Annotated in this window: 41 protein-coding genes and 1 other annotated feature (1 of these 42 running past the window's edge); of the genes, 14 read left to right on the forward strand and 27 right to left on the reverse strand. The window is 64.6% G+C overall.

The window, feature by feature from the left end; all coding sequences use genetic code 11:
* Positions 1–230 precede the first annotated feature (230 nt).
* Genes AC3A84_RS09400 through AC3A84_RS09410 form a run of 3 tightly spaced genes read left to right on the forward strand, consistent with a single transcriptional unit; the run spans position 231 to position 3,626 of the window.
* Positions 231–1,607 carry a PDDEXK-like family protein gene (locus AC3A84_RS09400; RefSeq protein WP_487969693.1) on the forward strand — a complete coding sequence of 459 codons (1,377 nt, stop codon included), beginning with the start codon at positions 231–233 and terminating at the stop codon, positions 1,605–1,607.
* A 31-nt stretch (positions 1,608–1,638) separates the two neighbouring features.
* Positions 1,639–1,842, forward strand: a complete 204-nt coding sequence (locus tag AC3A84_RS09405; RefSeq protein ID WP_054258138.1) for a hypothetical protein — start codon at positions 1,639–1,641, stop codon at positions 1,840–1,842.
* A 41-nt stretch (positions 1,843–1,883) separates the two neighbouring features.
* Positions 1,884–3,626, forward strand: a complete 1,743-nt coding sequence (locus AC3A84_RS09410; protein WP_487969360.1) for a DUF2779 domain-containing protein — start codon at positions 1,884–1,886, stop codon at positions 3,624–3,626.
* A gap of 88 nt (positions 3,627–3,714) precedes the next feature.
* On the opposite strand, the gene AC3A84_RS09415 is transcribed toward AC3A84_RS09410, so the two are convergent.
* The 10 genes from AC3A84_RS09415 to AC3A84_RS09460 form a co-directional block, all read right to left on the reverse strand.
* The gene (locus AC3A84_RS09415) at positions 3,715–5,154 is read right to left on the reverse strand and encodes an aldehyde dehydrogenase family protein (protein ID WP_487969362.1); all 1,440 of its coding nucleotides are present in this window, start codon (positions 5,152–5,154) and stop codon (positions 3,715–3,717) included.
* Between the two features lie 11 nt (positions 5,155–5,165).
* Positions 5,166–6,065, reverse strand: a complete 900-nt coding sequence (locus tag AC3A84_RS09420) for an SDR family NAD(P)-dependent oxidoreductase (protein WP_487969364.1) — start codon at positions 6,063–6,065, stop codon at positions 5,166–5,168.
* Positions 6,058–7,482 (reverse strand): flavin-containing monooxygenase, encoded by a 1,425-nt coding sequence (locus AC3A84_RS09425; RefSeq protein WP_487969366.1) that lies wholly within the window; start codon positions 7,480–7,482, stop codon positions 6,058–6,060. The genes AC3A84_RS09420 and AC3A84_RS09425 overlap by 8 nt, the downstream gene beginning before the upstream one ends.
* Before the next feature lie 38 nt (positions 7,483–7,520).
* The gene (locus AC3A84_RS09430) at positions 7,521–8,729 is read right to left on the reverse strand and encodes an MFS transporter (RefSeq protein WP_487969368.1); all 1,209 of its coding nucleotides are present in this window, start codon (positions 8,727–8,729) and stop codon (positions 7,521–7,523) included.
* Between the two features lie 78 nt (positions 8,730–8,807).
* Complete coding sequence (locus tag AC3A84_RS09435) at positions 8,808–9,446, reverse strand: hypothetical protein (protein WP_487969369.1); 639 nt, start codon at positions 9,444–9,446, stop codon at positions 8,808–8,810.
* Positions 9,447–9,450: 4 nt separating this feature from the next.
* Positions 9,451–10,941, reverse strand: coding sequence for an aspartate aminotransferase family protein (locus tag AC3A84_RS09440; protein ID WP_487969371.1), 1,491 nt, complete (start codon positions 10,939–10,941; stop codon positions 9,451–9,453).
* Between the two features lie 64 nt (positions 10,942–11,005).
* Entirely contained in the window at positions 11,006–11,662 is a 657-nt protein-coding gene (locus tag AC3A84_RS09445) for a class II aldolase/adducin family protein (protein WP_487969373.1), read from the reverse strand.
* Positions 11,659–13,260, reverse strand: coding sequence for a xylulokinase (locus tag AC3A84_RS09450; RefSeq protein ID WP_487969375.1), 1,602 nt, complete (start codon positions 13,258–13,260; stop codon positions 11,659–11,661). Before AC3A84_RS09450 ends, AC3A84_RS09445 begins: the two co-directional genes overlap by 4 nt.
* A gap of 1 nt (position 13,261) precedes the next feature.
* Positions 13,262–14,143 (reverse strand): TorF family putative porin, encoded by an 882-nt coding sequence (locus AC3A84_RS09455; protein WP_487969377.1) that lies wholly within the window; start codon positions 14,141–14,143, stop codon positions 13,262–13,264.
* A 58-nt stretch (positions 14,144–14,201) separates the two neighbouring features.
* Positions 14,202–14,546 (reverse strand): DUF2147 domain-containing protein, encoded by a 345-nt coding sequence (locus tag AC3A84_RS09460; RefSeq protein ID WP_487969379.1) that lies wholly within the window; start codon positions 14,544–14,546, stop codon positions 14,202–14,204.
* A 238-nt stretch (positions 14,547–14,784) separates the two neighbouring features.
* Here AC3A84_RS09460 and AC3A84_RS09465 point away from each other — a divergent pair, with 238 nt between their 5' ends.
* The 4 genes from AC3A84_RS09465 to AC3A84_RS09480 all read left to right on the forward strand — a co-directional run bounded on the left by AC3A84_RS09465 (position 14,785) and on the right by AC3A84_RS09480 (position 20,277).
* Positions 14,785–15,441, forward strand: a complete 657-nt coding sequence (locus tag AC3A84_RS09465) for a TetR/AcrR family transcriptional regulator (protein WP_487969381.1) — start codon at positions 14,785–14,787, stop codon at positions 15,439–15,441.
* A gap of 702 nt (positions 15,442–16,143) precedes the next feature.
* Positions 16,144–18,570: a two-component system response regulator gene (locus AC3A84_RS09470; RefSeq protein WP_487969383.1), complete on the forward strand. Its 2,427-nt coding sequence runs from the start codon at positions 16,144–16,146 to the stop codon at positions 18,568–18,570.
* A gap of 150 nt (positions 18,571–18,720) precedes the next feature.
* On the forward strand, positions 18,721–18,882 hold the full coding sequence (locus tag AC3A84_RS09475; protein ID WP_487969385.1) for a hypothetical protein: 162 nt from the start codon (positions 18,721–18,723) through the stop codon (positions 18,880–18,882).
* Positions 18,857–18,972: a sequence feature (AL1L pseudoknot), on the forward strand. (Overlaps the previous gene by 26 nt.)
* Positions 18,973–19,287: 315 nt before the next feature.
* On the forward strand, positions 19,288–20,277 hold the full coding sequence (locus AC3A84_RS09480) for a GGDEF domain-containing protein (protein ID WP_487969387.1): 990 nt from the start codon (positions 19,288–19,290) through the stop codon (positions 20,275–20,277).
* A 220-nt stretch (positions 20,278–20,497) separates the two neighbouring features.
* Here the strand turns inward: AC3A84_RS09480 and AC3A84_RS09485 are convergent, their stop codons facing one another.
* Entirely contained in the window at positions 20,498–20,773 is a 276-nt protein-coding gene (locus AC3A84_RS09485; RefSeq protein ID WP_487969694.1) for a hypothetical protein, read from the reverse strand.
* A gap of 72 nt (positions 20,774–20,845) precedes the next feature.
* On the opposite strand from AC3A84_RS09485, the gene hemA reads away from it, so the two are divergent.
* From hemA to queF, 3 genes are all read left to right on the forward strand, one after another.
* Complete coding sequence (hemA, locus tag AC3A84_RS09490; RefSeq protein ID WP_487969389.1) at positions 20,846–22,162, forward strand: glutamyl-tRNA reductase; 1,317 nt, start codon at positions 20,846–20,848, stop codon at positions 22,160–22,162.
* Positions 22,163–22,308: 146 nt separating this feature from the next.
* Positions 22,309–23,412, forward strand: a complete 1,104-nt coding sequence (gene prfA / locus AC3A84_RS09495; protein WP_092939103.1) for a peptide chain release factor 1 — start codon at positions 22,309–22,311, stop codon at positions 23,410–23,412.
* Between the two features lie 13 nt (positions 23,413–23,425).
* Complete coding sequence (gene queF, locus AC3A84_RS09500) at positions 23,426–24,292, forward strand: NADPH-dependent 7-cyano-7-deazaguanine reductase QueF (protein WP_288510085.1); 867 nt, start codon at positions 23,426–23,428, stop codon at positions 24,290–24,292.
* Between the two features lie 25 nt (positions 24,293–24,317).
* Here the strand turns inward: queF and dinB are convergent, their stop codons facing one another.
* From dinB to AC3A84_RS09570, 14 genes are all read right to left on the reverse strand, one after another.
* The gene (dinB, locus tag AC3A84_RS09505; protein WP_487969392.1) at positions 24,318–25,535 is read right to left on the reverse strand and encodes a DNA polymerase IV; all 1,218 of its coding nucleotides are present in this window, start codon (positions 25,533–25,535) and stop codon (positions 24,318–24,320) included.
* Between the two features lie 202 nt (positions 25,536–25,737).
* Positions 25,738–26,295 (reverse strand): group I truncated hemoglobin, encoded by a 558-nt coding sequence (locus tag AC3A84_RS09510; protein ID WP_487969394.1) that lies wholly within the window; start codon positions 26,293–26,295, stop codon positions 25,738–25,740.
* Between the two features lie 65 nt (positions 26,296–26,360).
* The gene (locus tag AC3A84_RS09515) at positions 26,361–27,308 is read right to left on the reverse strand and encodes a DUF3034 family protein (RefSeq protein WP_487969396.1); all 948 of its coding nucleotides are present in this window, start codon (positions 27,306–27,308) and stop codon (positions 26,361–26,363) included.
* A 136-nt stretch (positions 27,309–27,444) separates the two neighbouring features.
* A complete protein-coding gene (locus AC3A84_RS09520; RefSeq protein ID WP_487969397.1) occupies positions 27,445–28,401 on the reverse strand; it encodes an EamA/RhaT family transporter in 957 nt (318 codons plus the stop codon).
* A gap of 94 nt (positions 28,402–28,495) precedes the next feature.
* Entirely contained in the window at positions 28,496–29,719 is a 1,224-nt protein-coding gene (locus tag AC3A84_RS09525) for an FAD-dependent monooxygenase (RefSeq protein ID WP_487969398.1), read from the reverse strand.
* Positions 29,720–29,831: 112 nt separating this feature from the next.
* The gene (locus AC3A84_RS09530) at positions 29,832–33,125 is read right to left on the reverse strand and encodes a sensor domain-containing protein (protein ID WP_487969400.1); all 3,294 of its coding nucleotides are present in this window, start codon (positions 33,123–33,125) and stop codon (positions 29,832–29,834) included.
* Positions 33,126–33,285: 160 nt separating this feature from the next.
* Complete coding sequence (locus tag AC3A84_RS09535; RefSeq protein ID WP_487969402.1) at positions 33,286–36,210, reverse strand: aconitate hydratase; 2,925 nt, start codon at positions 36,208–36,210, stop codon at positions 33,286–33,288.
* A 514-nt stretch (positions 36,211–36,724) separates the two neighbouring features.
* The gene (locus AC3A84_RS09540) at positions 36,725–37,024 is read right to left on the reverse strand and encodes an H-NS histone family protein (protein ID WP_487969404.1); all 300 of its coding nucleotides are present in this window, start codon (positions 37,022–37,024) and stop codon (positions 36,725–36,727) included.
* 659 nt (positions 37,025–37,683) lie between these two features.
* Positions 37,684–40,575 carry a PAS domain-containing protein gene (locus AC3A84_RS09545; protein ID WP_487969695.1) on the reverse strand — a complete coding sequence of 964 codons (2,892 nt, stop codon included), beginning with the start codon at positions 40,573–40,575 and terminating at the stop codon, positions 37,684–37,686.
* Positions 40,538–41,749: a HAMP domain-containing protein gene (locus tag AC3A84_RS09550; protein WP_487969406.1), complete on the reverse strand. Its 1,212-nt coding sequence runs from the start codon at positions 41,747–41,749 to the stop codon at positions 40,538–40,540. Before AC3A84_RS09550 ends, AC3A84_RS09545 begins: the two co-directional genes overlap by 38 nt.
* A gap of 7 nt (positions 41,750–41,756) precedes the next feature.
* Entirely contained in the window at positions 41,757–42,695 is a 939-nt protein-coding gene (locus tag AC3A84_RS09555; RefSeq protein ID WP_487969408.1) for an ABC transporter substrate-binding protein, read from the reverse strand.
* A gap of 585 nt (positions 42,696–43,280) precedes the next feature.
* A complete protein-coding gene (locus AC3A84_RS09560; RefSeq protein WP_487969410.1) occupies positions 43,281–44,276 on the reverse strand; it encodes a GGDEF domain-containing response regulator in 996 nt (331 codons plus the stop codon).
* Positions 44,277–44,738: 462 nt separating this feature from the next.
* Entirely contained in the window at positions 44,739–45,527 is a 789-nt protein-coding gene (locus tag AC3A84_RS09565) for an alpha/beta fold hydrolase (RefSeq protein ID WP_487969413.1), read from the reverse strand.
* Positions 45,528–45,549: 22 nt separating this feature from the next.
* Positions 45,550–46,563 carry a M14 family zinc carboxypeptidase gene (locus tag AC3A84_RS09570; protein ID WP_487969415.1) on the reverse strand — a complete coding sequence of 338 codons (1,014 nt, stop codon included), beginning with the start codon at positions 46,561–46,563 and terminating at the stop codon, positions 45,550–45,552.
* Between the two features lie 184 nt (positions 46,564–46,747).
* Here AC3A84_RS09570 and AC3A84_RS09575 point away from each other — a divergent pair, with 184 nt between their 5' ends.
* From AC3A84_RS09575 to AC3A84_RS09585, 3 genes are all read left to right on the forward strand, one after another.
* Entirely contained in the window at positions 46,748–46,918 is a 171-nt protein-coding gene (locus tag AC3A84_RS09575) for a hypothetical protein (protein ID WP_487969417.1), read from the forward strand.
* 126 nt (positions 46,919–47,044) lie between these two features.
* Entirely contained in the window at positions 47,045–48,451 is a 1,407-nt protein-coding gene (locus tag AC3A84_RS09580) for an SPOR domain-containing protein (RefSeq protein ID WP_487969418.1), read from the forward strand.
* Positions 48,452–48,569: 118 nt separating this feature from the next.
* Complete coding sequence (locus AC3A84_RS09585; RefSeq protein ID WP_487969420.1) at positions 48,570–48,896, forward strand: I78 family peptidase inhibitor; 327 nt, start codon at positions 48,570–48,572, stop codon at positions 48,894–48,896.
* Between the two features lie 773 nt (positions 48,897–49,669).
* Here the strand turns inward: AC3A84_RS09585 and AC3A84_RS09590 are convergent.
* Positions 49,670–54,667 (reverse strand): CHASE domain-containing hybrid sensor histidine kinase/response regulator, encoded by a 4,998-nt coding sequence (locus AC3A84_RS09590; protein WP_487969422.1) that lies wholly within the window; start codon positions 54,665–54,667, stop codon positions 49,670–49,672.
* Between the two features lie 678 nt (positions 54,668–55,345).
* On the opposite strand from AC3A84_RS09590, the gene AC3A84_RS09595 reads away from it, so the two are divergent.
* Entirely contained in the window at positions 55,346–56,188 is an 843-nt protein-coding gene (locus AC3A84_RS09595) for a symmetrical bis(5'-nucleosyl)-tetraphosphatase (protein WP_487969424.1), read from the forward strand.
* An 84-nt stretch (positions 56,189–56,272) separates the two neighbouring features.
* Here the strand turns inward: AC3A84_RS09595 and AC3A84_RS09600 are convergent, their stop codons facing one another.
* Positions 56,273–57,671: the 3' portion of a DEAD/DEAH box helicase gene (locus AC3A84_RS09600; protein WP_487969426.1), read on the reverse strand. It continues 53 nt past the right edge of the window; only the last 1,399 of its 1,452 coding nucleotides appear in the window; its start codon lies off the right edge, out of view — the gene reads right to left on this strand; it ends in the stop codon at positions 56,273–56,275.

Consider the following 57,671-nt stretch of genomic DNA (forward strand, 5'->3'; position numbering starts at 1 on the left):
TGATACTTCGCCGGCGGAGTTCGAGAGACGCCATTCCCAACGGCTCAAAAGTGTCTAGGGAATCCGGGGCGATTCAGGATTTTGTCGCAAGGCGCTGGCATTGAAGTTATGGAACCCATGGCTTTGCGTGAAGAGATCGCGCAATCGCTGCGAGACGCCTGCAAGCGGTATGACACCCCTGTAAAACCAGAAAGCCTGCAATGATGCCCCCCTTAAACCCTGACTTGCCGATGAGCAATAGTCCACAGCGCCACTCAGTGCAGGCGCTCCTGCACGAAGTCATAGCGCTGCATGGACGTCAGCAAGCACAAGAGACCCGCAGAGCGCGCGAACTGCTGCAGCACCCTCTTGTGCATGATTGGGTGCTGACCGAAAAGGTTCGGCGGCGGCTGACCAGTGAGCGCCACAACATCTTTGAGGCACTGGGCGTTGCCCACAAAGAAAACTACCACTCCCGCTTTATTGGCTATCTCTTCAACCCGATCGGTGAACATGACCAAGGCGATGTTTTTTTGCGCGCCCTGCTGCAATGGCTGGTGCCGCACCCAGCTCTGACGCCAAATAGTCGCAACTCGATCAACGCCTATCTAAGCCCCTTAGCTGTTCGCAGAACCCAGGCCCGCATCACCACAGAGCTGGATACCGGGAGAGACGGGCGCATCGACTTGGTGGTCGAACTGCCGAGCGGCACCACGATCGCCATAGAGAACAAGGTGTATGCGGGCGAACAAAAAGATCAATTGAGCAGGTACTGGCAGTGGCTGCGGTCCCCGCGCCCGTTGGGCACTGCAGAAAACTCTGCGCTTATTTTTCTGACCCCTGACGGTAGAGCGGGGACCACCTCGGCAGCGCAAGACGCGGTGGTGCGCATGTCCTATGCAGACCTAGCCCATGTGCTGGAGCAAGGAGCTGCAGCCTGTCCCGCTACTGCCAGCCCGCTCACCCAGTCGGTATCCCAATACACCCATCTGTGCCGCAACATCGCTATAGGAAGCTCGACCATGACCAAGCCCAATACCGATATCCAAAAATTGCTGGATGACCCCGTGCAGCTTGAAGCAGCACTGATGCTGGCACAGCAGGTGGAGGAGAAAAGGAAAGCCATTCAGAAAAATTTTGCTCAACATGTCGTCGATGGCCTGAATCAAAAGCTACGGGAAAACGGCCTTTATCAGAAGCCATGGGGTGCCAGCTTGGAAACTGACCAAGGTCTCATCGTTGGCATCGGTATAGATGGTGCCTTCGGCAACCACAGCAGATGTGTGGCGGAAGCGTGGGAAGGCACTCTGATTGTGGGGTGGCGCAAGGCGTATGCAAATCAAGACTTTGCCAACGACGCTTTGCGCATTGAAATGGCGCAGAAGCTGGCAGGCAAGTCGGACCGTTGGTGGCTATGCTGGACAACCTTTGGCGGGCCCGCCAGGGAAATAGGCTCCGCCGTAGCTGGATCGGCCGAGGGACTCCTTTTTCTCCACGAAGATAACCTTGACTCCACGCATCCGACTGCCCAGCACTTGGCGCAGGAGCTTTGGAACTTCTTCGAGCCCTTTCAAGAACGGATGAGCGAGTCGTACCGCAGTTCAGATGACGCGTCTTCTAACGGTTAAATCCGACTTGTGACGAAAGAACCGAAGCTCTATGACCTACGCAGCAAAGATCGAAGGCACCAACGTGAAGATCGTTGAAATCCGCACCAACAGTACCAAGCGCACGTTTGGCTGTGCAAGCTACAAGGGAGCCAAGTCGGTCAACATCACCGGCGATCTAGCGGCAGTGACCTGCGGCGATGGCAAGGTGCGTGTGTACGACATACGCACAGGCTCGCTCAAACGCACGCTGTAGTAGAGCAAACACGCAGATCAGCACCTACTTGCCGCACAACGATGAATATTCCCGGCCTGTCAAAGTCCCGTATCGCTGCCTGGCGACAGTGCCAGCGCAAGCTATGGCTGCAAGTGCATCGGCCTGATCTGCGGGATGTGTCCGAAGAAGCAGAACGCGGACACCAAATTGGTTATGAAGTCACAGAGGCGGCTCGTTCGCTGTTTCCGAACGGCGTTCTCATTGAGGGTAAAGCCGATTTGCAGTCGGCACTGGACGCAACGCGCCGCGCCATGCAGCAATTCCCCGGCCGCCCTCTGTACGAAGCGACTTTTCAGCACGACAACGTCCTGGTGCAGGCCGATCTCCTGCTGCCTTCGCCCGCAGGCTACCGAATGGTCGAGGTGAAGTCTTCTGCAAGCGTCAAGCCCTACCACCTGGACGACTGCGCCTTGCAAGCTTGGGTGATTCGACAAAACGGCGTTTCGCTCACTACCGTCGAACTCGCCCACATCAACACGGACTTTGTTTACCAAGGCAATGGCGACTACCAAGGGCTGTTGCAGCATGTGCCTTTGGATGCGGAGATTGAGCCCATGGTGGAATGCGTGGTCCAGTGGGTTGATCAAGCACACCTGATACTGCAAGGGGCTGAGCCCGCCACTGTTACTGGTGAGCAATGTGATGCCCCCGTGGAATGCCCCTTCAAATCGCACTGCAGCGTGGCGGCCACAGATGAAGCACCGGAGCCCAGCTACACACTGGACGTGTTTCCGCGCATGCGATCTGCACTCAAAGACGAGTTGCGGGCACAAGGGGTTTCCGACGCTTTGCTGGTGCCCGAGGAGCACCTGAACGACGTTCAGTTGCGCGTACAGGAGTGCAGCCGTACTGGCCAAATGTGGCTGTCCGACGCTGCAGCCAGTGTGTTGGAAGCACTACTCTATCCACGCTATTACCTGGATTTCGAGACTATCAAACTGGCTGTGCCACGCTGGGCGAACACGAGCCCCCACCGCACGCAAGTGCCGTTTCAATGGTCTTGCCACACAGAAGACGAATCAGGGGAGCTGCGGCACGCCATGTTTCTCGACGTGACGGGCGATGACCCGCGCCGCCAATTTGCGCAAACCTTGGTGGAAGTGGTGGGCGACACCGGCCCGATCCTGGTGTATTTCCAAGCGTTTGAGAAAAGCCGTATCGCGGAGTTGGCGGCCTTGTACCCAGACTTGACTGAACGGCTTGAAGCCATCAACGACCGGGTCATTGATTTGCTCCCACTCACGAGGGAGAGTTACTACCACCCTCATATGCGTGGGTCTTGGTCTATCAAAGCGGTGCTGCCTACCGTCGCTCCTGATTTGGACTACGGAGAGATTTCCGTGAGCAACGGCACCGCAGCCCAGACTGCGTATGCCGAAATCGTTCACCCAGCAACCACAGACGCGCGCCGCCAACGGCTGACAGAGGGGCTGCGCAGATATTGCACGCTCGACACTCTGGCGATGGTGCGGCTCGCGCATTTTTTGAGTGACACGACTTCTTGGCGATACTTCCTACCTGACCCACACAAGGATCTAGACATCTTTCCCCTGGGCACACAAGATGACATGTTGGTGCATCAGGCTGCTGAACTGCTGCGAGAGCGGTGCCAAATGGCCGACAACAGAGTGATCACCGATCCTATTGCTTGGCTTCAGAGGAAGTTTAGGACCGCGTATTCGAAAGCGCACACGCTAGTGGCTCAGTTGGAAACGGCCAGGGTGCTGTCCCCCGAAGTTCAACGTACTCAAGTTGATTTTTGAAGTTATCGGCTCTCCACAGATTTAATGGTGTATCGCTCGTCGCCGCCGAGCGGAGCGCGCAGACCTTGAGGCGCTCAGCCTGTCGTGCTCAGACCCTGCGCAGGATCTGCAGCAGCCCTGTGCTGAGCCGGTGCCGCAGTGACGTGTAGGGCGGAAAGAAGAGGCTGAGAGCCGAGAATGCACCAGCGGCCAGGCAGGCGCGTTCATGCGAGAAGGCCTTGAAGCCATGCACGCCGTGCGCGCTACCGATGCCCGATTGGTTGACACCGCCGAACGGCAGGCCGCCATGCGCGTACTGCTGGACGCAGAGGTTCAGGCCCAGGCCGCCCGAGCTCGTCCGCTGGGACACCTGGTGCTGCACGGCGCGATCGAGACTGAAGAGGTAGATCGCCAGCGGCTTGGGCCGAGCATCGATTCGCCCGATGACTTCCTCCAGCGTGTCGAAAGCCTGGAGCGGCAGCACCGGACCGAAGATCTCCTCGGCGCTGATAGCTGCGTCTGGCGGCACATCGCCCAGCAAAGTGGGGGCTACGTAGCGCCGGGCTGCATCGTGCCGGCCACCCGCCAGCAACGTGGCGCCGCGCGAGAGCGCGTCGTCGATCAGCGCACCCAGGCGTTCGGTGTGGCGTTGCGTGACCATGCGGGCCAGGTCGGGGCTGGCCTGTACGGCGTCGTCGGTGGCGCCGTAGCGCTGGGCCAGCAGCTCTCGGCAATGCGCCACGAAGCGGTCCATCACGCTACGGTGGATGAAGGCATGGTCGGGCGCCACGCAGGTCTGGCCGCCGTTGGTGCACTTGCCCCAGAGGATCAGCGCCGCCGCCTGCCGTAGGTCGGCCGTGGCATCGACGATCACGGGCGACTGGCCGCCCAGCTCCAGCGTGATGGAGGTCAGGTGCCGGGCGGCCGCGGCCATCACGATCTTGCCCACGGCGGGCGAGCCGGTGAAGAAGATGTGGTCGAAAGGCAGGGCCAGCAGTTGCTGGGCGGTCTCCACGCCGCCTTGCACCAGGGCAACTTCGGCCGGGTCGAACAGCTCGGCCACCAGCTCGGCCACCACGGCGTTGACGTGGGGCGTGAATTCCGAAGGCTTCAGGATCACCGTGTTGCCCGCCGCGATGGCCGACACCAGCGGGCCCAGCAGCGTGTTCACCGGATAGTTCCACGGGCCGATGATGAGGCAGCGCCCGCGCGGCTGGCAGAGCACCCGCGCGCGCGTGCCCAGCGTGGTGAGCGTGGGGCGCACACGCTGGGGCCGCATCCAGCGCCGCAGGTAGGCGATGGCGTGGCGCGCCTCGTCCACCACCGGCAGCAGCTCGGTCAGGTCCACCTCCACCGGCGGCTTGCGCAGGTCCTGCGCGAAGGCCGCGTAGATCGCCTCGCGGCGCTGCAGCAGGCCGTCGCGCAGCCGGCGCAGCTTGGCCGTGCGTTCTCGCGCCGTTGAGCCGCGCAGCGCGAGCGCTGTCGCCGCCTGGCTGGAGAAGACACGCTGAATCGTCTGTGGATCGGTTTCTTGCGGAAGAGGCACCATGATCGACTCCTTCATGGTTCGGCGTGGCGATCCGCAGTGAGGCGCCAGGCATCTCCCTGGCGCTCGATCAGGCCGCGCTGCTGCAGCGAATCGAGGTAGCGCCTATGCCCCTTGGCGGCGCTGCGCTGCAGCAGCGGGATCAGGCGCGCGAGCCGGTTGGGCACCAGCATGGCCAGGCGCACCAGCCACGATTCGCTGCCGCGCACGTAGCGCTCCAGCACCGGCGCATCGAGCGAGCGCAGGATGCAGGCAGCCACCTCGGCGGCGGTCTGCGGCGGGTCCATGAACTGCAGCTGGTTGCCGCCGGTGATGGCCTCGCGCATCAGCATCGGCGTTTCGGTGGCCGAGGGGTTGACGATGGAAAACTTCACGCCCAGCCGGGCCTCGTCCAGCCCCAGGCACAGCATGGCGCCGCGCAGGCCGAACTTGGAAGCCGAATACACCGTGGTCTCCGGCAGCGGGAACAGCCCGCCCAACGACACGGTAGTGATGACGCGGCCGTCGGTCGCCGCCTGCAGGCGCGGCAGCAGCGCATGGGTAAGCGCCATGGGCATGAGCAGGTTGATCTGCATCTCGCGCACGATGGATTCGATGCTGCGCTGCTCGAAGGGCCGGGTGTCGGTCACTCCGACGTTGTTGACCAGCAGGTCGAGCCGGCCAAACTCCCGGTCCACGCGCTCGGCCAGCTCGGCCAGCGCCCGCGTGTCGCCCAGGTCGGCGCAGTGCGTGAAGGCGCGGGGGCCCAGCGCCTGCGCGGCCCGCTCCAGCGCAGCGGCGTCGATATCCACCAGCAGGCAGGTGATGCCGCGCTCGATCAGCCGCGCGGCCGTGGCCTGGCCGATGCCGCCGGCGCCTCCGGTGAGCAGCGCCACCCAGCCGGAATAGCACTCGACGAGCTGGGGCTCAGACATGCGCGCCCCCCTGTGCTGCCAACTGTTTGCCGGCCCCGCCTTCCGGCGCTGTGTCGGCCGGGTTATGCCGCAGATGTTCGTACATGTGTTCGTCCAGCTCCCTCCAGCCCATGCGGCTGCGCAGCTGGCGCAGGTAATCCTTGGTGGCGTGGGCGTCCAGATACACGGCATGGCGCTCGGAGCCGACAAAGCGGATGCCGCCGGACAGGTCGGGCTGATCCCTCTCGATCAGCGCGTCGAAGCGCTCCGCGCTCGGCGCGCCGTCGCTGTGCGCACGCAGGTAGGAGGCGATCAGGTGGGCCTGAGTGTCGAAGAGCTTGTAGGCGCTGGAGTTGGTCTCCAGATAGCCGATGCCGAACAGGTTGCGGTGCTGGCGGCTGAACATCGACAGGTAGAGTTGCGGGCGCCCGCCCTTCCATGTGAAGTAGTCGGCCGCATAGGGGCAGCTCCAGCGGTAGCCGGTGGCGCAGAGCACCAGGTCGATCGCTTCGCGTGAGCCATCGGCGAACACGACGTGCTGACCGTCCAGGTGCGAGATGTCGGGCCTCACCACGATCTCGCCGTGCTGCAGGTAATGCAGCAGCTGCGAATTGAGCAGAGGGTGGCTCTCGAAGAGCCGGTGGTCGGGCCGGGGCAGGCCGAACCGGGTCACGTCGCCCACCGTCAGACGCAGCAGCGCGCCGAAGAGGGGCCGCGCCAGCCAGAGCGGCAGGTGCGGGCCGGTCTCGGCAAGATGGTCCACCGGCTTGCCCAGCACATGCTTGGGGATGAAGTGGTAGCCCCGTCGCACGCTGATGAAGGCGCGGTCGGCGTGGATGGCAGCGTCGCAGGCAATGTCGGCACCGGAATTGCCCAGCCCCACGACCAACACCCGCTTACCCTTGAAGTCCTCGCCCGCGACGTGGCTCACCGAGTGGCGTACCTCGCCGTCGAAGTGGCCCTTGAAGCTCGGCAGGTTCGGGTCCCAGTTGCAGCCCGTGGCACAGATCAATGCGCGGTAGCGGCGGCGCTCACCGCTGCCCAGGGTGACGGACCAGAGCCCGCCGTCTTCCTTTTCCACACGGGCTACAGGCGTTTCGAAGCGGATGGCTTCGCGCAGCCCGAAGGCCTGCGCAAAGCCGCGCACGTACTGCAGGATCTGCCGGTGCGACGGATAGTCCGGGTAATGCCGGGGCATGGGATAGCCCAGGAAGCCTGAGAGGTCGCGCGAGGAGATGAAGTGCGCCGACTCGTAGATCGGCGAGCCGGGGTTTTCCATATCCCAGATACCTCCGACGTCGCCGTGTCGCTCGAACTGGTCGTAATCCAGCCCCTGGGCCTTGAGCGCGCGTGCTGCGGCCAGACCGCCCGGACCGGCGCCGATCACGCACACGGCGCCACTGCGGTCGATGGGTTGCATGGAAGTGACTGTGTTCATGGCAGGGGTCCCTTTCTCTTGTTCTTTCAGAGTTGCGGTCAATTGCGGTCAGCGCGATCGGGTGGGGTGGAGCGCAGACGTCCAGGGGAACGGCGCCACGGCAGCCGGGCTGGACGCACGAGGGACACCGCCAGCACGGCGGCCGCGCTTGCGAAGCCGGCGCTCAGCAACGGCACGGCGCCGGCGTTCTCGCCCTGCACGATGAACGAGGCCGTAAGCGGCCCGAAGGCGCTGCCCAGCAATTGGGCTGCGGGCACCAGCCCTGCCAGCCGCCCGCTTGGATCAGCACGCAAGGCCAGGCCGATATGGAAAGGCAGCATGAAGAGCCAAACGAAGCCGAATACCGCGCCGGCCGCGGCGAAGTTCTGGGTGCTGCCGGCGGGCAGCTGATGGATGAAGCCCATCACCCCCGCCAGCGTGAGCGAGCAGCCCAGCAGCGCAAGCACCACGGGCAGCTGGCGCACGGCGAGTGTCGCCAGGCTGCCGCCGATCACCTGCATCGCCAAAGAGACGGCCACCAGGGTCTGCGCACCGCGAGCGTCGAAGCCGGCGGCTTTGCCCAGGGGCTCCAGATAGGCCCAGAACGACCCCAGTGCGGCCAGTTGCAGGAATACGACGGCGAGCGGCTGCACCGTGCGCACCGACCAGCGAAAGCCCGTGGCCGAGGGCGGTGGAAGGGGCGCCAGGCGCGCGGGTTGCGCAAAGGACAGCGCGCAGGCCAGCAGCGCCAGCAGGCTCAGCGCCACGAAACTGCCTGCCCAGCCCCAGCGCGGGATGACAGCGTTGGCCAGCACCGCGCCCAGCAGGGCCTGGGCCAGCGTCTGCAACACGAAGAAGATGCCGCCGACGCGGGCAGGGCTGGGCGTGCGCACCACCACGCCCGTGGCGACCCAGATCAGCACGCCTTCGGCCAGGCCCGCCGCAGCGCGCACGGCTGTGAGTCCGCCATCGCCGTGCGCCTGCAGGGTGAGCAGGTCCAGGCCGGCTGCCGCCAGGCCCGCAGCGATCGTGACGGCTCGCAGCCGCGCGATAGGCAACAGCGCGTCGCCAAGCACCACGCCCAGCCCGAGCATGATGATCTCGGCCATGGCGACGATGCCGACGCCCTCCAGGCTGACCCGGCGGGCATCGACAAGTTCGCCCAGCACGATGGGCTGAATGCCCACCATCAGCACGGCGATGGTGCCGACGGCCAGGGCCGCCATCACCTGGGTAGCGTGCATGGACGCATGCGGTCGTGTATTCATGGAGCCCGTCCTTTCTGTGCGGCTGCCGCTGGCGTGGGCGGTGGCGTAACTGGTGATGGGGTTTCGGAACCAGACGGATCAGTAGCCCTTGCTTTCCTCGGGCAGCAGGCCCTGCATGAGCCGTGCCCGTGCGCGCTGCTGGTCTTTGGCGAGCCGCCGATTGGCCACCAGACGCACGATCCAGGGCAAGGGGCGCACGCGCCCTCCTCCGGCCACGGCCAGTACGTAGGCCTTGGCGCACTTCTCAACGAGCTCGGCATTCAGGCCCAGCCGCGTGGGCGTGGCGCCCAGGCAGACCAGGAGCCCATCCACCAGCGCGGCATTGCCCAGGCCCTCCAGCGCGGGCGGCGCGGCGGCCTCGTCCAGCCGGCAGGCGGCCTGCATGGGGCCGATGTGGCGGGCCTGCTCGTCGAACACCTGCGGCAGGCTGCCGCCGAAGTCCGCCAGACAGTGCCCGAACGCTCCGCCGCCCACCGCAGTGGCGCCCACGTCGCCGCGCTGCGCGTAGGCCAGAGCATGCAGTCGGGCGGCCGGTGGCGCGTCGCCCAGGGCCATGCGCTCGGGTGCATTGGCGTGGGCCAGGCCGAACCACATCGCATCGCTGCCGGGAATGCGCAGCGAGAGGCTGGCGCCCCGGCCTTCGAGCAGGCGCTTGGCCTGCAGGCGGTCGCGCAGCCCGGTCCATTGCGCACGCAGGGCCTGTTCGGTGTTCGTCATGGCATCAGACCAGCTTGAAGACATCTTCGAAGCGATTCAGCGCATCGTCGATCACCGCATCGGTGTCGGCGAGGCTGGTGTAGATGCGGCTGCCGGCCAGCGTGATGAGGCCGTGGGCCGTGTAGGCCGCGCCCATTTCCTCCATCATGTGCTTGCGGCGCTTGGCCTCATCCTTGGCTTGGTAGAGCTTCCATAGGCTGCTGGTGTCCAGCAGCAGCACGCCCGAGGTCTGCAGGTGCACGATGGAGCCCATGTTGTAGACCACGTAGGGCAGGCCCAGACGCTGGATGATTTCGTCCAGGCCCCGGCGCAGCCGGTCGCCCGCGCGCCCAGCCACGCCTGCCGCATCGGTGCGGCGGGCCTCCTGCAGCGCGTGGTAGCCGGCCACACACGAAAGCGGGTTGGCCGACAGCGTGCCGCCCACGAAGGCGCGCTTGGCCGTGGTGCCTATGCCGCCCACCAGCATCATCATGATGTCGCGCCGCCCGCCGATGGCGCCGGCCATCGGGTAGCCACCGGTCAGGCACTTGCCCAGCACCGTCAGGTCGGGCTTGACCCCGAAATACGCCTGCGCGCCACCAGGGCCGAGGCGAAAGCCCGTGACCACTTCGTCGAAGATCATCAACGCGCCGAACTCGTCGCAGAGCTTGCGCACCTGGCGGTTGTAGTCGGGGTGCACGGGCCGCGTGCCGCTTTCGGGGCCGAGCGGTTCGAGCAGCACGGCCGCTGTGCCCCCGCGCAGGCGGTTCCATTGCAACGCGCTGCGCAGCGCGTCCAGGTCGTTGGGATTGCATTCCTGCGTGTTGCCGGTCGCGCCGTGCGGGATGCCCACGGCCTCCATGCGGCCGGTCTTGGGCAGGCGCATGCCATAGACCAGCTGGTCGCTCCAGCCGTGGTAGGCGCCGCCCACCTTGATGATGCGTTTCTTGCCGGTATAGGCACGCGCCAGGCGCACAGCGCCCATCACGGCCTCGGTGCCAGAGCCCAGCAGGCGCACCATATCGACCCCGGGCATGTCCTGGCAGACCAGCTCGGCCAGCTTGACCTCGTATTCGTGCAGCAGGCCGGTGACGGGGCCGCAGGAATCGAGCACCTCGTTCACCTTCTGCCGCACCGCCGGGTGGTTGGAACCCAACAGCGTGGGGCCGCCGGCCTGCAGAAAGTCGATGTAGCGGTTGCCATCCACGTCGGTCATGTGAGCGCCCTCGGCCTGTGCGATGGCAAGCGGAAACGGGTGGTTGAATGCCAGGTTGTGCTGCACGCCGCCGGGGATCACGGCCTTGGCCTGCTCGGCCAGCCGGCGCGAGCCCTGGCAGCGCTCGTCGAAATAGCGCATCACCTGCGGCATGTTGCCGGGCCGGATCGGACGCATGGGCTGCTTCACCAGTTCACGGAAACGGCGATAGAGATCGTCCACGTCGGGCCAGGCCGAGATGGCGGGGACTGGTGCTGCGGTGGCCGAGGCGGCGGTGTGGATGGAGGCAAGGTTGCTCATGGCTGGTGCTCGGGAATGTTGGGTGGGAGGGGTGCCGCGGTGGCGTGATGGGTGGATGGGCCGATCAGGTGCCCAGGGCGTCCGCCAGGCGCTGGAAGGCGGGCTGCAGTGCGGGCTGGCGCCGGGCGCGGGCGGCGATGGAGTGCAGCAGCGTCTGGCGGGACAGCGCCTCCAGGTCCTCGACCGCCTGCATGGCCGCCCGGACGTCGGGGCCGCAGCACAGCACGCCGTGGTTGCGCATGAGGTAGGCGTGGGTGTCCGCGCGCAGCGCCCGCGACAGCCGTGAGGAGAGCCAGCCGCTGCCCGAAGGCGCATAGCCCACCACCGGCACGCTGCGGCCCAGGGTGCGCTGCATCGGGCCCGCTGGCACCGCCAGCGGTTTGCCCAGCAACGCGCACGCGCTGGCGACGGGCTGATGGGTGTGGATGCTGGCCGTGGCATCCCGACGGGCGCGCAGGACGCGGGCGTGCAGGCCGCTTTCCACCGATGGCGCGCGGTCACCCGCCACCTGCTGCAGGTCGGCCAGGCGCAGCACACAGACGTCATCGGCGGTCATGCTGAGGTAGTCGGTGGCCGAGGGCGTCACAGCGATGTGCCCGGCGTCGATCCGCAGAGCGATGTTGCCGCCCGTGCCCGAGAAGTAGCCACGCTGCGACAGCTCAAGGCACAGATCGATGACGGTCTGGCGCACGGGCAGAGAGTTGGATGCAGTGACGCTCATGCGACGGCCTCCCGGGCAACGTTGATGCGGTGATAGAGCGGCGCCAGGCGGGTGCGCACCTCCTTGAAGGTTTCGAACTGGTCGCCATAGAGGCGGCGCAGCGCGATGGACGGCACGTACAGGGCGCGCGCGCGTCGTAGGTGGGCCAGATCGTCGAAGGAGAGTGCGCCCAGGCCCACGCCTGCGATGAAGGTGGCGCCGATGGCGTTGGTCTGTATGGGGCTTTCCAGCTGGCGCACAGGCTGGCCCGTCACGTCGGCCATGATCTGGCACCACACGTCCGACTGCGCGCCGCCGCCCACCGCAGTGATCACGCCCGCGTCGCGGCCGATGAGCCGGGCGAAGGGCTCCAACATCCATCGTGTATTGAGCGCCACCCCTTCCAGAAAGGCGCGGAAGATGTCCTCCCGGGTGTGCTCCAGCGACATGTTCAGGAGTCCGGCGCGCAGGCGCGGGTCGTCCACCGGCGTGCGCTCGCCCAGCAGCCATGGCGTGTAGATCAGGCCCCGCGCGCCAGGCGGCACCCGTGCCGCGATGCGGTTGAGCACCTCATAGACAGCCGGGTGCTCCTCGTCGCTGGCCAGTTCGTCGGGATGGTAGAGGATGCGGTCACGCAGGAACGAGAGGTTGGCGCCGGCCGTGGACTGCAGCGCCATCGCCAGGTAACGGCCATCGACGGCGCTCGGGATGGCGCCGATCTTGTGGCGCACATCGGTCTTCATGAAGGGCACATGCGCTCCCAGCCACGACGAGGTGCCCAGGTAGAGGTGGGTCTCGAAGTCGGATACCGCCGCACCCACAGCCACGGCGGAGGTGTCCACCGCGCCGGCGACAACCATCGTCCTGCCGCCCAGGCCGAGCGCCTGCGAGACCTCGGGCAGCAGCGGGCCCAGCACGTCGGTGGAATGCACGATCTCGGGTAGCTTGTCGGCGTCCAGCCCCAGCAGCCTGATGAGCCCGGCGTCGTAGCGCACCCGGTGCGGGTCGCGGTTGTCGGTGATCCACGAAGTGACGGCCGAGTCCTGCGTGGCGCAGAACCTGCCCGAAAGGCGCAGATTCAGGTAATCGAGCACGTTGAGGAACTTGTAAGTCCGCTCGTAGCGAGCCGGGTCTTCATCCCGCAGATAGGCCATGTGCCCCGCGGAATCGCGCCCGGAAAGCGATGGGGCGCCGCCGGTCAGCCGCAGCCAGCGCCAGAGCTTGAGCGGCGCATAGCCTTCGATGTTGAGAACCGCACCCCGCACGCGTCGGGCGATGGCCGCCGCGCCGCGCGCATCCAGCCAGGTGAGTGCCCGCCCGATGGCCCGCCCCTGGGCATCGACGCACACCGTGCCTTCGGTCTGCGTGGAGCAGCACACCGCCACCACGCGCTCACGCATGCCGTCTTCGGCGGCCAGCACCTCCTGCGCGCCCTGGACAAAGGCCTCCCACCAATCGTCGGGAGACTGCTCTGCCTGGGCACCCTGCACGTGCAGCGTTACGGGGCGGAAGGCCCAGGCATGGACGGTGCCGTCCAGGGCCACCAGGGCGCATTTGCAGCCCGAGGTGCCCAGATCCACCGCCAGCACCAGCCGCGTGTCGTTCGAGGGCAGCGCCATGTCAGAAGCTGCGCGAGACCGAGAGCACGAAGCGGTTGCCATCCGTCGCGCGGGGGCGGTCGCCGTCCATCGCGACATAAAGCTCGCGCACACGGGTACGCGTCGTCACCCACTCGGCGGTCCAGTTGAAGCCCCAGTGCTTGTGGGTGATGCCGACGGAGTAGTCGGAAAAGTTGGCCTCCTTGAAGTTGGCGATGCGCTGGTAGCCCGCGTGCAGGTTGAGCGTGGTGGTGGGCGTGAGCGCGTGCTTGTATCCCAGGTCGAACAACCAGCTGCCTCGGGAGTTATGGTCGCCTCGGCCATAACACTCCAGCGCGCGGGTGGGGTCCGGCATCAGCGAAAGCATGGTGCCGCAGACGCCACCGGTGTCGATGCCCCGGTAGGTCTTGGAGATGACGTTCATGATTCGTCCCTCCAGCGCGCCGTAGCCGATCTCCAGCACCGCGAAGGCGCTGTCGTAGCGGGTGCTGCGGATGTCCGTGGGCGTTCCCGTTTCCATGTCGAAACCGTGGGGCGCCTGGAATTTCGCTCCAGGAAACATCTCCGCAGCCAACCCCAGGCCGTAATGCCAGCCATCGGGATTGCCGAAGCGGTATCCCCCGGCCAAGGTGACGGCCAGGCCGGCGCCGTCCAGGAACTGCTTCTTGCTCACGGTGGCGAACTCGGCCAGCCCGACCAGTCCGCTTTCATGTGCCAGCTGCACGCTGAGCTTGGCGCCGGGGCCATTCAGCGAGTCCGAGATGCCGCGCGTTCGCTGATCCGTGGTGAGCTTCACATCGGTGGTGACGGCGTAGCTGGCGAAGTCCTGGGCCGAGCTGGGCACGGCGGCGAAGGCGAGGAGCGACGCAGCGAAGGCGCCGGGAAGGGGGCGGGTTACAGGCACGGGAGACTCCTTGGTGGGGGCGAATCGGGAGGAGAGGAAGCTCAGGGCAGCGAGGCGCTCAGGACCCCGAGTTGCTGGGCGCACAGGCCGGCCCGGCCGGAAGGGCCGCCACGCGCTGAAGCTGCTCGGTCTGACCCAGCGCTTCCACGCCCACGAAGGCGCGGATACGCATCGCATCGCCGTCAACGCGCACGGCGCCGCGGTATTTCTTGTTCTCGCGCGGATCGAAGACCCATCCGTCGCGCCAGGCGTCGTCCGCATAGCGCGACAGCTGCGCCACGCGCACGTTGCAGGTGCTGGCCGGCGTGGCGGCGTCCTTGTCCCAGACGATGGTTCCGCAGAGGGCGCCCGGCTGGTCGGCGCAGGGAGCGAACCGGATCACGGCGTCGCGTTCGGCCGTCATCCAGTTTCCTTGGGCATCTGCCGGCCCGACCGCCCGCGCCGGCACCGCCACCACACAGGCCGCAAGGGCCCACAAGCAGATCGGAGACTTCATGGAATGCACCTTTCTTGAGCTGGAACAAAGCAACGTTACATAGTGATGACTACTATATAGTCATAACTACCATTTCGCAACCAACCTAATACGAGGACAATCCCTGATGTCACAGCACCCGCAGCCTCCCCCTACCCGCCGCCCCATGCCGCCCGCCCGCCGCCCGTCGCCCTCGCTGACCGCCAAGAAACAGCCCGCGCAGCAGAGGGCGACAGAGACATACGAACGCATCCTGGAGGTCACCGCGCAGACGCTGGCGGATGTGGGCATCGAGCGGCTGTCCACCAACTTGGTATGCGAGCGCGCAGGCCTCACTCCGCCGGCGCTCTATCGGTATTTCCCGAATAAATACGCGCTGCTGTCCGAACTGGGAAAGCGGCTGATGCACGCGCAGAACGTGCGCGTAGGCCGCTGGATCACGCTCGAAGTGTTCGCCGGTGGCGTGGAAAGCCTCGAGCGCGCGGTGGAGGGGCTCATCCTCGACACCTACGAAGCCACAGTGCAGACCGTGGGCGGGGTGTGGATCATGCGAGCGTTGCGGGCAGTGCCCGTACTGCAGGAGGTGCGCCTGGCCTCCCACGCAGCCGTCACGCAAGAGCAGGTGCAACTGCTCGCGCAGGCTCTGCCCGGAGTCGATCCGGCCGAGTTGCAGCTGCTCAGCCGCATCGTCGTGGAGCTGATCTACGCCACCGTGGAAATGATCTTCGACGAGCCTCTGGACGTGAAGGCCGTCGCCCGCACGGTCGCCGGCATGGTCGCCAGCCAGCTAGGGAAGATGCCGCCCACACTGACGGTGCGATAGCGGGGGGGGAGCCGGCCGGGAATGGCGCCGCCTACCGCGACAGATCCGATTCCCACTGACCCCCGGTGTTCGACCTCCCCGCCTCTTCTGAGCGGGAAGAAGCATTGATCGCCATGACCATGACTGGAGTGCAGCGCCAAGAAGTGGCGTGCTGATGCGGAACCCTGACCACGGGAGAAGGTGGCCGGCGATACCGCTACAGGCCCGATGCGAGCTGTAGTGGGCCCGCCCAATGGACAAAAGGACTGCTGCGGCGCACCCCGCTGGGTGCCGCTCCGTCCATAGATCAAGCGAACACCCGGTGCGACCTCTTGGAAATCACAGCACCCCTGAACCCACAGTACCGGCCGTGTGAGCTGCGCACTGTCCTCACAGCACCTGGGACGCACCCCGCGACGCCACCCAAGCGGCATCGCCCGCCTCCTACTTTCGCTTTAAATCCCCTTTGGACTTCACCATGAAACCGGCTGATGCTTGTCCCATTTCACGATGCAGCCCCAAAGTGCCCGGCGATTCACTGTCCTGATTCCAGTGCGTTGTATGGCACACCAGACGCATTGCACGAAATTCGATCCAAAAGCGTCATGACTGCCACGGAAAGCCTGCATGAAGCAGGCAAAGATTTCAGCCAGGTTGGTGCACACTACCCAAAGCCAACCTGATTGAAAGTCCAGCCTCGTTCACGACCAAGAGTAGCCCGCCATGTTCATTGCAGATCCCGCGCCCCCGAACCACCATGACGAGCAACCCGAGCATATCCTCATCGTTGATGACGACGTACTGTGCGTTCGCGCGCTGTATGCGGTGGTCTCTGACTTGGGGAAAGTCGCCTTTACCACTCAGGCGAGCGACGCCATGCGCTTGGCAAAAGAGTTGCGGCCGAGCGTTGTTTTGCTCGACATCTCGATGCCAGGGCGAGACGGTTATCAACTTTGCGCCGACTTGAAGGGCAACGCAGAAACAAAAGACACGGCAGTAATATTTATCACGGGTAACGATAGCTTTGAAAAGGAATTAAAAGCTTTTGAGATAGGCGCGTCTGACTTCCTGCCAAAACCTTTCAATCCGCAATTGGTTAAGGCGAGAGTGCAAGTGCAGCTGGCTCTACGCAGGGAGCGGAGACGCCTTGTAAGCGCTCAGCGTGATCTGGACCATGTCGTTAAGAACGTGCCGGGCCACATTACTTTCTGGAACAGCGATCTGTTGTGCCAGCTGTGTAACGACCATCAGGGGCGATGGTTCGGCGTGCCTTCCGATGGTTTTAAGGGCAAGGCGTTGGTGGACGTACTGGGCGAGCATGTTGCGCAGGCTGTCGCCCCCCCGCTGAGCAAGTTGTTGTTGAATGCCGGGAGCGAGAGCTCCGTGACGACGGAAGAGAGCCTTGCACTGAGCTGCATTTTTGCGGACGGCAGCAAGCGGCATATTCATGCTTCGATTGCCTTGCGCATGGATGCACACAATCGCTGGGGTGCATTGCTGCTTTTGACGGATGTCACGGAAGTCCATGCTGCACAGGCCGCCCTCGTCGAAGAGAGAGCCCGTGCAGAGGTCATTCTCCGCTCCATCGGCGACAGCGTGATTGCGACCGATGCAGAAGGCCGCATCACCTACATGAACCCGGTGGCAGAAACAATGACCCAGTGGGATTCCACCGATGCGTTGGGCCAAGCGATTGAAGCGGTAATGCCGCTCATGAGCAACGATGATCATGCGCGTTTGCAAAACCCGATTCGGATAGCGCTCAGACAAGAGCGAACGGTAGGCATGGCACTGGACACTGTGCTGATAACGCTGGGAGGCAACCGTGTCACCGTCGAGGATTCTGCCTCCCCCATCAAGGACGCCGAAGGCAAAATATCGGGCGCAGTTATCGTTTTTCACGACGTGAGTGAAGCGCGCGCGATGGCCATCAAGATGACCCATCTTGCGCAGCACGATCAACTCACCGACTTGCCGAACCGCCTGCTTCTGGCCGACCGCATATCCCAAGCAATGCGTTCTGCATCGGCTGGACATGGCTCGCTGGCGCTGATGATCCTGGACTTGGACCATTTCAAATTTGTCAATGATGCTCATGGGCACCATTTTGGCGATTTGATTCTTCGGACTGTGGCTGATCGGCTGACAGCCACCTTCAGCCCTGACACCACCATCAGCAGGCAAGGCGGGGATGAATTCATGATCCTGCTACCCGAAATCAACTCCCCCGAAGAAGCCCGCCAGTTGGCACTGAACGCCATCGACGCGGTGTCCTCGACGATCGTGATTGATGGCGCCGATTTCCATATCGGCTGCAGCGTGGGAATCAGCGTTTACCCTGACGATGCACTGACTCGCGAAGACCTTATGCGGCACGCTGACTCGGCGCTATACAGGGCCAAATCGGACGGGCGCAACCGCTGCAGTTTCCATTCGGCCTCCATCGAAGAGATGCTCATGCAGCGCAGCCGCATGGTGAAAACCCTGCGCTCCGCGATAGATGGAGGAAGAGTAGAGGTGCACTATCAGCCGCAGATTGAAGTCCACAACCAGCGGGAATATACCGTTGAGGCCCTTGTGCGGCTTAGGGATGAAGCTGGAGACTTGATTCCTCCATCGGAGTTCATCGCATATGCGGAGGAAACCGGACTGATTGTCCCCTTGGGTCGCGCCGTGCTCCTGGATGCATTCCAGCAGATTTCAAATGCCCAGGCAATCGGCAAAAATCTGCACGTGGCCATCAATGTCTCCATCGTAGAATTTGCAAGGCCGGATTACCTCCAATCGCTCTGCGACATGTGTGCTGCGCATGGAATTGATCCGGCATGCATAGAGCTGGAGATTACAGAGGGCCTGTTGATGAGGGATGCCGAAAATCTTCGGAATCTACTCGAACGTCTGCGGACTCACGGATTTCGCATCGCCCTTGATGATTTCGGCACGGGATATTCGAGCCTGGCATACCTGAGTCAGCTGCCAATTGACGTGCTAAAAATCGACAAGTCATTTGTAGCGAGCTTGGCAAGCTCACATCAAAGCGTATCCATTGCCACGGCAATCATTCAGCTGGGCAAGAGCCTGCACATGGAGTTGATTGCTGAAGGAGTAGAAACCCAAAGCCAGGTCGACCAGCTTCTGAGCATGGGGTGAACGGGATGCAGGGCTACTTCTACGCAAAGCCGATGCCGGCTCATGCACTGATGGCCTGGCTTCAACAGAGAAGCAGCATTCAAACTCGTGGGTAGCTCCCTGAACCACTCCGGTCGTTGGGTAGCCCCTGGCTCCTGAGAGGAAAGAGCCATGAGCAAGCATTCGATTCATTTTTCACCCGAAGTGGCCGATGGCGTCACCACATCGCATTTCAAGCGCGTGAAGAAAATCGAAGGCGAAGTGCGTGAGCTGCGCCCCCCCCCCGCTCGCCCCTCCCACTGGCCTGCGCTTTATTGCTCAGGCGCCGCTTGATCACCACCTGCAGCCCCGACAGGTTTCATCGGTCAGCGTCGACAGGCCTACGGGGTCGAGTCGATCTGCAAGGTGTTGCAGATCGCCCTGCAAGGCGGGTGGCGCCACGCCGCCAGGGGGCCCCGGCTCATGCCGCGCGGCCGCTGAATGCGAATATGGCCCGTGAAGCGCACATCCCGCGCGGGTGGCATGCCAACATGCAGGTCTGCCGCGGCGAGAGGTTTTGGAAGCGGCCCGACCGCGAAGGCATCGCCATTGCCCACTCCAGGGTTGAGTGGCTGAGGCGGCCCCACGATTCTCGGAGCGAATCAGTCAGTATGGGACCGGGCATGAAGGGCTATCTCAAGAAACACCACCGCTGGGCGCAGAATGGCAACGTGATCAATTACTCATCATTGCTCCACGATGCTGCATACGCTTGAAGCTGAACGCGCCAACTTGTTGATCGTGGATGATGATGTGACCGTCATACACGTGTTAGCCAAGGCGCTTGCGGGTATTGGCAGTGTCCGGTACGCCCTCAACGGAGCCGACGCGCTGCGTCTTGCGGAGAGTGATCCCCCGGACGTGGTTCTGCTGGACGCTCACATGCCAGGCATGTCGGGCTTCGAGGTCCTGGAGGCCATGCGTTCCCGGCCGGCGTTAGAAGACGTGCCCGCCATCGTCATCACGAGCCACAGCAGTCAGGAGATGGAAGAGGAAGGGTTGGCGAAAGGCGCTGCGGATTTCATTGCCAAGCCTTTCCATCCGGCCATTGTTGCTGCGCGTGTGAGAACCCAGCTTCGACTCAAACGCGCGCTCGACAGATTGCGGCAGATGTCATCCACCGATGCCCTGACGGGCGTCGCCAACCGGCGGGCCCTCGATGAGACCCTGCTGAAAGAATGCAAGCGCGCGCGGCGCAGCAACACGCCTCTCTCGGTGATTTTGCTCGACGTGGACCACTTCAAGAGCTTCAACGACACCTATGGCCATGGAGCAGGAGATGAAGCGCTGATCGCCGTCACAAAGGCCATGCTGGAGGCCTGCAACCGCCCTGCGGACCTGGTTGCCCGGTACGGGGGCGAGGAGTTCACGGTGGTGCTGCCAGGCACAGACGAGTCAGGGGCATTGGCGGTTGCAACCAAATTGATGCAAAGAGTCAATGACAAGAAGATTCCACACTCAGGGTCCTCCTATGGACTGCTGACTGTTTCCATAGGCATCGCCTCCTTCGCCCCCAATGCCCCTGAGCGGGATGAATCCACTGAGCTGCTGCGAGACAATGCCGCCATCCCGACGGCCCATCAGGTCGCAAGCGCATTGCTCAAAGTTGCAGATCAGGCTTTGTATGTCGCGAAGCAGACCGGACGCTCCAGAGCCATCTTGGGGCAAGAAAGCGGCGACACGGTGTAGCCACTTCAGAGATGAGGACCACGCGGTGCCATACCGCCACCTGCGAATCTCCGGCGCTGCGTGTTCTCCACGGCGGGCCGCCGTCTCCTGTGCAGACACCGCCCGCTTGCCTGCAGACATGGTCACGATGGGCTCCCCTCCCACGCAGCCGGGACTGACGCCGGCACGAGGCGTACGCAGCGCGGGCGTACCGCGGCGAGCCACGGTGGCGGCAAAGGCCCTACCGCCAGCCTCGTAAAAGGACCCACTGCGTGCCGGCGCTGCCCAGCACCAGGGCGGCGTAGGTGAGCATCTTGCCGTCGCGCCCCAGCCACACCAGGCCGACGACGATGAGGGCGCAGCCCACTACGAAGTTGATAGCTACCTGCGCAAGCACACCGCGGGCTGCGGCGCGTTTTCGCAGGAAGAGCTTGCAGCCCAGCACGAGCAGCACCGCCACGGCGAGGGCGGGCAGGAGCAGGTTGAAGAGGTGGTTGGCGGCGGACAAGGGGCCCATGGACATGACGCAGATCAAGGCTTGCGCGGGTCGCGCTGCCTGGGAATGCAACAAATTTTATAATGCAGGCTTATGGCAGTCTGGGCACTGGGCATCAACCACACGACCGCGCCGCTCGATCTGCGCGGTCGTTTTGCGTTCGCGCTCGATCAGATAGCGCCCACGCTGCAAGGGCTGCGCCAGTCGCTGGGCGGCTCGCAGCGGCATCCGCAGATCGAGACGGCCATCATCTCCACCTGCAATCGGACCGAAATCTACTGCGCCGGCCAGCAAGCGGCCGTGGATCACACGCTGGGCTGGCTGGCCGAGAGCGGCGGCGTGAGCCCTGCGCTGCTGCGCTCGCACTCCTACACGCTCGAAGACGGTCTCGTCGCGCGCCATGCCTTCCGAGTGGCCAGCGGTCTCGATTCGATGGTGCTGGGCGAGGCACAGATCCTCGGCCAGATGAAGGATGCGGTGCGCGCCGCCGAAACCGCCGGCGCCCTCGGCACCACGCTCAATCAGCTGTTCCAGCGCAGCTTCGCCGTGGCGAAGGAAGTGCGCACCAGCACCGAGATCGGCGCGCACAGCATCAGCATGGCGGCCGCGGCCGTGCGGCTGGCCAGCCAGCTGTTCGAAGACCTCTCGGACATCAAAGTGCTCTTCGTGGGCGCGGGCGAGATGATCGAACTGGCGGCCACCCACTTCGCGGCGCGCAACCCCAAGGCCATCGCCATCGCCAACCGCACGCTGGAGCGCGGCGAGAAGCTCGCCACCCGTTTCGGCGGCGAGGTGATGCGCCTGGCCGACCTGCCCGAGCGGCTGCACGAATTCGATGCCGTCATCAGCTGCACGGCCAGCAGCCTGCCCATCATCGGCCTGGGCGCCGTGGAGCGGGCGCTGAAGAAACGCCGCCACCGCCCCATGTTCATGGTCGATCTGGCCGTGCCGCGCGACATCGAGCCCGAGGTGAAGGCGCTGCAGGACATCTACCTCTACACGGTGGACGACCTGGCCACCGTGGTGCAGACCGCCCAGGCTAGCCGCCAGGCCGCCGTGGCGCAGGCCGAGGCCATCATCGACGCGGGCGTGCAGAGCTTCATGCACTGGATGGACCTGCGCAGCCCCGCAGCGGGCGCGGCCTCCGGCGCCGCCGTGGTGCCGCTGATCCAGCAGCTCAACGCCCAGGCCGACGAGTGGCGCGCCGCCGAGATCGCCCGCGCCAAGAAGCTGCTGGCCAAGGGCGAAGACCTGGACGCGGTGCTGGAGGCGCTCTCGCGCGGCCTCACGCAGAAGATGCTGCACGGCACCATGGCCGAGCTGCGCGCGGGCGATGCCGAAGCGCGCGCCCAGACGGCGCAGACCGTCTCGCGCCTCTTCCTGCGCTCGCAGACCAAGAGCAGCCTGTAGCGGCGCTCTCTCGCCGCGGCCCGCAGCGCAGCACGCGCCTGCCGGCGCTGCAGGATTTTTCCAAGCCGAATCGGCCTCTGGCGCTTGCTGCAAAAGCGCCACCCGCTACGAAATACGTAGCAAACCCCTTCTTCCTTCCACGTCCGATGAAACCCTTCCTCAGAAGCCAGCTGGAGCGCTATGCCCAGCGCCTCGAAGAACTCGACTTCCTGCTCTCGCGCGAAGACATCATGAGCGACATGGCGCAGTACCGCACCATCTCGCGCGAGCATGCCGAGGTGACGCAGATCGCCGGCCGCTACGCCCGCTACCGCCAGCGGGAGGCCGATCTGGCCGGCGCCCGCGAGATGCTGGCCGACCCCGACATGGCCGAGATGGCGCAGGAAGAAGTCACCACCGCCGAGGCCGAGCTGGTGCAGCTCGAAGACGAGCTGCAGCGCCTGCTGCTGCCCAAGGACCCCGACGACGCGCGCAACGCCTTCCTCGAAATCCGCGCCGGCACGGGCGGCGACGAATCGGCCCTGTTCGCGGCCGACCTGGCACGCATGTACACGCGCTACGCCGCCACCCAGGGCTGGAAGATCGAGATCATGAGCGCCAACGAAAACGAGATCGGCGGCTACAAGGAAGTGGTGCTGCGCGTGGAGGCCGGGGCTGGTGACGGCCCCTCCGGGTCCGGTGCCTACGGCGCGCTGCGCTTCGAATCCGGCGGCCACCGCGTGCAGCGCGTGCCCGCCACCGAAACGCAGGGCCGCATCCACACCAGCGCCTGCACCGTGGCCGTGATGCCCGAGCCCGACGAGCACCAGGCCATCACGCTGAACCCGGCCGACCTGCGCATCGACACCTTCCGCGCCAGCGGCGCGGGTGGCCAGCACATCAACAAGACCGACTCGGCCGTGCGCGTGGTCCACCTGCCCACCGGCATCGTGGCCGAATGCCAGGACGGGCGCAGCCAGCACAGCAACAAGGCCAAGGCGCTGCAGGTGCTGCAGGCGCGCATCCAGGAAAAGGAGCGCAGCGAGCGCGCCGCCAAGGAGGCCGCGCTGCGCAAGGGCCTGATCGGCTCGGGCGACCGCAGCGACCGCATCCGCACCTACAACTTCCCGCAGGGGCGGCTGACCGACCACCGCATCAACCTCACGCTCTACAAGCTGCTGGCCGTGATGGAAGGCGACCTGGGCGACGTGCTGCAGGCGCTGGCCCATGCACGCGAGGCCGAATTGCTGGAAGAGCTGGAACGCACCTGAAGGGACCGACGCCATGAGCCAACACAACGACAACACCCCCGAACAATCGCAGCTGGGCAAGACCTCGGCCTATGTCGATCAGTACGACCCCTCGCTGCTGTTCCCCATCCCGCGCGCGCCCAAGCGGGCCGAGATCGGCCTGGACGGCGCGGCCGCCATGCCTTTCTTCGGCGCCGACCTGTGGACGGCCTTCGAGCTCTCGTGGCTGAACGCGCGCGGCAAGCCGCAGGTGGCGCTGGCGCACGTGACCATTCCCTGCGAGACGCCCAACATCATCGAGAGCAAGTCGTTCAAGCTCTACCTGAACAGCTTCAACAACAGCCGCTTCGCCGATGCCGCCGAGGTGCAGGCCCGCCTGCGCGCCGACCTGAGCGAAGCCGCCTGGCGCGGCGCCGCAAGCCCCGCCACCGTGGGCGTGAAGCTGCTGCTGCCCGAGCTGTTCGACCGCGAGCCCGTGCACGAGCTGGACGGCCTGCTGCTGGACCGGCTGGACATCGAATGCACGCGCTACACGCCCGCACCCGAGCTGCTGACGGCCGCGCACGGCGAAGCGCCCGTCACCGAAACGCTGGTCAGCCACCTGCTCAAGAGCAACTGCCTGGTCACCGGCCAGCCCGACTGGGGCAGCGTGCAGATCCGCTACAGCGGCCCGCAGATCGACCAGGCCGGGCTGCTGCAGTACCTGGTGAGCTTCCGCAACCACAACGAATTCCACGAGCAGTGCGTGGAGCGCATCTTCATGGACGTGTGGACCCGCTGCCGCCCGATCAAGCTGGCCGTGTATGCGCGCTACACGCGCCGGGGCGGGCTGGACATCAACCCGCTGCGCACCAGCCATCCCCAGGCGCTGCCGGCCAACGTGCGCACGGCACGGCAGTAAGCCGCTCAGCTCAGCTCAGCTCCGTTCAGAACAGAACGGCATTGGTGCCGATGCCGCCCGGCAGCTGCGCGCCGCCGCCCGCGCCCTGGGCCGCAGCCGCCTGCGCGGCCGCCTCTTCGGGCAGCAGATTGCCCACCCGCACGCCCAGCAGGCGCAGCCGCCGGTCCAGTGGCACGCGCTTGAGGCACTGGCCCGCGGCGCGGCGGATGACGGCGGGGTCCTGCGTGTAGGCGTCGATGGTCTGGTCGCGCGTGGCGATCTTGAAGTCGTCAAAGCGCAGCTTGATGCCGATGGTCTTGCCCGCATAGCCCTTGCGCTGCAGGTCTTCGGCCACGCGCACGCACAGGTCGGTGAAGATGCGGCCCAGCTCAGCACGGTCGCGCACGGCGTGCAGATCGCGGTCGAAGGTGGTCTCGCGGCTCATGGAAACGGGTTCGCTTTCGGTCACCACGGGACGGTCGTCGCGGCCCCAGGCGGCCTCGTGCAGCCAGGCGCCGGTCGATCGGCCGAAATGCTGCACCAGCCGCTCGCGCGGCGCGGCCGCGAGCTGGCCGATGGTTTCGATGCCCAGCGCCTGCAGCTTGGCGTCGGCCTTGGGACCCACGCCGTTGATCTTGCGGCAGGCCAGCGGCCAGATCACGCTCTGCAGATCGCCCTCGTGCACGATGGAGATGCCATGGGGCTTGTTGAATTCGCTCGCCATCTTGGCGATGAGCTTGTTGGGCGCCACGCCGATCGAGCAGGTCAGGCCGGTGTCGTCGAGGATGCTTTTCTGGATGAGCCGCGCGAGCGTGCGCCCGCCCTGGCGCTGACCGCCGGGCACGTGGGTGAAGTCGATGTACACCTCATCGACGCCGCGGTCTTCCATCAGCGGGGCGATGGACAGGATGATGTCCTTGAAGCGGCGCGAGAAGCGCCGGTATTCGGCGAAGTCCACCGGCAGCAGCAGCGCCTGCGGGCAGAGCCGCGCCGCCTTCATCATGCCCATGGCCGATCCCACGCCGAAATGCCGCGCCGGGTAGGTGGCCGTGGTGATGACGCCCCGCCCCACGTACTCGCCCAGGCGCGGAAAGGCGTCCACCGGCACCGCGGCGCGATCGCCGCCGAACTGCGCCAGCAGCGCGTCGTGCGCCTCGCGCCCGCCTCCGCCGATCACCACCGGAAGGCCCTTGAGCTGCGGGTAGCGCAGCAGCTCGACCGAGGCATAGAACGCGTCCATGTCCAGATGCGCGATGCGGCGCATCGGTGCTGTGGCAGCAGCTGCTGCTGTAGCAGGTTCAGTCGAAACAGCGGGGTTGGAGGACGGTTGCGCGGTGCTCACCCCGCCATTGTGCGGGCGGTGCGGGGCGCCTGCCGGCGCCGGCGCGGAGCTTGACAAAAGCCAGGGCCTAACCAGCCGCTGGCGCGCTCGGGACCGGCGCACCCAGCTATCGAAAAGAGAGCAATCAGCGCACCGTGATGATGTCGCGGTGCATGGGCGCCAGCAGTGCCAGCAGGCGGTTCTGCTGGGCGAAGGGAATGGAGCGGGCGTCCATGGCGTCCTGCAGCACCTCGACCAGGGCGTTGAACTGGGCCTTGTCGATCTTGAGCTGGGCGTGGGCGTATTTCATGTCCGTGCCGTCGTATTCGCAGGGGCCGCCGGTCAGCACGCAGATCTGCGCGGCGAGGCTGTCCTTGAGCGCCTGGGGCCGCATCTGCTTGAAGGAGTTCTCGAACATGGGGCCGATGCGCGGGTCCTTGAGGGCCCTGTCCACCATGTCGCCCATCAGCGCGGCGATGCCGGCTTTTTCGCCCAGTGCCTGGTAGAGCCCTTCGGGCGCGGGGCCGCGCACGCCGGCCGCCTCCGGCCCGCCGGGGATGGGCACCAGCGCAGGGGCGTCGGCCGCTGAGGCGCTCGCCGCCGGGACCGGATCAGGTGCCGTCTGCGCAGCGGCGGTGGCGCTCGCCGCCATCAGCGCGGCGGACACCAGGGTGGCGGGCAGAAAGGCGAAGAACGTGGGCATGGCGACTCGCAGCAGGGAAGAACGGGAAGGCCGAGAAAGCGACGGCATGGACTGCGCGGCCCTCATCAGAAGCCCCCCTGGGCGGAGATGTACCAGCCGGTCTGGCGCCGGTCGCGGGTGATGCCGGGCACGATGCGGCCCAGATCGACGTAGGCGAGCGTGAACGAGAGATTCTTGCTGGGCGCCCAGGCGACGAAAACGTCCTTCCAGTCGTCCTCGCGCAGCGCGTCGCCCAGGCCCGCCGCCTGGCCCAGCGCGCGCAGGTTGTCGGGCTTGAAGCGGTATTCGGCGCCGATGGCCAGGTCGCGGCGCAGCAGGTAGGCCACCGAGATCTCGGGCTGCAGCCGGTAGCCATCGCGCCCCGGCGCGGCCGCGCCGAAACCCAGCAGGCCGTTCTGGTTGGCGCGGGTGTAGCGCAGCGTGCCGCTCAGAAGCAGGCTCTTGTCGAGCAGCAGCTTGGTGGCGCTCAGGTAGAAGTCGGTGCCGCTGCGGTCGGTGCCCAGGAAGTCCAGCACGCTGCCCAGCGAGCCGGCGTTGAGGCGCTTGTGCTCGATGCCCACGGCGATCTGCGGGATCAGGTTCTGCGCGTCCAGGATGGCATCGCCCAGCAGCTTGACCTTGACGCCGATGATGTCCATCTTCAGGTGCGCGTTCGGCTCCACACCGAAGGGCGCGATGCCGTTGAGCGCCACGGCGGGGCTGGCGTCGAAGTCCTGCCGCGCCACCGAGATCTCCACCCGATCGTGCACGCCCACGGCCACGCCGTAGCTCTTCAAGTCGTAGTCCAGCGTGCCCACGCGGGTCGCATAGGCCGATACGCCCACCTCGCCCTCGGTGGCGTTGGTGCCGATCACCGCCCAGGGCGTGATGCCGCCGCCCGCCGGGCCGCTCACGGTGCTGACGCCGCCGGTCAGCAGCAGCTTGCCGGTGTCGGCGTGGGCTGGCAGCGCCAGGGCCAGGACGGCGCCCAACACCAATGCGGAAAAAGGGGAGTGCAGTGAAAAGGCAGACATGTGGGGCAGCGGGTGCGGTGGGGCATGTAACCGGCAGCTCGCACGGTGCGGGCGCCATGCGGATGCCGGTCGGTTACCGGAATTTACGCGAAATCCATATATCTCACATTTTCGGCGGGCGGCAAACGCGCCGGCTTTACCGGGCGGGCGGACCCAGCGCCAGGCAGATTCCCACCAGCCCCGCAAATACCAGCGACAGGCCGGCCGTTTCCAGCCGCGTCAGGCGCTCGCGGAATACGCGGCGCGACACCGCATAGCTGAAGAGCACCTCCACCAGCCCCAGCGTGCGGACCTGGGCCACCGGCTGCAGCGCATACGCCGTGAACCAGGCGATCGATGCCAGCGCGCCCATGGAGCCGGCCACCATCGACAGCTTCCACGCCCGGCCCAGGGCACGCACCAGGCCGGGCTGGCGCACCAGCAGCCAGCCGCCCAAAAGCACCGTCTGCAGCAGCTGCGCCCAGAGCACGCCCCAGCCTCCCGCCACCCAGGGCGCCACGCCCTCGCCCAACGCCAGCGACGCGCCGCGAAAACCCACGCTGGCCGTGGCAAAGCACGCCCCCGAAGCCAGCCCGTAAGCGACCAACCGCCCCTGCCCCGCGCTGCCACCGGCCCACAGCAGCCGCAGGCCGCCGCGCGGCACCGACAGCAGCATCACGCCCACCATGGCCGCCGCCATGGCGGCGAGCGCCATGGGCCCGGGCCATTCCCCCAGCAGCACGGCGGACACCAGCGCCACCTGCAGCAGCTCGGTCTTGGAATACGCCACCGCCAGGATGAAGTTGCGCTCCTGCATCGCCAGCAGCACGAAGGCGGTGGCCGCCACCTGCATGACCGCCCCCAGCGCCAGCCAGGCCGCATAGCTGGCGCTGAACACCGGCACCAGCCCCGGCCGCTCGCCCAGCACGCAGGTGCCCAGCACCCAGGCCGCTGCCAGCGGCAGCCCGTAGAGAAAGCGCACCAGGGTGGCGGGGAGCGTGCCGATCTCGGCCGTCAGCGTGCGCTGCGCGGCATTGCGCACCGTCTGCGCCAAGGCGGCCCAGACGGTGATGGGAATCCAGATCCAGGAAAGGGACAGGAGCAGTGACGACATGCCCTGGAGCGTAGCGCTGCCGCCCGCGCCCGCCGGGGCTACCGCGCGCGGATTTGGGCAGGTCTGGCCCAGGCGATGGCGATGGCCTGAGCCGTCAGCAGGGCTGCGTCGCCGCCCTGGGTGCGCCCGCACCGTAGAGCCACGGCAGATCCAGCACCCGCTGCCCGCCCAGGCGCAGCGTTGCATCGCGCGCCCAGCGCACCGGGCCGGTGGCGTGGAAGATGCGGCCATTGCGCTCGGCGCGGCTCTGCACGCGGGCCACGCGTTGCCAGCGCTGGCCGGCGTAGCGTTGCAACCGCTCCGCCATGGGCACGTCGCCCCCCATCGCCAGCGCACCCTGCAGCGCCACGGCGTCTTCGATGGCCATGCCGGCGCCCTGCGCCAGATAGGGGCGCATCGGATGGGCCGCATCGCCCAACAGCGCGACGCGGCCCCGGGCCATTTCATGCGGCCCGCGCACGGGCCGGCGGTCCGACAGCGGCCAGAGGCGCCAGCCGGGGCCGGCCTGCGGCACCGCGCACACCAGGTCCTGCAGCGCGGCGCAGGTGCCGGCCAGGGCAGCTTCGAGTTCGGCCGCATTGGCGGCATGGTCCCAGCTGTCCAGGTTGTCCGGTGGGTGGCCGTGGCGGATGGCGACCACGTTCATCAGTTCGCCCCGCCGCACCGGGTACTGCACCACGTGCAGCCGTGGCCCCAGCCAGGCGGTGACCTGCGCGGTGCGCAGCGCCGCGGGCAAGGCGGACTGCGGCACCACGGCCCGGTAGGCCAGGTGGCCGGAAGTGCGCGTGGGCTCCTCGCCCAGCAGCCGGGCACGCGTGGGGCTGCGCAGGCCGTCGGCACCGATGAGCGCGTCGCCCACCGCCACCCGCCCGCTGGCAAGGCGTACCACGGCCCGGCTGCCTTCGTCGCCGTAGCGCATGACCGCGTCGCCCAGGTTCAACGCATTGGCGCCGCCAGCGGCCTGCGCTGCTCCTAGCAGCAGGCCGTGCAGATCGGCCCGGTGAATGGAGACATAGGCGGCGCCGTAGCGCTGGGCGATGTCCTCGCCCAGCGGCATCGCTGCCAGCTCGGCGCCCGAAAGCGCGCTGCGCACCTGCAGCCGCTCAGGAAAGGCCGCCACGGCCCGCAAGGCCGCATGCAGGCCCCAGTCGTCCAGGCAGCGCACGGCGTTGGGCCCCAGCTGAACGCCAGCCCCCACCTCTGCCCACGCCGGTGCGCGTTCGAAGAGCTGCACCTCGCAACCCGCGCGCGCCGCACCAATGGCCGCCGCCAGACCACCAATGCCCCCGCCCGCAATCACCAATCGCTGTTTCTGCATCCGGCGATTGTGCGGGCACGCAGTGGCGGGGCGCCCTGGCCTGCGTCAAATCTGCGCGGAATGGAGGGCACGGCAGCGCGCCCGCCTTCGGGGCCTGCCGGCCCTCGCGGCATCAAGGCAAAGCGCGCGCCATGGCGGCCTCCAGCGCCTCGGGCGTGTCGGGGCGTCCGAACAGATAGCCCTGGAAGCCACTGCAGCCGTGCAGCTTGAGGAAGGCCAGCTGCCCGGTCGTCTCGACCCCCTCAGCCACCACTTCCAGGTCCAGGCTGTCAGCCAGCGCGAGGATGGTGCGGACGATGGCCGCATCATTGGGATCGGTCAGCACGTCGCGCACGAAGCTCTGGTCGATCTTGACCTGGTCTAGCGGCAGCCGCTTGAGGTAGCTGAGCGAAGAGTAGCCGGTGCCGAAGTCGTCGAGCGAGAAACCCACGCCTTCGTTCTTCAGTTGGGTCATGCGGCCGATGGTGTCCTCGATGTCGCCCAGCAGCATGCTCTCGGTGAGTTCGAGCTTCAGGTGCCGCGGCTCCGCGCCCGTGTCACGCAGCACGTCGAGCACTTCGGAGACGAAGCCGGGCTGTCGGAACTGCCGCGCGCTGACATTCACCGACACGCTCAGATGCCGCGTGTCGGCGCGGCGGCTCCAGCGCACCAGCTGCTCGCAGGCCGTGCGCAGCACGAAGCGGCCCAGCGGCAGGATCAGGCCGGTCTGTTCGGCCAGGGGAATGAACTCGGCGGGGCTGATCATGCCGCGCTGTGGATGGGGCCAACGCACCAGCGCCTCGGCGCCGCAGATGCGCGTGCGCTCGTCCATCACCGGCTGGTAATGCACGCGCAGCTCGCCGCGCACGAGGCCCTGGCGCAGTTCGGCCTCCAGATGCGAGCGGGCGTTGACCTGCGCCTGCATGTGCGGATCAAAGAAGCGCTGCGTGTTGCGGCCTGCGGCCTTGGCCTGGTACATGGCCAGGTCCGCGGGCTTGAGCAGTTCGTCCACGCTGCGGCGCTGGTCGCCAAACAGCGTGATGCCGATACTGGGCGTGCTGTAGTGCTGCTGCGCCCGCAGCTCGAACGGCTCGTTCAGCCGCTGCAACAGGTTCTCGGCGATGCACTCAGCCTGCTCGGCAGCGACGGTGGCGACGGCATCGAGGTCTTCGAGCATCACGACGAACTCATCGCCGCCGAAGCGCGAGACGGTGTCCGTTTCCCGAACCGATGCGACCAGCCGCTGGGCAACCTGGGAAAGCAGGCGGTCACCCATGTCGTGGCCCAGGGTGTCGTTCAGGTCCTTGAAGTTATCCAGGTCGATGAAGAGCAGCGCCCCCAGGTGCTCGCTGCGCTGGCTCGCCGCGCAGGCGCGCTGCAGGCGGTCCAGCAGCAGGCGGCGATTGGGCAGGCCGGTGAGCGCATCGTAGAAGGCCAGCCGCTCGATCTCCTGCTTGGCTTTCTTGCGGTCGGTGATGTCGCGCCGCACCCCGAGCACCCCGGTGACGTTGCCGTGGGCATCGCGGATGGCCGTCTTGAGCGTTTCGAAAGAGCCGGGCGCACCTTCCTCGTCCAGCATCAGCTCTTCCTCGAAGACGAGCGGCGTGGGGGCATCCATGGCGCGCTGATCCTGCTCGTGCATTCGCAAGGCCTGGGCGGGGGACCAGAAGGCGTCGTCCGTCTTGCCCATGATCTCGCGCGCGGAGCGCCCGAGGAAGCGCTCGACTGCGGGATTGGCCGACAGGTAGCGCCCCTGCGCGTCCTTGAGAAAGACCATGTCTGGAATGGCGTTCACCAGGCCGGCCAGACGGCTGCGCTGCTGGTCGAGCTCATGTGCCATCTGCCGCTGCGCAGTCAGGTCGTAGGCGAAGCTCACCACCGCCACCACGCGACCGTCAGGGTCGACCTCAGGAGCGAGGGTGGTGTGGCGGAACTGCGGTCCATCGGGGTAGTCGACGCGGTTTTCGAACACCGCCGCGTGCCCGGCGAAGGCCCGGTCCAGGTGAGGGGTGAGGCGACTCATCGCTTCGGGCGTCATGAAGTCGGCGAACGGCCGGCCTTCCATCGCACCCGGCTCGGACTGCAGCCACCGTGCCTGCAGCGGGTTGACGTACAGCACCCGCCGGTCGGGGCCAATGCGCGCAACGCCGCCGGGCAGGCTGCGCAGCAGGCTGCCCAACTGCAGGTCGCGCCGCTGGACCATCAGCTCCGCCTCGCGCTGCTCGGTCACGTCCGTCGCCACGCCATCCCAGATGACGCGCCCGTCGGGCAACTCACGCGGCGAGGAGCTCATGCGGATCCAGCGCACTTCGCCATCGGTGCGCCGAACGCGCACCACGTTGTCGCTCACGCTCATGCGCCGGACGGACTCCTCTTCCTTGCGCAGATTGTCCTCGCGGTCCTCGGGCAGGATCCGCTCGTAGAGCACGGCGGAGTCGCGCACCGCGTCCTGCACTCGCAAGCCGAGCAGCCGCTCCAGGGCCTCCCCCACATAGACGAACCGGCGCCGGCCATCGTGCTCACGCACGATCTGGTAGGTGATGCTGTCCGGGAGATTGCGGCCCAGCAACTGCAGGCGCATTTCGCTTTCGCGCAGACGCGCCTCCACTTCGCGGGCCTGCAGATAGGGACGGCGAATGCTGGAGATGAACAGCACCTGCAGGACGAGCGCATAGGCCGGCACCCTCAATATGTGCGCGGCGACCTCTCCTGCGGACAGCCCCAGCCGCCCGGCGAGGGACATGGCGGATGAAGCCGCCAGGATCGCCGCTGCGGCCGCCAGGAGTGGACTGCGAGGCACCGGCCTCCTGGTGTCACCGCGCCACAGCAGAATCGCCGCGGCAGACAGCAGGGCCACGCTGAGGCCCAGGATCACGGCCCCCCAGGGGCGCGTCGACGCGTTGGACAGTCGCTCCGGCAGCCCGCCCGCAACGACCCAGACCAACCCGATCGACACGGCACCGGAACTGGCCATCCAGAGCCGCGGCGACCCCGGAAAGCGAATGCCGAGGGCCAGTGTCAGAAAGGCCAACGCCTCTGCCACGCGCGCACAGGTATTGAAGAACGACACGGCTGGCGAAGCCGCGAGTACCGCCGCAGCACTCCCGTTTTCCAGCAAGGGCAACACGGACTGAATGAAGCCGCAGGTACACGCCATCGTGAGCCCCGCCACCAGGCAGTGGAGGCGATGGTCCGGCTCGGGGGCGAGCGCATGCGTGGACAAAGCGAGGCCGACAAGCCCCAGGAGGACGACGACCAGGCCGAACAGCGACGCCAGTCCCCACGAGCCCACCATGCCCGCGCCCAGCATGCGCGAAACGGGCACCAGCAGCAGCGCGAGCGCGCCCACCACGAGTAGCACGGTCAGAGCGGGCTCGTCGGGCAGCTTCTGAGGGCGGGCCGGGGCTGTTACGGGATTGGGATTCATGGGCAGGCCGCGCAGGCCACGGGATTCGTATCGCGGCGAGTGTATAGACGCCCGGACGCACCTGTCCATTGCGCCGGATCAGGTGTTGGAAGACGGCCCACGGCCGCCGCGCCAGAAGTCCGCACCTGCTGCCGGTCCATGACCGGCAGCAGAACGGACTTCAAGCCAACAGCTGGCGCAGCACGTAAGGGAGGATGCCGCCGGCGCGGTAGTAATCCACCTCGATGGGCGTGTCGATGCGCAAGGTCACGGACACCTCCTTGTGCGAACCATCCGCACGATGGATCACCAGGAGCGCCTCACTCTGCGGAGCGAGCGCGGCGTCAGGCAGAACGTCGATCACCTCATCGCCCGTCAGGCCCAGCGACTCCCAGGAGTCGTCGCCCCGGAACTGCAGCGGCAGCACGCCCATGCCAACGAGGTTGGAACGATGGATGCGCTCGAAGCTGCGCGCCACCACGGCTTTGATGCCCAGCAGCTGCGTGCCCTTGGCCGCCCAGTCCCGGCTGGAGCCGGTGCCGTATTCCTCGCCGGCGAAGATCACGGTGGGCGTGCCATCCGCGATGTACTGCATCGCAGCGTCGAAGATCGGCAGCTTCTTGCCCTGCATCGGGCCCTCGCTCTGGAACAGCGTGACGCCGCCCTCTTCCCGCGAGCCGCTATCGAGCGGCGGGAGCATCAGGTTCTTGATGCGCACGTTGGCGAAGGTGCCGCGCATCATCACGTCGTGGTTGCCGCGACGGGCGCCGTAGCTGTTGAAGTCCTGCTTCATCACGCCATGCGCCAGCAGCCACTGGCCGGCGGGCGAACTTTCCTTGATGGAGCCGGCCGGCGAGATGTGGTCGGTCGTGATGGAGTCGCCAAACAGCGCCATGATGCGCGCGCCGCGCACAGCTTCAGAGCCTTTGCGCCCTTCAGCGACCGCCGAATCTTCGCCCTTTGCTTCAATATCAATAGCAAAGTTCTCGAAGAAAGGAGGCTCGGCGATGTAGGTGCTGGCAGGCCATACGTAGGTGTCCCCCTTCACGCCCTTGATCTTGTTCCACAGCGCGCCCGGATCGGTTGCCACCTTGGCGTAGTTCTCCTTGAAGGCCTTGCCGTTCATGGCGTACTTCATCAGAGCGTTGACCTCGTCGCTGCTGGGCCAGATATCGCCCAGATAGACGTCGCGCCCACCCTTGCCGCGGCCCACGGGTTCGGTCATCAAGTCGCGCAGCACCGTGCCGGCGATGGCGTAGGCGACCACCAGCGGCGGGCTGGCCAGGAAGTTGGCCTTGATGTTGGGATGGATGCGCGCCTCGAAGTTGCGGTTGCCCGACAGCACGGCCGCGCATACCAGCTCGTTGCTCGTGATGGCTTCGTTGAGTTCGGGCGTCAGGTCCCCCGCATTGCCGATGCAGGTGGTGCAGCCATAGCCGGCGAGAGCGAAGCCCAGCTTTTCAAGATAGGGCATCAGACCGGTCTGCGTCAGGTACTCAGTGACGATGCGCGAGCCCGGCGCCAGCGACGTCTTGATGTGCGGCTGCACCTGCAGCCCCGCCTCGACCGCCTTCTTGGCCAGCAGGCCGGCCGCCAGCAACACGCTGGGGTTGGAGGTGTTGGTGCAACTGGTGATGGCAGCAATCAGTACATCGCCATTGCCGAGGGTCAGATCCGGGCCCTTGGCCTTGGCGGGCGCCTGTGTGGCGGCACTATCCTTCGCGGCGACAGCGAGCTGCGGCTTGTTCTGCTCCATCTCCACCATAAAGCGGGGGGCTCCTTCGGGCGCGTGCTTTTCGGCGGGCGCTGCAGCATCGCTGTGTGTACCCGGACGGCGCACAGGGTGGCGGGTGGTCAGCAGGTCGGCGGGGCGGTTGAAGCCGCTCTCGACCGCCGGCTTGGAAAAGAGATCGGAGAACTGCTGCGCCACCTTGCCCAGCTCGATGCGGTCCTGCGGACGCTTGGGGCCCGCCAGGCTCGGCGTCACGTCGCCGAGGTTGAGGCGGACCACCTGCGAATAATCGATGGCGCCATCGTCCGGCACACCGAAGAGCCCCTGCGCCTTGAAATAGGCCTCAAAGGCTTCGATCTCGCCCTTGGTGCGGCCTGTGCCCTTGAAATATTCGATGGTTTTCTCATCGACCGGAAAGAAGCCCATGGTCGCGCCGTATTCGGGCGCCATGTTGCCGATGGTGGCGCGGTCGGGCAGCGACAGCGTGCGTGTGCCCTCTCCGAAGAATTCGACGAACTTGCCCACCACCTTGTGGCGGCGCAGGATCTCGGTCACCGTCAGCACCAGGTCGGTCGCCGTGACGCCTTCGCGCAGCCGGCCCGTCAACTCGAAGCCCACCACATCGGGCGTCAGGAAGTAAACCGGCTGGCCCAGCATGGCGGCCTCGGCCTCGATCCCGCCCACGCCCCAGGCCACCACGCCGATGCCATTGATCATGGTCGTATGGCTGTCGGTGCCGACCAGGGTGTCGGGGTAATACACATCCCCCTTGGCGCGATGCACGCCGCGCGCCAGATACTCCAGATTCACTTGGTGGACGATGCCGAATCCCGGAGGCACGACGCCGAAGGTGTCGAAAGCCTGCATGCCCCATTTCATGAATTCGTAGCGCTCTCGGTTGCGCTGGAATTCCAGCTTCATGTTCAGGTCAAGCGCCTTCTTGGTGCCGTAGTAATCGACCATGATGGAGTGGTCCACCACCAGATCGACAGGCACCAGCGGCTCGATCTTCTTGGGGTTCTTTCCCAGTTTCAGGGCCGCGCTGCGCATCGCTGCCAGATCCGCCAGCAGGGGCACCCCGGTGAAATCCTGCAGCACCACCCGCGAAACGACGAACGGAATTTCATCGACACGCGCAGCCGTGGGCTGCCAGCGCGCCAATTGCTCCACATGCTCCGCCGTGACCTTGCGCCCGTCGCAATTGCGCAATACCGACTCCAGCACGATACGCAGAGAGACCGGCAACCGCTGTATGGAGGGAAACTGCTTGGCCAGCGCGGGCAGCGAATACAGCCGCCCTTTCTTTCCGGAAGCCGTGGTGAATGACTTCAGCGTGGATGAAAAAGCGTGCGCGGGCGCTTGGGAGGTGGACATGAAAACTCCTGTGGGACGAGAATTGAACTATCGGGCTTTTAGCTTTTATTTATAGATACTACGGAACTTTGATCGCTGGACTACCGCATAAATCGGCAAACGACTACTGCGTATCTTCCAAGCTTCGCCAATGAATATGCTCGCAGATGAACAGCGTGATCGCATGCTCGCAGTGCATGGCCCTGCTGCAACCATGGCGTCAGCCTCGGCAAGCGACTCACATAGCATTGATCGGAAAAGAGGGGCAGCACGGAACACGCCCTTTGGCACCTGTGAGGCGAACATTCTCGCGCCGAATGCTAAAGGGTGGTGTCAGCGGACGCCTTGCGGCTCCTGTGCCCCCGGAAAATCCAGGAACCCATCCTTCAGAAGGCCCGCCGCCGAGTTTGCGAAATTCCTGGACACCAATAAAAAAAGCCTGCCGTTGCCGGCAGGCTTTTAAGCTTCACCTTGATGCAGCGAGCACGGCCTCAAGCCGCGCCGCACCACCGGTGAATCGGCGAACATCCGCCTATCAGATGGCGAATTGCTCGCGGTTTTCGTTCTGGATCCACTTGGGAGCCTTGCCGCGACCGGTCCAGGTCTGTCCCGTGGCGGGATTGCGGTATTTGGGGGCCACCTTCGTGCCGCTCGTGGAAGCAGCACGCGAAGACGAACGACCTGCGGGGAAAACATCCTGAGCGGTCAGGCCATATTCAGCGACCAAGCTGCGCACTTGCGCAACTGCATCCGACAATTCGCGGCGGCGGGCTTCGCTGATCTGCTGCTCCAAGGCTTCGCGCTGCTTGAGAAGTTCTTTATAGCTGGTGGTCATGGTGTGATATGTGACGCGGTGTGGGAAGAGGCGCCAATTATAGGAAGAATTGTCGCGTACGCTCGCGTCAAAAGCCTGGCCGAATTGCGGAATGCTCGACATTGATTAGCCGACTGCAAAAAGAGGGAGAAATTCGGTAGAGAGGGCGTCGCTTTCAACGTGATCCCCACGCTCCATGCGGTGAAACCCATCCATGAATAGGGATACAGCAGCCGCTCCATCTGCCGCCATGAGAAGCCATACACAGCACCCGCGCAACAAAACAGATGCGCTGCGTCCGTTGATATGCAAGGCTCCCCACGCTTGCGGCAGGTGGACGATTCAATGCAGACGTCAGCCCTTGGGGCGCGGACTCTGGCGTGTTGCTGACCGGCCCGATCCGTTAAGCGTCTGCGAAACGCTGCAGATCTTGGCCGAATAGACTGGATGGCTGCCTCACACCGCAGGTACTCACCGCACGAATCCTGCACTCTCAGCACTGCACTCGCACGCACGCACGCACGTCCGGCGAGAACCTGTTCGTGTTCTTCATGACGCCACCCTTTAGGAAGTTGGGGCGCCCTGGAAAGCCCGGGCGATTTCGTTCAACCGCTGGCGCAGCAGTTCGGAATCCGGCGCGATTCAGCCATTCTCCTGCTGGCCACAGGACTTCAGAAAATTCAGCCCGGTACGGCCCGCGGCTCAGGCCACATGTCGCCCAGACCGTCTTTAAGAATCGCCGCGGCCTTATCGAACTCAAGACCATCCAGATGCTCTTCAAGGCGCTGAAATACCGTGGCGGTGAACAGGGGGCGCAGCGAAGGCGCCAAGGCCCCGAACAACTCCAATGCGCTCAGATCCGAGTCCTTCAGCGCAGACACAAACTGGCCAAAGCGCTGGGGATCGAGTGGTGGTGCCTCAGCCCCCATCGTTATTGGCGCGGGCTGCGCATGCAGCCAATCGGCCGAGGCGGCCTGCATGTTTCCGGCGGCCTCGGCAATGCCAGCGAGCAGCGGAGCAATCACTTCGACCTGGTCTTGGTCTTGCTGACAGGCCAGTTCAATCTGTGCGGCCAATGATGCAATTGCCGTAGCGCCCAGCGTGGCCGCACTGCCCTTGAGCTTGTGCGTGAGTGCCCCCAACGCTTGGCGCTGCTCGGAAGTAGCCGCTGGCGCGGCGACGCATTCTTCGCACTGCACGAACATGCGTTTCAGCATGCTACGCATGAGATTCACGTCGCCGGCCAACCGCTTGCGTGCGTCTTCGCCGTCGATACCCTGGATTTGCGGCCATGCCTCGGCGTCAGCAGGCTTTTGCGCCGCCAGAGCCCTCAGCGGCGTTTGCCCCAACAGCCGCCGCACGCCCTGCACGAGGAGCTCTGGGTCAATCGGCTTGGCCAGAACATCCTGCATCCCCGCTTCGCGCGCCCGGCGGTGTTCAGAATCGGTATTGCCCGCGGTCAGCGCTACGACAGGCAAGCCGGCACGGTCGGGCAACGCGCGAATGCGCCGCGTCGCTTCCAGGCCGTCCATCTCCGGCATCTGCACGTCCATCAGCACGATGTCGAAATCAGCACGCTGCTGCACCCACCTCAGCGCCTCGGCGCCATCTCGAGCGAGTTGTATCTCCGCGCCCTCGAGCTCCAGCAACCTCCCGGCCACCTGCAAGTTGATATCGCTGTCGTCCACCAGCAGCACGCGGACGCCCGAAAGTCGAGGGCCATCGGTATGAGCCTGAGATTTGCGCTCGAAATGTGCAACTTCACCCAACTCGAAGGGCAGCTCCACCCAGAAGCAGCTGCCCTCGCCCAGCACGCTCTGCACGCCCATTTCGCCACCCATGAGTTCGGCGAGATGCTTGCATATAGACAGCCCCAGACCCGTACCGCCAAAGCGCCGCGTGGTGGAGACATCAGCCTGAGCAAAGGGTGCGAAGAGCTTGGTTAGCGCTTCAGCAGATATACCCACGCCACTATCACTCACCTCGAATCGCAGCCTACAGTGGCCAGGTTGAGTCGCCTTCGCATGGATGTCGAGGCGGACCGTGCCGTGCTCAGTGAACTTGATCGCATTGCTCAGCAAGTTGACAAGAATCTGCCGGAGCCGAGTGGGGTCGCCGTGCAAAGCGTCAGGCAGAGAAGCGTCCGGCGACAAGACCAGTGCCAGGCCCTTGTCGAGCGCTTGCTGGCCAAAAAGCGCCTGCAGCGATGAGCTCACGTCACGCAGGCTGAAGGGGATGCACTCTAGACGCATCTCGCCTGCTTCGATCTTCGAAAGATCCAGAACGTCGTTGATGATGCCCAGTAATGTCTTGCCAGAAAGCAGGATGTTTTGCACGTAAGGCGACTGCTCGACACTCAGCGGTGTGCGTTGCAGCAGGTGCGAAAGACCTATCACGGCGTTCAACGGAGTGCGGATTTCATGGCTCATATTGGCCAGGAAGGCGCTCTTTGCAGCATTGGCCGCCTCGGCTTCGGCAGTTGCTGCGCGTAACAGATCGTTTGTGCGCCGGCGCTCAGTGATGTCCTGAAAGGCCCCCACCAGCTGGATCGGCTTTCCGTCTGCGTCGAATTCGACCTCGCCCATCGCACGCACCCAAATCGACCGGCCTGTATAGGTGATCAAACGAAGCTCTAAATCCCATCCCTTGGCAGTGGCAACCGCCCGGTTCACGGCTTCGCTGATAACGGGGCGACTTTCCGGCGCGTAGAAGTTGATGGCCGTTTCCATCGTCGGTTCAAAGTCGGGCGGCACCTCGTGGATCGCTCGAGTTTGCCGATTCCAATAGATCTGATCCGTCTGAAGATCTACGCGCCAGCCTCCCACCAGCGCCATGCGCCCAACGCCCTCCAGTAGGCGCTCATTCGCCCTCAACGCCGCTTCGGTTTGCAACCTTTCGGTCCGATCAAAGTTGACCCCTACCAACCGCAACGGACGGTCATCAGCGTCCCTCAAAACCTGGGCCATGGCCTTGATTTGCCGCACCCCGCCATCTGGCCGCACGATGCGGAACTGGAGTTCGAAATTGACATGCCCGTCGATGGCATCCTGCAGCACCTGTTCGCTGTTGCCTCGGTCTTCGGGGTGCAAACTTTCGCTCCATAGGGTGTATGACTCCACACCTCCCGAGCGACTGCGACCATACAGCTCATACATCCTGTCATCCCAGACCAGGGTGCGCGCAACAACATCGTAGTCCCACACGCCGATCCCTGCGGCACCGGTCGCCAATTCGAATCGTTCCTTGCTACGCTGAACTTCCAACGTCAGTCGCTTTTGCTCAGTGATATCGGTACGGATCGATACGTACTTTCGAATGGAGCCGTCTGAGGCCTTCACCGGCACCATCACAGCGTAAGTCCAATATACGCTGCCATTTTTTGCCACTCCGCCGATCTCTCCCTGCCAGGCTCGGCCCGCGAGCAAGCTGGGCCAAATTTCGCTATGAAAGTCGCCAGAGCCAACTCGGCTTTGGTGCACCGCATACGTTTTCCCGAGGAGTTCCTCACTCGAAAACCCAGTGAGTCGGCACACGTTATCGTTGACGTTGATAAAACGGCCTTCGGAATCCATCTCCGAGAAAATCGAATACTGCTGTATCGCCGCAAGCAAGGCCTCGTTCTCGCTCAACGCCACGGCCAGTTGCTCCCGCCCCTCCTCCAGTTCCGTCACGTCGTGAACGACAACATAGAACCCCTTCACCACGTCGCTGCCCTGGCGATCGGGAATGTAGTGGGCTAGCAAGTGGCGTTGCCCTGGGCCATCGGGACACGGTACCGAGCACTCGAAGGTCTGCGTCTCGCCGCGCAGCGCGGCATCGATGTGGGGGGCGGTTGTATTCAAAGGTTCGGGGGCCGACGAGTTCGAGCATATTGCGCCCAGGCAAGGTGCCGGCCTCGACTCCAAACCAATTGTGATAGGCGCGATTGGCTACGCGGTTGTTGAGATCGCGATCCCAATAGCCGATCATTGACGGTACAGCGTCCAGCACGGTACGCAAGTCGTGACGCGTTGCATCGAGTGCAGCTTGGCGCTCCTCCAAGGCGCTGGCCATGGCGTCGAAGCCTTGAGAGAGCGCTCCAAACTCATCTGGCGCGACATAGGCGCTGCGAGCATGCAGATCACCTGCGCCGACCAGGCGCGCGGCCTCCTGCAGCTTGCGCATCGGCCGCAGCACGCGCTGGAGCACAAGCATCACAAGTGCAGCAATGAGTGCTATCAGCGCCACATTCGCGACAAGCGTCGCCATGCGAAGGCGATGCTGGTGCTGAGTGCGAATTTCGATCAGATCATTGGCAATATCAAAGACACCCTCGCTGATGCGACGCGTTTCAGCCACCAGATGGTCTGCCAGCATTTGCCGACGCACCATCTGATCCTTTTCACCACCGGCGTCCATCGCCGATTGCAACGCGGCATATAGCGGCGGCAAGCGCTCTGAAACCGTGACCAGGTCGTCAATCTCACCCGTCAGATGGGCGTCCGATGCAGCAATGGCGAGCAGCGTCCGGTTCAGTTCGGCATGCACCTTTTGCCATTGGCGCCGCGCCCGCTGGTTATCGTTGAGCAAAAAATCCTGGGTCAGCACCAGCAAGCCAGCCGCATCGCGGGAGATTTTGCCGACCGCCACTTGCACTTCATCGACCTGCTCGGTTTGCTCCTCCAACGCCTGGACCACGACCTGATGTACGGCCACGAGCCCAAAAGCCAGGGCAATATTCCATAGCATCAGTCGGCGAATGCGCATGTCTGCCTCACTTGATAATGTGCACAGATCGCGCGTAAACCTTCTTGACCGGTTCGGTGCGCATGAGCTCCAGATAGTCTGGCAACTCCCCGGGCGGTGCCATCCCCCTGCGCACAGCCCAGCGGGCCTGCGCCTCAAGGCCGGTGACCAGCGACTGCGACAGCTGCAGACGGAATTCGAAGCCGTCCCACGTTTTCAACAAATCACGCTCTGAGACCCTGAGAGCTCTTGCCACGATGGCGCGCGCACGGTCTGGCTCCCGCCGAAGCAGCACGTTCGCGCGTTGGACAGCCCGCAAAAACTTGAGCGCGTCGTCGTCACTGACGCCTTCGCTGGCGCGCCTGCTCACGATGTTGAATGTGACGCTGAAAAAGGCAGGTCCCGGCAGAACCTGACCCTTTGCCCCCAGCCGATTGACAGCGTCGGCCACATGGGTTCCAAACAGTGCGGCTGCATCGACGTCACCTCGGACCAAGGGCTCGACGGGATCGCGTGGGTCCAACGGCTTTTCAGTGATGGAATCAAGCTTCACGCCATGAAACAACAAAAAGGTGTCCGCAAAGTAGTGACCGCTGGTGCCTTGTATAACCCCCAGGCGCTTGCCAGCCAGATCCGCCGCAGCTTGGATGCCCCGGTCAGTCCGCGCGACGATCTGGTTCTCGCGCCCCGAGACCGTGGTGGTGGCAAGGATATTGAAGTCTTTTCGCGTGAAGGCTGCCAGCGTAATGGGTGTGTCGGCGACCGTTGCGAAATGCGCCTTGCCTGCCAACAACTGCTCCAGGCAGATGCGCCCCACAGGGTAGTGCTTGATATTCAGCGATAGGCCTTCTGCTGCGAAATATCCCTCCGCCTCAGCGACCAGCACCGGGGCCGAATAAGGGACATCAGCAACGGCCAGAGTCAACGTCTCGGCCTTGGCAGTGCCGGCAAAAAACACGAGCGCCATCAAGCACAGAGATAACAAGCCTCTGCGAGACCCGATTGCCGGACAGTTTCGAATGAACGATCGCAAAGGTTTACTCCTATATCCCTATTCTCGCCGAGTCGAGGCGCTGGCCAAGCACCGAATTGACCGTAAAAACCAGGCCTTCAGAGCCTGCTCAGAGCGGTTACCGCCGAAGCGGTTCTGGGACCGCGCCGCAGCATCAAAGGCTGCGTGGGTCGCTCGACGGCACGAGGCGACACGCCAGCCGGGTCGTGTCGGTGGCTGCAACAAGGTTACGCCTCGGACGCGCTATGCCTGAATTGTCGCCAACGACGGATGCCAGTAGCGCACAACGCCGCCGGCAACGAAAGAGCATCCACCCCGATCATGCGCACGATGAGGCCGCAGGTGCGCGCACATGAACATTTGGGGCCACTTTCACGGCATATGGCATCTGGCGTCGCAACGGTCCCGTCCCGATGGCAAAAGCCCATGCTTTGCCAGCATGCCGGATTGCAAGGCGCTAATTGATCGAGCCACGCGAAAGCTCGGCGGCGCCTGCCGTCCCGCAAAACCATCTCACGGCTGCCACGCCATCCGAACTCATCATGCCTGCTGCTCCCGTGATGGGCAATTAGCGGGCAACCCGTCGCCAGATTGTGGCGCCGCCCCCTGCGGAAGTGCGATGGCCCGAACCCTCGCCCGACCCTGCTGTTTGGCAAAGTACAGGGCGCGGTCAGCCCGTTGCACCAGATCGGCGCTGTCTGGCTTGCCATTGACCGTGCCGCCTTTTCGGCTCCATGCCTCATCAGAGCAGGCCACGCCGATGCTGACCGAAACGATGCCGTCCACCACGCCACCTTCATGGGGCAAATGAAGTGCAAGAACGGCATGCAGGAGGCGCTCACCAACAAGGCTGGCGCCTTCCAAGGTGGTGTTGGGCAGCAGCACGGCGAACTCCTCACCGCCGTACCGGGCGACCATGTCCATAGGGCGTAGCAAGACGCCACGCAACGCCCGTGCAACGCTTTTCAAGCACATGTCGCCAGCCGGGTGGCCATACAGGTCGTTGTAGGACTTGAAATAATCCACATCCACCATGAGGCAGCTCAGCGGCTGAGCTTCTCGCAGCGATCGCGCCCACTCCTGCGCCAACACCGTGTCAAATGCCCGTCGGTTGGGCAGCTCCGTCAGGGCATCGGTGACAGCGATGCGGCGCAATTCATCGGACAGTTGCTTGAGACGCAGGTGAGTGGTGACGCGCGCGCGCAAAATGGGCTCGCTGACCGGTTTGTGGATAAAGTCAGCCGCGCCCACGCTGAAGCCGAGCACCTCATGCCCCAGGTCGGTGTGGGACGTCACGAAGATCACTGGTATTTCGCTCAAATGGGGTAAGCATTTGAGCTCAGAACAGGTGTCGAAGCCGTTCATGCCCGGCATCTCGGCGTCCAACATGATCAAGTCGGGAGGCTCCGCAATCGCCTGCCGCAGGGCGGCCTCGCCGCTGGTGGCGAAGCGTATATGCCCCAGATCAGCCAACAGACGACCCATCAGCTGGATTTGCTTGGGGTCGTCATCAACAAGCAGCAGCGAGGGACGCATCGATGTCTCGACTCCTGATAGATTTTTTTTCACGACGCAACCAACGCGAAGGCCATCCACTATGAGGTGGGGTACCGCCTACCCGCTCACTTTCAGCAGTACGCAATGTGCAAGACGGCTCTCGCCACAATAGCTTATGCACTTTGCATACGAGTAGGGCATTTTCTCTTTGATGATGGTGAATTCCTCTCGAATTCCCGAACCCCTCAGAACGGACGCTTGGGGAAGGTGGGGCAGTTTGCCATGGCCCCGCCAGGTGATGATGGCGCGCTGGAATTGCCCCCATAAGAAAGAAATTCTCCCTGGCACGTTCTCCACCTGGGGACATCCAGAATCAGTGAAACGGAGATGGTCGGCATCTATGGCGCCGCGCCGCACGTCAGCGTTGCCCCAACTGCACCAGACTGAGGGCGCATAGAGCCGAAGGAGTCAGCGGTGGCCGAGGGGTTGCGTGAGTCACTCTCAGCTTTTCAAAGCTCCGCCTCCCATCCATGCGCACACCTGCCGCACCACCCAATCGGGCGCATCCAGCGGCAGATCGTGCCCAGCCGTGGGGTGGCTCGCCCGGGCGCAGCCCCAGGCGCTGGCGATGGCGGCGGTGCAACCGGCATGTACCAGGCCGTCGCCCGAGCTGCCGAGCAGCAGCACCGGAACGGACGGCGCAGCGGTATCGGCCCGGTAGCGCGCCGCCGCCGCCAGCTGGCGCAGGGCATTGGCCCGCGAGACCGGGCGTTCCGCCCGCAACTGCGCCCAGCCGGGTACGACCTGGTCCTGCAGAGCCGTCCGGCGGCTGGTGAGCGCATGAATCAGGCGCTCGGCCTGCAGCGGCTGCCGCCAGCACCAGGCCAGGCGCAGCAGCGTGACGTAGTTACGCGGGCGCAGCCGGCGGTAGATGGCGCTGAAGGGCCGCAGGCTGGTGTTGATGAGCACGGCCGAGACCAGCTCCTGCGGCGCCTGCCGCATCCATTCGGTCACCACCATGGCGCCCAGCGACATGGCCAGCACGCGGTACGGCGGCTCAAGTCCGCGCGCCAGCAGCTGGCTGCGGCCGGCCTGCAGCATGTCCTGCACACGCCACGGGCTGGGCTGGCCGTTGAGCGCGCCGTTGCCCGGCAGATCCAGCAGGATGACCCGGGCGCCCTCGCCAAGCGCCTGCTGCAGCCGATCGGGAAAGCCGCCCCAGTGCCGGGCCTCGCGCGTAAGCCCGCGCAGCAGCACCCACGGAGGGCTGGAGCCACGCGGCGGCGTCATCGGCGCGAGCCCTGCCATCGCATCAATACCAGGCAGCCAGCGCAGCCGCGCGCCGCGCTTCCTGCGCCTGCGCGCTCGGTAGCCAGTTGCGGTAGCCACAGGCGGCGCGGGGCAGGAAGTCGAGCAAGGCCATGTGCTGGCGCAGCACGCGCTGCTGCCGGTGGTCGATCAGCGGGTTGAAGATGCCCGAGCGCTTGAAGATCTGGCGCGGGTTCTTCTTGATCCAGAGCCAGGAGCCCATCTCCAGCGTCAGCGGCAGGAAGATGCGGCCCGGCTCCTCGCAGGCGCGCATGTAGAGGTAATCCCAGAGATCGCCATGGGCCAGGTAATGCAGGCTTTGCGGCTCGATCACATAGCGGTGATTGCTGTAGGCCTGCATGAAGACCTCCTGCAGCGCGTGCAGCTCCGCCAGGTGCTTGATGGGCTGGCGAGTGTGTGCGAATGGGAACCACAGCCGGTCAGACAGGCCGAAGCCTGAATGGCAGTCCAGCGCCAGGCTGAACTGGCGCGAAAGCAGTTCGGCCTCCACCACCTCGCACAGCGCCTGGCTTTCCTCCTCCATGGGCGCATCGGGCGCCCCCCGATACCAGGGCAGATTGGCGCTCAGGCGCTGGCCGCCGATGAGAAAAGGCACGCGATCGTCGGCGGAGAGGGGGGCATTGCGCATCAGATCCACCCCGCGCGGGTTGGCCCGCGTGGATAGCAGCGTGCCCCCGGGATTGATGAGCGGCATGAATACGAAGCGCACCTGTTCGAGCTGCTGGTGCAGCAGCCCGTCCCAGCGCAGGCGATTGACCACGTTCTGCAGGTAGGCGATGACGACCTGCGCCCCGATGCGCTCGAGCCCGTGTACGCCCCCGAAGAAACCCACGGCCGGAACGTCGGGCGAAGGATTGCCCATGCTGATCGCATAGAGTGGCAGATCCGGCCCCGCCTGCGTGGCGATGGAGCGCAGCATGCGGACCTGCAGGTGGGGGGCGCCCTGGTCGATGATGCGCTCCAGCGCGATCAGTTCGGGCAGCAACGGAGCGGTCACGAGGTGCGCAAGGAAGGAAGAGAGAGGGGAAAGCCCGCAACGGGCCGATCGGGCAGGATATCCCGCCCGTACCGTGGACGCACGGCTTGGCCCGCGGCACCTGCGGGACTCTGCTCCGCTGACTTCAAATTGACACACAGCAGGTGCAGGCTGTCGGCTCCCTATTCAGCCCAGGCAGGCCACCATGCACATCCCCTTCCTCCACCGCAAGAGCCCCGCCAAACGCACCCTGATCGCCGCCGGCTCCATCGCCGTCGGCATGGCAGGCGGGCTGCTGGAATGTCTGGCTCTGCTGCGCTCACGCCGCCAGGCGCGGCTGCACGCGCGCCACCGCGCACTCCCCCACCAGCGCTGAAATGGTGCCTGCGGACGATCCTCATCAAGATCGCGAGCAGGCCCCAAACCCTCGTAGGGCCGGCCTTGCGGCATCCGCGCGCTCCGGTGGGCCCCGGACGGCATCCCGCATGCCAGAATTCCGGCCATGCAAGCCCACCAAGCCTATGTCGCCCAGGCGGCCGCCGCTCCGCAGAAGCGCGCGTCCGGCACCATTGCCATGCCGGAGCTGTACCGCGCCGCCCTCGGCCCGCTGAATACGGACCGCTATCTGGCTTTTTTCCAGCGGCAGGACGACACGGGGCGCAACCTGCCGGGCTGGAATGCCGCCGCGGCCTTCTTCACGCTGGGCTGGATGGTGTTCCGCCAGCTCTGGATGCCAGCCCTCGTCTATGTCGCCGTGCTGGAAGGCGTGGCCCTGGTGGCCTTGGCTCTGGGCCAGCACTGGTTGAGCCTGCCACGGCAGGTCGTGGGCAGTGCGGCCCTGGTGGTCCTCGGTGCGGCCTGCGTGCTGCCCGGCCTCTACGGCGACGCGGTGATGCACGCCGAGATGCGCAAGAAGATCAACCGAGCGCTGGCAGCGTCCCCTAACCTGGCGAAGGCAGCCGAACTGCTGGCCCGGCAGGCCCCCACCCGCCGGCGACTGGCCTGGGTGCTGGCCGTGCACGTGCTGCTGGCCGCTGTCATCGCGGCGCTGTGGCTGGCCTTCCCGGGCAGCGCACTGAAATCGCCTGACACCGGCGCCACATTGCCGGCTACCGTCGTCCCCGCGACCCCTGCGGCGCCAGCCACGCCCGCGGCCTCGGCCGCGGCATCCGACGCAGCCCCAGCCGCCAGCGCATCGGTGGCCACCGCTTCAGAACCCGAAAGCGCAACGGCTGCCAGAACACAGACGCCCGCCTCGGCGCCGATGGCGGCAGCCTCCATGCCCACACCGGCTGCGGCCTCCAACATCGCCAGCAGCCCGCCGGTCGCGCCGGCCCCGGCCATGGCCGCGAGCGCCCCATCCACCATGGCTGCCGCCTCCACCGCATCCGCGCCGCAGACCACTACACGCGCGCCAACAGCGAGCCAGGCGGATCAGCAAAGCGCTGCCGCCAAGCGCCCCGCCGCTATCAGCCCTGCGGCCGCGGCCGAACCAGTGGCAGCCAAGGCCCCCACCCCGACCGCCTCGGCGCCCGCAGCGCCCACAAGCACCAGCGCAACAGCCGCGCCTCGCGCAGCCCACGCATCGCGCCCGCGGGCCCCCGCACGTGCACGCCAGGCCTCCCCGCCGGCGGCGGCTACGGCCTCGGCCGAAGCCAGCGCCACGTCGAGCGCGCAGAGGCGCCTCTACATCAACGTGGGGCTGTTCGGCGAGCCTGCCAACGCCCGCCGCGCCATGGCCCTGCTGCAGACCGTCGATCTGACCGGATCGCAAGCGCAGGTCCGTGCGGCCGACGGACGCATGCTCACTCGTGTGCGCGTGGGGCCCTTCACTTCGGCGTCGGAGGCCAATGAAGCCGCGCGGCGCGTACTGTCGCTGGGGCTGGATGCCGCTCCAGCCCAAAACTGAAGGGCATGCCCGGCGCCAACGCGCCACTGCGGGCGGCGCGGCGGAGTTACCGCTGGTGACGGCCGCCCGGCACCGACTTGGGTTAACGTCCTTCTTATTTCTTCAAGGAGCGGTTTTCATGCGCACTGCAGCATCCACGGCTTTGGCCCTTGCCACGCTGGCCCTGACAGCGGGCTGCACAACGCCGCTCGGCAGCGGCAGTACTTCGCCGGTGCCCGACAACGCCACGCCCCCCATGGGCGGCGTGTGCAACGCCCAGCCAGCGCAAGGCTTTGTCGGCCAGATGAGCACCGCCAAGGTGGTCGAAGCGGCCCGCGTGCGTTCGGGAGCCAACATGGCGCGGGTGCTTCGGCCTGGCCAGATGATCACCAAGGAATACGACACGCAGCGACTCAACCTGCAGATCGATGCGACCGGCCGAATCACATCGGTGAGCTGCGGCTGAACGGGGCTGAACGGGGCTGAACGAATGATCTTTCACCCCGTATTCCCAGCCACGTCCTCATCGCACTAAATCGCCCGAACAGCCCCGGCGGACTGCTACCCACTGAACGCCGGAGTCGAACGCACTTTCAGTGATGCGTGCGGGCGCAGCTCGTGGGCGTGTGCGAAGGCAGCATGTCGCTGCTCCAGCACCGTCCGGTCGCGCCCCGACCACAGGGGCTACCGCATTACCGCATTGTTCGCGGCACTGAATGGACAGAACGGAGGAGGGGCTGCTGCGCGCAGCAATGCCACAGGCAATAGGCAACCGGAGCCACTGTCCGTCCTGCCCAAGTTCGAGAGGCCACGCCCGCAGAGGCCCCCATCACGCCCCCAACGACGCCCCCCCAAGAATCAAGGCCCGAGCAACAGGTCCGTACCCAAAACAGGCTGAGCACATCCTCCCGCTAGCCACCGGCAAAGCCATTTGCCGCGGTTCGTTCAAACCGCAAAGCAGTTCTGGAGGACTTTGACCGATTCGCATCGGCGTACCACCCGACATGCCAGCACGTCACGTGAACAGCCACTGCGGGCTCGATGAGGGGCAAGGTCGGTCGATCTTGGGGGCTGCTGCCGGTTGCTTACATATTCACAGCAAAGACGCGCGAGGCCAAGGGCCGAATGCGCCAGGCCGCCCCATTCCCGGGCCACGTCCTCCTTGTGGACCACCCGTGTGACTGGCTGATGTCGTCTGTTCTCACCCCGGCGACCGCTCGATTCCAGTGGCGGCCCCAGCTACTCGCCAACAGGCAGATGGATTGCCAGCATTTGTGCGGCGGCAGCAAAGTCCAGCCCATGGATAGCCTCACGCATAACGCCAAATTTCTGCGAACCCAGTAGTGCAATCAAATCAGGCGCCAGAGCATCGACCTGCTCCATCACTGCAAAATCCTGCCTATTGAGCAATTGGAGGAATGCGAGAAGCTCTTGAGCTTGCTCCTCATCCATTTCTTCCCGTGGAGCGTCTTGCTGGGGCTCAAGACCTTCGCCCTCGACTGAATGGAGTTTTTGGACTGGCGTACCCACCCAAGGGGAGAACGCCGATATCAACTGGGTCACAGCAGCATTCAGCGACACCAACAACTCTTGCGAGGCAGACAGAATTTCATTATTTTTTTCTGGCTCACTTTCGAAACGACGCAGGGTATTCTCCAGGCCTTCCGCAATGGCGCGCAACGTCGTGGCACCCAGCATGCCGGCAGATCCGCGCAACTTGTGGACGCGGGCCATCAGCACCTTGCGCTGATCGGCCGCGTATTCTGGCGACAGCTCAAAACCTTCACCACCATATTCTTTGGCGAACCGTCTCAGCAAATTGAAGAAAAGCGCTGTATCGCCTTGCAGGAGCTTCCTTGCTTCGGAAGTGCTTATCCCTTCGATCTCAGGCCACTCCGATTCGTCCTGCAAAGCCTTTGCGGGGTGCTGACTTTCGTCCCCGACGGGAGTGCCACGCACCCTATTCACATGCATGTGTACAGTGCGCACCAGCAAGGCAGGATCGAGGGGTTTCGTGAGAAAAGCCGTCATACCCGCCGCATCCGCACGGTGCTTCTCTTCAGCCAGTGCGCCAGCAGTCAGCGCAATGATGGGAAGCTCGATAAGGCCTAACTCTCGGCGCGCAAGCGCAGTCGCCTCATAACCATCCATTACCGGCATTTGCACATCCATGAGAATGACATCGAATGCGCGCCCCCCGGCCAAATTGACTTTAAGCAAATCCAGCGCTTCCCGACCATTGGCTGCAACCTCCACGCTGGCACCTTCTTTTTCCAGCAGACGGCGAGCCACTTCAAGGTTGATCTCGCTGTCATCCACCAGCAGGATATGCATGCCATGAAGCCAATGGCCGCGCATGGAATCCAACCGAGTCGAGGCAATGACCTGGTCGTGGCTGCCGGTATGCGCGGCCACGGAGGCGTTAATAGCATTAAAGAGCGTAGAGGGATTCACCGGCTTGGTCAGGATATGGTTGACCACGCCGCTGTGATCATTGCGTGCTACCGCGTCCCTCTCATGAGCCGAAACCACAAGCGTCGCGGGCATGGCGGAAGGCCCCCACCGCTCCGCCAGAGCATTCAGGGTTTGAATGCCATCCAAACCTGGCATTTGCCAATCCACCACAAGTGCATCGGGCAGTTTCTGCCGCGTTTGCTTGATTGCTTCCAATCGCTGCAGCAGTTCGCTGCCTGATGGAACAGCAGTGGTGCGCCAACCAAACGCCTGGCACATTCTGACCAGCCCCTCCAAGTCGATCTGATTGTCATCCGCCACAAACACGCTCAGCGGGTCATGATGATAGGCTGTGTGTGCTGTAGGGAGCTGCGCTTGGTCCGAGATGACGAACGGCAGCTCAACCCAGAAGGTGCTACCTGCCCCCAACGCACTCTCGACGCCGACATCGCCTCCCATCAGTTGGCTCAAACGCTTGACGATAGACAGACCCAACCCCGTCCCACCAAAACGGCGGGTCGTGGAGCTGTCGGCTTGCGCGAAGGGCTTGAAAAGACTGTGGAGCGCTCGCTCGGATATTCCCTCACCCGTATCAGAAACCGTGAATTTCAGCCACACACGGCGCTCATTCGCAGCCATTTCGGGCAACCGGGTCACCCCAATAGTCACAGCCCCTTGTGTGGTGAACTTGATGGCGTTGCTGACCAAATTGGAAAGTATTTGGCGCAACCGGGTGGGATCGCCTTCAACCACAGAGGGCAACGCCTCAAGCCCTACGGCTTGCAACTGGATGCCCTTGTTTTCCGCATGAGCTGAATACAGCTGCAAAAGCTCTGACACCAAGTCAGACGGAGCGAAGGCCACAGACTCCGTGGTCATTTCACCCGCCTCGATTTTTGATATATCAAGTACGTCGTTGATAATTCCCAGCAGCGACCGCCCCGCAATTTGCAGCTTGCTCAGAAGCAAGCGCTGATCGTCGGTCAATGGAGTGTCCGCCAGCAAGTGAGAAACGCCCAGCACCGCATTCATGGGCGTCCGTATTTCATGGCTCATATTCGCCAAGAACATGCTTTTGGCAATGCTGGCTTTTTCTGCGGCGGCCTTTGCGTGGCGCAACTCCGTGTCTCTGCGGTGGCGCTCGGTCATATCCTGGGCAATAACCAGATAACCAAATATATTGCCATGCAAGTCACGAATCGTGTTGACTGACAACTGAACACGCAATTGATGTCCGTCTTTCCGCACATAAGTCCACTCACGGGTTTCATGTCCCAAGCGTTCAGCTTCATGGACAAAGACCCGGAAGCCCTCAATCAGCACGCCATGGCGCTGCGTTAGCTCCAGGCCATAGGCTTGCACTTCTTCGCTCAAGTGCAGTGGGGCGGGCGTACTCTTGCCAACAAAGTCATCGGCGTCGTAGCCGAGCATTTGTTCCGCCCCGGTATTGAACAGCGTGACCGTGCCATAGGCGTCAGTGGCGATGATGGACTGCTGAGTCGCAGCGTTCACAACCCCGCGGAGCATTGCGACTGCTTCCTCCAGCTGCGTCTCCGCTTCCTTCGCTGCGGTAATATCCTGGTGAGTGCCGTACATCCACTCCGGCGTTCCATCTGTCGCGCGCGTGTACACCTTGCCTCGCGACTGCACCCACACCCAATGTCCCTGCTTGTGGCGCATCCGGATCACACTCTGGTATTGAGGCTGCGTCCCTTCAAAGTGTTGGCTCAGCAGTGCTTGAGCCTTGACGATATCTTCGGGATGAGCGTGGGCCTTCCACGTCTCTATATTCACCGGCCCCAACTGTTCTTTGGAGTAACCGATGATCTCTGCCCAGCGCTCATTGATGATGAGGTCGCCGGTTGGCACGTTCCACTCCCAAGTGCCTACATGGGTGCCTTCGATGATGTGCTGTAGTCGTTCGCGTTCGTGCGCGATGACCTGGCGACTCTCGACCACCTCTGTCACGTCGTGCACGATGACATAAAACCCGCGTACTTCGCCATCCACGACGTCAGGCAAGTAATTGGCGAGAGAGTGTCGATAGCCACTTTTATCGACCAGCGGAATCGCGCGCTCGAAATGCTGGGCTTGCCCGCTCAATGCACCTTCGATATAGGGAAGATTGAGTGCGAAAAGCTCGTTCCCGAGCAGCTCATGCATAGATCTGCCTTGCAGATTGGCAGGATCAACACCAAACCAATCACTATACGCACGATTGGCGACACGATTGAGCAGGTTTTTATCCCAATAGCCAATCATCGACGGCACGGAGTCCAGCACCGTCTGGAGGTCGTGACGTGCGGTTTCCAACTCTTCCGTACGAAGCGCCACTTGTCTTTCAAGACTTGCGGCCAGATCCGCCATCGCCCGTTCGGCCTCTTGCCGGTCACGAACGTCCCGCATGAAGCGAGCGATACCGACTATTTCACCGCGCTCGCCGCGAATCGCGCTGGCTGTCACCGAAACCGGCACCTGCCCTCCATCCTTTGCCAACAGCGTGATGTCCACTGGATCTGACACTCCTGCCGACATGACCTTGCTGACGAGGACTTCCTCCTTAGACCGTTCGCTCCCCACCGCCATCCGCGGGATCATCGCCTGCCCCATCGCTTCGGATTTTGTGTACCCCAACATCCGTTCAGCCGCCGGGTTCCAGATAATGGTGGCGCCCTCAGTGGACTCGCCCACGATCGCGTCGGCGGAGTTTTCCATGATCGTCGCCAGCTGGGCCTGCTGCAGCAATGCCTTTCTCTTGCGTTCTTGGCCTTCTCTCAAGGCCCCGACAAGGAGCGAAAAGAGGATCCCGACGATCAGGCCCACAACAAGTACCCCATGACCAGAAAACTGCCCCAATCCGGCCACAAATCCGGGCCGGGCGCTTAAATCAAAACGCCAGAGGCGCCCATAAACTTCGCGCTCCAGCACTTGGCTGATAGCCTTTCTTTCCGGCGCATCGGAGCGCTTACTGCTAAAGACGACGTCCTTCTGGGAGGGGTTGGAAATATCCGTAATGGCAATATCGTAATGCAGCTGCGCCATACCAAAGTCGGCAAGCACCTCACTCAAGGCCAGCGGAGCGTAACTCCATCCAAAACCCTGGATCTCCCGCTCATCAATATTCTCCGGGGCAGCCCCTCTGCGATATGCCGGGAGTAGAAAGAGTACCGAACGCTGGGAATCCCCCGAGGCCTGAACCAATGTGATTGGGCCGGTGATGGTGGCTTTTCCGGTTTGCAGGGCCGAGATTGCAGCTTGGCGCCTGTTGGCTTCGGAAGCGATATCCAGGCCACGCGCCGCTCGATTCCGTTCAATAGGCTCAACAAGCTCAATGACAAAGCGTTCACCGCTGTGCTCATTCAGCGTTTTGATAGAGAAATCGACAAGCCCATCAGCTCGCCTGGCTTGCAGATAAGCATCAGTTTTCGCTCGCGGAACTCTGCGAATGAAGCCGAAACCCCGGGCGCCAGGAAACTCCCGTGCGAAATCTCTCATTTCGCTGTATTGGTGGAACAGCTTGGCATTAATACCATCCTCTCCCGCCGTCACCACCACAGCCCCGGCTCCTCGCAAGCCGTATTCATACACTTGAAGACGTTGCTGCAACCGCTCAACCACCTCCTCGGCGTGCGATTCGAACGCCTTTTGCGCCAATCGGCTGTTCGTGTCCGCCTGGTGGAGCGCCAAAAGCCCGCTGATGGCCATCACCGACACGAATGTTGCAACCATCCAGGCAAGGGGTGACGACAACTTTTTCGTATCCATGAATGGATCATCCTTCAAGGGGTGTGAGGCATGGGGCAAACGCTAGAGGACTATTTCTCACCCGCGGGACTTGCCTTCGGCCCATGCGAAGCATGCGGCGATGCATGATATGACGTCGCGGTAGTCGCGCAAGCGGCCGGGGCATTACCGGGCGGGCGACGACGCCGCGGAGGGCATCTCAAGAAATGGGCCGCCAACGACCACCGACGCAACCAGGCAGCCCCATTCGCACTGAAGGCACCCCTCAATGCAGCACACCGAGCACTTCACGCAATCGCCGGTAATCCCGCAAAGATGGTGGAATCTTGCCGTACCCGCGAACCATACCCTCTCCGCTCGGCGCCAAAGCCGCAAAACACAGCCTTTCCTCCTCTCGGTCCGCTTCACGATCCGCAGCTCGATATCGCCGTCGTGGACCGCCGTGCTTGCCGTCACGACCTTGGGCCCTGGGGCCTTCTAGCGGACCGCGCCCGCGTCAGGGCGTTCGCACGGCCAGCAGGGTCAGGTGGGGTGCAAAGAGGCACCACACATCCTCGCGAACGATCGCTGGGGGCGCTTGCGGTGGGCCCGCGAAATCCGCCTGGGGCTTTGCTCTGCTCTCCCAGGCCGCCGCGATGACGCGCGCCATAGACGCCGGCGAGTGGTGGAGCGCGCACAATCACGGGCAACACTGCAACCTGACCCAAGAAACCAGCGATGGCAATTTACTGTATTGGCGACATCCAGGGCTGCGACGCCGCCCTGGGCCGGCTGCTGGCCCATGTCGATTTCTCCCCCAGCCGCGACACGGCCTATCTGGTGGGCGACCTGGTCAATCGAGGCCCGGCATCGGCCGATGTGCTGCGGCGCTGCATGCAGGCGGGCGACAGCATCCGAGTCCTGCTGGGCAATCACGACCTGCATCTGCTAGCCGCCGCGCACGGCGCACGCAAGCCCTCACGCAAGGACACGCTCGACACCGTGCTCCAGGCGCCGGACCGCGTAGCCCTGCTCCAGTGGCTGCGCCAGCAACCCCTGGCGCGGAGGCTGCACCATGCGGGCGAGGATCTGCTCATGGTCCACGCGGGCGTGCTGCCCTGCTGGACGGCCGATGACGTGCTGGCGCTCGCAGGCGAAGTGGAATCCGTGCTGCGCGGCCCCGACCTGCCGGACTTTCTGCATTCCATGTACGGCAACGCGCCCGATCGCTGGAGCGATGCGCTGCAGGGCAAGGACCGGCTGCGCGTAATCGTGAACGCCTTGACCCGCCTGCGCTTTTGCACACCCGAGGGCGTCATGGATTTCGAGAGCACGGAGTCCGCCGCGCAGGCGCCGGAGGGGCTGCAGCCCTGGTTCGACGCGCCGGGACGGCGCACCGCCGGTACGCTGATCGCATTCGGCCACTGGTCCACCCTGGGCTGGATGGACCGCCCGCAATTGCTGGGGCTCGATACGGGCTGCATCTGGGGCGGCTGCCTGAGCGCGGTGCGGTTCGGCGCCACGCTGGCCGACCGCGAACATCTGGAAGTGGGCTGCGAGCAGGCCCAGGTGCCGGGCTGAAGAGAGCCCTACGGTGAGCAGCGCGGGCCCGGCGCCTTTTCAGGCGCCGGGCGACCCGCCCCGCTCCCACCCAGCCCAAGCCATTCAGGAATGCTCGGAAGTCTCGGGCTGGGGCGCCTTGAAGAGGGCCGCGACCTTGCGCTTGTGCTTGATGTTGGCCGAAATGCCGCTGCGCGAGGGCTGCGCCTTGGCGGAGGCTTCCCAGCCGGGAGTGCCTTCGGCAGGCGAGGCAGGTGCCTGGTAGGGCTGGTCGAAGAAGGGATCGCGTGGAGGCGCGCTCTGGCGGTAGGTGCGGGCTTCGCGCCGCTCCCGGCCGCCATGGGCGCTGCTGCGGCCCTCTTCCTCTTCGCGCCAGGCGCGGCGGCCGTCGTTGAAACGACCGTTCGGGCGCTCGGCCTCGAATTCGATCGGCTCGAGATCGATCTTCTTCTTGATGAGCTTTTCGATGTCACCCACGAGTCGGGCATCGCTGCTGGACACCAGCGTCACAGCCAGGCCGGAAGCGCCGGCGCGGCCCGTGCGGCCGATGCGGTGAACGTAGTCCTCGGCGTTGAACGGCACGTCGAAGTTGAACACCGCTGGCACGTCTTTGATGTCCAGGCCGCGAGCGGCCACGTCGGTGCACACCAGCAGATCGACTTCGCCCTTCTTGAAGGCATCCAGGGCCTTCAGACGCTCGTCCTGGCTCTTGTCGCCGTGTAGCGCGGCCGTTTTGAGGCCCTCGCGCTCCAGCGAACGGGCAAGCCGCGCACAACCCAGCTTGCTGTTGACGAAGATGAACGCCTGCCGGACACCTCGGTCCTTGAGCACCTTGTGAATCGCACGGCGCTTGTCGTCATCGGACGCGGAATAGAAACGCTGTTCGACAGTGGAAGCCGTTTCGTTCGGGCGGGCGACCTCGATGGTCACCGGGTTCTGCAGGTAGCTGCCCGCCAGCCGCTTGATCTCGGGCGAGAACGTGGCGGAGAAGAGCAGCGTGGTGCGTTGCTTGGGCAGGTACGACAGGATGCGCTGCAGGTCGGGCAGGAAGCCGATGTCGAGCATGCGGTCAGCCTCGTCGAGCACTACGTATTCGACCTGGTTGAGCACCGCGTTCTTGGCTTCGATGTGATCGAGCAACCGGCCCGGCGTGGCCACCAGCACCTCGACGCCCTTCTTCAGTTCGAGCGTCTGCGGCTTCATGTCCATGCCGCCGAAAACCACCGTGCTGCGCAGCTTGGTGTGCTTGGCGTAGAGCGCGATCTGCTGGGCGACCTGATCGGCCAGTTCACGCGTAGGCAGCAGCACCAGGGCACGCACCGGATGGCGCGCGGGCGAGGTGGAACTGTTTTCGTGCTTGAGCAGGCGCTGCAGCAGGGGCAGCGAGAACGCCGCCGTCTTGCCCGTGCCGGTCTGGGCTGCGCCCATCACGTCCTGGCCGGTCAGCACGACGGGAATGGCCTGGGCCTGGATGGGCGTCATGGACTCATAGCCCATCTCGGCC

The organism is Paracidovorax sp. (assembly GCF_057642795.1).

What these genes read in the sequence shown, in the direction of transcription:
- AC3A84_RS09550 (WP_487969406.1), bottom strand. Translation starts at nt 41,749, where the DNA reads ATGCGCATTCGCCGACTGATGCTATGGAATATTGCCCTGGCTTTTGGG.
- AC3A84_RS09520 (WP_487969397.1), bottom strand. Translation starts at nt 28,401, where the DNA reads ATGTCGTCACTGCTCCTGTCCCTTTCCTGGATCTGGATTCCCATCACC.
- AC3A84_RS09430 (WP_487969368.1), bottom strand. Translation starts at nt 8,729, where the DNA reads ATGAATACACGACCGCATGCGTCCATGCACGCTACCCAGGTGATGGCG.
- AC3A84_RS09575 (WP_487969417.1), top strand. Translation starts at nt 46,748, where the DNA reads ATGCACATCCCCTTCCTCCACCGCAAGAGCCCCGCCAAACGCACCCTG.
- AC3A84_RS09420 (WP_487969364.1), bottom strand. Translation starts at nt 6,065, where the DNA reads ATGTCTGAGCCCCAGCTCGTCGAGTGCTATTCCGGCTGGGTGGCGCTG.
- AC3A84_RS09515 (WP_487969396.1), bottom strand. Translation starts at nt 27,308, where the DNA reads ATGTCTGCCTTTTCACTGCACTCCCCTTTTTCCGCATTGGTGTTGGGC.
- AC3A84_RS09445 (WP_487969373.1), bottom strand. Translation starts at nt 11,662, where the DNA reads ATGAGCGTCACTGCATCCAACTCTCTGCCCGTGCGCCAGACCGTCATC.
- prfA (WP_092939103.1), top strand. Translation starts at nt 22,309, where the DNA reads ATGAAACCCTTCCTCAGAAGCCAGCTGGAGCGCTATGCCCAGCGCCTC.
- AC3A84_RS09465 (WP_487969381.1), top strand. Translation starts at nt 14,785, where the DNA reads ATGCCGCCCGCCCGCCGCCCGTCGCCCTCGCTGACCGCCAAGAAACAG.
- AC3A84_RS09585 (WP_487969420.1), top strand. Translation starts at nt 48,570, where the DNA reads ATGCGCACTGCAGCATCCACGGCTTTGGCCCTTGCCACGCTGGCCCTG.
- AC3A84_RS09565 (WP_487969413.1), bottom strand. Translation starts at nt 45,527, where the DNA reads ATGACGCCGCCGCGTGGCTCCAGCCCTCCGTGGGTGCTGCTGCGCGGG.
- AC3A84_RS09405 (WP_054258138.1), top strand. Translation starts at nt 1,639, where the DNA reads ATGACCTACGCAGCAAAGATCGAAGGCACCAACGTGAAGATCGTTGAA.
- AC3A84_RS09540 (WP_487969404.1), bottom strand. Translation starts at nt 37,024, where the DNA reads ATGACCACCAGCTATAAAGAACTTCTCAAGCAGCGCGAAGCCTTGGAG.
- queF (WP_288510085.1), top strand. Translation starts at nt 23,426, where the DNA reads ATGAGCCAACACAACGACAACACCCCCGAACAATCGCAGCTGGGCAAG.
- AC3A84_RS09560 (WP_487969410.1), bottom strand. Translation starts at nt 44,276, where the DNA reads ATGCGTCCCTCGCTGCTGCTTGTTGATGACGACCCCAAGCAAATCCAG.
- hemA (WP_487969389.1), top strand. Translation starts at nt 20,846, where the DNA reads ATGGCAGTCTGGGCACTGGGCATCAACCACACGACCGCGCCGCTCGAT.
- AC3A84_RS09485 (WP_487969694.1), bottom strand. Translation starts at nt 20,773, where the DNA reads ATGGGCCCCTTGTCCGCCGCCAACCACCTCTTCAACCTGCTCCTGCCC.
- AC3A84_RS09435 (WP_487969369.1), bottom strand. Translation starts at nt 9,446, where the DNA reads ATGACGAACACCGAACAGGCCCTGCGTGCGCAATGGACCGGGCTGCGC.
- AC3A84_RS09400 (WP_487969693.1), top strand. Translation starts at nt 231, where the DNA reads ATGAGCAATAGTCCACAGCGCCACTCAGTGCAGGCGCTCCTGCACGAA.
- AC3A84_RS09530 (WP_487969400.1), bottom strand. Translation starts at nt 33,125, where the DNA reads ATGAATCCCAATCCCGTAACAGCCCCGGCCCGCCCTCAGAAGCTGCCC.
- AC3A84_RS09595 (WP_487969424.1), top strand. Translation starts at nt 55,346, where the DNA reads ATGGCAATTTACTGTATTGGCGACATCCAGGGCTGCGACGCCGCCCTG.
- AC3A84_RS09415 (WP_487969362.1), bottom strand. Translation starts at nt 5,154, where the DNA reads ATGGTGCCTCTTCCGCAAGAAACCGATCCACAGACGATTCAGCGTGTC.
- AC3A84_RS09480 (WP_487969387.1), top strand. Translation starts at nt 19,288, where the DNA reads ATGCTGCATACGCTTGAAGCTGAACGCGCCAACTTGTTGATCGTGGAT.
- AC3A84_RS09510 (WP_487969394.1), bottom strand. Translation starts at nt 26,295, where the DNA reads ATGCCCACGTTCTTCGCCTTTCTGCCCGCCACCCTGGTGTCCGCCGCG.
- AC3A84_RS09440 (WP_487969371.1), bottom strand. Translation starts at nt 10,941, where the DNA reads ATGAGCAACCTTGCCTCCATCCACACCGCCGCCTCGGCCACCGCAGCA.
- AC3A84_RS09450 (WP_487969375.1), bottom strand. Translation starts at nt 13,260, where the DNA reads ATGGCGCTGCCCTCGAACGACACGCGGCTGGTGCTGGCGGTGGATCTG.
- dinB (WP_487969392.1), bottom strand. Translation starts at nt 25,535, where the DNA reads ATGCGCCGCATCGCGCATCTGGACATGGACGCGTTCTATGCCTCGGTC.
- AC3A84_RS09580 (WP_487969418.1), top strand. Translation starts at nt 47,045, where the DNA reads ATGCAAGCCCACCAAGCCTATGTCGCCCAGGCGGCCGCCGCTCCGCAG.
- AC3A84_RS09525 (WP_487969398.1), bottom strand. Translation starts at nt 29,719, where the DNA reads ATGCAGAAACAGCGATTGGTGATTGCGGGCGGGGGCATTGGTGGTCTG.
- AC3A84_RS09460 (WP_487969379.1), bottom strand. Translation starts at nt 14,546, where the DNA reads ATGACGGCCGAACGCGACGCCGTGATCCGGTTCGCTCCCTGCGCCGAC.
- AC3A84_RS09470 (WP_487969383.1), top strand. Translation starts at nt 16,144, where the DNA reads ATGTTCATTGCAGATCCCGCGCCCCCGAACCACCATGACGAGCAACCC.
- AC3A84_RS09545 (WP_487969695.1), bottom strand. Translation starts at nt 40,575, where the DNA reads ATGGATTCCGAAGGCCGTTTTATCAACGTCAACGATAACGTGTGCCGA.
- AC3A84_RS09425 (WP_487969366.1), bottom strand. Translation starts at nt 7,482, where the DNA reads ATGAACACAGTCACTTCCATGCAACCCATCGACCGCAGTGGCGCCGTG.
- AC3A84_RS09535 (WP_487969402.1), bottom strand. Translation starts at nt 36,210, where the DNA reads ATGTCCACCTCCCAAGCGCCCGCGCACGCTTTTTCATCCACGCTGAAG.
- AC3A84_RS09475 (WP_487969385.1), top strand. Translation starts at nt 18,721, where the DNA reads ATGAGCAAGCATTCGATTCATTTTTCACCCGAAGTGGCCGATGGCGTC.
- AC3A84_RS09555 (WP_487969408.1), bottom strand. Translation starts at nt 42,695, where the DNA reads ATGGCGCTCGTGTTTTTTGCCGGCACTGCCAAGGCCGAGACGTTGACT.
- AC3A84_RS09410 (WP_487969360.1), top strand. Translation starts at nt 1,884, where the DNA reads ATGAATATTCCCGGCCTGTCAAAGTCCCGTATCGCTGCCTGGCGACAG.